The organism is Franconibacter sp. IITDAS19, assembly GCF_023079515.1.
Lineage (GTDB): Bacteria > Pseudomonadota > Gammaproteobacteria > Enterobacterales > Enterobacteriaceae > Franconibacter > Franconibacter pulveris.
On record NZ_JALJCP010000003.1, the window covers coordinates 1 to 57671 of the forward strand.

General features: G+C 55.8%; 49 protein-coding genes, 1 tRNA gene and 1 rRNA gene (1 of these 51 running past the window's edge). 22 read left to right on the plus strand and 29 right to left on the minus strand.

The window, feature by feature from the left end; translation table 11 throughout:
* The first annotated feature begins 45 nt into the window (after positions 1-45).
* Positions 46-121: transfer RNA gene (locus MT962_RS09690), tRNA-Thr, on the plus strand.
* 38 nt (positions 122-159) lie between these two features.
* Positions 160-275, plus strand: a 5S ribosomal RNA gene (rrf, locus tag MT962_RS09695).
* 178 nt (positions 276-453) lie between these two features.
* Here the strand turns inward: rrf and MT962_RS09700 are convergent.
* From MT962_RS09700 to MT962_RS09730, 7 genes are all read right to left on the minus strand, one after another.
* Positions 454-1212, minus strand: coding sequence for an amino acid ABC transporter ATP-binding protein (locus MT962_RS09700; protein ID WP_024558882.1), 759 nt, complete (start codon positions 1210-1212; stop codon positions 454-456).
* Between the two features lie 8 nt (positions 1213-1220).
* On the minus strand, positions 1221-2324 hold the full coding sequence (locus tag MT962_RS09705; protein ID WP_035897012.1) for an amino acid ABC transporter permease: 1104 nt from the start codon (positions 2322-2324) through the stop codon (positions 1221-1223).
* A gap of 7 nt (positions 2325-2331) precedes the next feature.
* Positions 2332-3513: an amino acid ABC transporter permease gene (locus MT962_RS09710; RefSeq protein WP_024558880.1), complete on the minus strand. Its 1182-nt coding sequence runs from the start codon at positions 3511-3513 to the stop codon at positions 2332-2334.
* A gap of 66 nt (positions 3514-3579) precedes the next feature.
* Entirely contained in the window at positions 3580-4605 is a 1026-nt protein-coding gene (locus MT962_RS09715; RefSeq protein ID WP_024560953.1) for an amino acid ABC transporter substrate-binding protein, read from the minus strand.
* 486 nt (positions 4606-5091) lie between these two features.
* Entirely contained in the window at positions 5092-5313 is a 222-nt protein-coding gene (locus MT962_RS09720; RefSeq protein ID WP_024558878.1) for a hypothetical protein, read from the minus strand.
* A gap of 373 nt (positions 5314-5686) precedes the next feature.
* Positions 5687-8800, minus strand: coding sequence for an efflux RND transporter permease subunit (locus MT962_RS09725; protein ID WP_247365502.1), 3114 nt, complete (start codon positions 8798-8800; stop codon positions 5687-5689).
* Between the two features lie 9 nt (positions 8801-8809).
* The gene (locus MT962_RS09730; RefSeq protein ID WP_024558876.1) at positions 8810-9961 is read right to left on the minus strand and encodes an efflux RND transporter periplasmic adaptor subunit; all 1152 of its coding nucleotides are present in this window, start codon (positions 9959-9961) and stop codon (positions 8810-8812) included.
* A 359-nt stretch (positions 9962-10320) separates the two neighbouring features.
* On the opposite strand from MT962_RS09730, the gene envR reads away from it, so the two are divergent.
* Positions 10321-11100, plus strand: coding sequence for an acrEF/envCD operon transcriptional regulator (gene envR, locus MT962_RS09735; protein ID WP_348773175.1), 780 nt, complete (start codon positions 10321-10323; stop codon positions 11098-11100).
* On the opposite strand, the gene MT962_RS09740 is transcribed toward envR, so the two are convergent.
* From MT962_RS09740 to MT962_RS09800, 13 genes are all read right to left on the minus strand, one after another.
* Positions 11036-13132, minus strand: a complete 2097-nt coding sequence (locus tag MT962_RS09740) for a bifunctional diguanylate cyclase/phosphodiesterase (protein WP_247365764.1) — start codon at positions 13130-13132, stop codon at positions 11036-11038. The two genes, envR and MT962_RS09740, sit on opposite strands and share 65 nt — an antisense overlap.
* A 532-nt stretch (positions 13133-13664) precedes the next feature.
* The gene (gene fis, locus MT962_RS09745; protein WP_000462905.1) at positions 13665-13961 is read right to left on the minus strand and encodes a DNA-binding transcriptional regulator Fis; all 297 of its coding nucleotides are present in this window, start codon (positions 13959-13961) and stop codon (positions 13665-13667) included.
* A 25-nt stretch (positions 13962-13986) separates the two neighbouring features.
* A complete protein-coding gene (gene dusB, locus MT962_RS09750; RefSeq protein ID WP_024558873.1) occupies positions 13987-14952 on the minus strand; it encodes a tRNA dihydrouridine synthase DusB in 966 nt (321 codons plus the stop codon).
* 353 nt (positions 14953-15305) lie between these two features.
* On the minus strand, positions 15306-16049 hold the full coding sequence (locus MT962_RS09755; RefSeq protein ID WP_247365503.1) for a carbonic anhydrase family protein: 744 nt from the start codon (positions 16047-16049) through the stop codon (positions 15306-15308).
* A 149-nt stretch (positions 16050-16198) separates the two neighbouring features.
* On the minus strand, positions 16199-17080 hold the full coding sequence (gene prmA / locus MT962_RS09760) for a 50S ribosomal protein L11 methyltransferase (RefSeq protein ID WP_247365504.1): 882 nt from the start codon (positions 17078-17080) through the stop codon (positions 16199-16201).
* An 11-nt stretch (positions 17081-17091) separates the two neighbouring features.
* Positions 17092-18546, minus strand: coding sequence for a sodium/pantothenate symporter (gene panF, locus MT962_RS09765; protein ID WP_247365505.1), 1455 nt, complete (start codon positions 18544-18546; stop codon positions 17092-17094).
* Complete coding sequence (locus MT962_RS09770) at positions 18536-18778, minus strand: YhdT family protein (RefSeq protein WP_024558869.1); 243 nt, start codon at positions 18776-18778, stop codon at positions 18536-18538. Before MT962_RS09770 ends, panF begins: the two co-directional genes overlap by 11 nt.
* Before the next feature lie 106 nt (positions 18779-18884).
* Positions 18885-20234, minus strand: a complete 1350-nt coding sequence (gene accC / locus MT962_RS09775) for an acetyl-CoA carboxylase biotin carboxylase subunit (protein ID WP_024558868.1) — start codon at positions 20232-20234, stop codon at positions 18885-18887.
* Positions 20235-20244: 10 nt separating this feature from the next.
* Positions 20245-20724 (minus strand): acetyl-CoA carboxylase biotin carboxyl carrier protein, encoded by a 480-nt coding sequence (gene accB, locus MT962_RS09780; RefSeq protein ID WP_024558867.1) that lies wholly within the window; start codon positions 20722-20724, stop codon positions 20245-20247.
* A gap of 22 nt (positions 20725-20746) precedes the next feature.
* On the minus strand, positions 20747-21199 hold the full coding sequence (gene aroQ / locus MT962_RS09785) for a type II 3-dehydroquinate dehydratase (protein WP_024558866.1): 453 nt from the start codon (positions 21197-21199) through the stop codon (positions 20747-20749).
* 233 nt (positions 21200-21432) lie between these two features.
* Positions 21433-22032, minus strand: a complete 600-nt coding sequence (msrQ, locus tag MT962_RS09790; protein WP_024560958.1) for a protein-methionine-sulfoxide reductase heme-binding subunit MsrQ — start codon at positions 22030-22032, stop codon at positions 21433-21435.
* Positions 22033-23037: a protein-methionine-sulfoxide reductase catalytic subunit MsrP gene (gene msrP, locus MT962_RS09795; protein WP_247365506.1), complete on the minus strand. Its 1005-nt coding sequence runs from the start codon at positions 23035-23037 to the stop codon at positions 22033-22035.
* Between the two features lie 101 nt (positions 23038-23138).
* Positions 23139-24113: an MDR family oxidoreductase gene (locus MT962_RS09800; RefSeq protein WP_024558863.1), complete on the minus strand. Its 975-nt coding sequence runs from the start codon at positions 24111-24113 to the stop codon at positions 23139-23141.
* A gap of 225 nt (positions 24114-24338) precedes the next feature.
* Here MT962_RS09800 and csrD point away from each other — a divergent pair, with 225 nt between their 5' ends.
* The 8 genes from csrD to tldD all read left to right on the plus strand — a co-directional run bounded on the left by csrD (position 24339) and on the right by tldD (position 36697).
* The gene (gene csrD / locus MT962_RS09805; protein WP_024558862.1) at positions 24339-26279 is read left to right on the plus strand and encodes an RNase E specificity factor CsrD; all 1941 of its coding nucleotides are present in this window, start codon (positions 24339-24341) and stop codon (positions 26277-26279) included.
* Between the two features lie 309 nt (positions 26280-26588).
* Complete coding sequence (gene mreB, locus MT962_RS09810) at positions 26589-27632, plus strand: rod shape-determining protein MreB (protein ID WP_006818047.1); 1044 nt, start codon at positions 26589-26591, stop codon at positions 27630-27632.
* Between the two features lie 61 nt (positions 27633-27693).
* A complete protein-coding gene (mreC, locus tag MT962_RS09815) occupies positions 27694-28749 on the plus strand; it encodes a rod shape-determining protein MreC (RefSeq protein WP_048888024.1) in 1056 nt (351 codons plus the stop codon).
* Positions 28749-29237 (plus strand): rod shape-determining protein MreD, encoded by a 489-nt coding sequence (mreD, locus tag MT962_RS09820; protein WP_024558860.1) that lies wholly within the window; start codon positions 28749-28751, stop codon positions 29235-29237. Before mreC ends, mreD begins: the two co-directional genes overlap by 1 nt.
* An 8-nt stretch (positions 29238-29245) precedes the next feature.
* Entirely contained in the window at positions 29246-29821 is a 576-nt protein-coding gene (locus MT962_RS09825; protein ID WP_028019961.1) for a nucleoside triphosphate pyrophosphatase, read from the plus strand.
* A gap of 7 nt (positions 29822-29828) precedes the next feature.
* On the plus strand, positions 29829-31298 hold the full coding sequence (gene rng, locus MT962_RS09830) for a ribonuclease G (protein WP_024558859.1): 1470 nt from the start codon (positions 29829-29831) through the stop codon (positions 31296-31298).
* A gap of 60 nt (positions 31299-31358) precedes the next feature.
* The gene (gene yhdP, locus MT962_RS09835; RefSeq protein ID WP_247365507.1) at positions 31359-35162 is read left to right on the plus strand and encodes an AsmA2 domain-containing protein YhdP; all 3804 of its coding nucleotides are present in this window, start codon (positions 31359-31361) and stop codon (positions 35160-35162) included.
* Positions 35163-35251: 89 nt separating this feature from the next.
* On the plus strand, positions 35252-36697 hold the full coding sequence (gene tldD, locus MT962_RS09840; RefSeq protein ID WP_024558857.1) for a metalloprotease TldD: 1446 nt from the start codon (positions 35252-35254) through the stop codon (positions 36695-36697).
* 73 nt (positions 36698-36770) lie between these two features.
* Here the strand turns inward: tldD and MT962_RS09845 are convergent, their stop codons facing one another.
* Both MT962_RS09845 and garD read right to left on the minus strand, forming a co-directional pair.
* Complete coding sequence (locus tag MT962_RS09845) at positions 36771-37943, minus strand: CdaR family transcriptional regulator (RefSeq protein WP_024559692.1); 1173 nt, start codon at positions 37941-37943, stop codon at positions 36771-36773.
* A gap of 207 nt (positions 37944-38150) precedes the next feature.
* A complete protein-coding gene (garD, locus tag MT962_RS09850) occupies positions 38151-39722 on the minus strand; it encodes a galactarate dehydratase (RefSeq protein ID WP_024559691.1) in 1572 nt (523 codons plus the stop codon).
* Between the two features lie 389 nt (positions 39723-40111).
* On the opposite strand from garD, the gene MT962_RS09855 reads away from it, so the two are divergent.
* The 4 genes from MT962_RS09855 to MT962_RS09870 are packed head-to-tail and all read left to right on the plus strand — an operon-like array spanning position 40112 to position 44419.
* A complete protein-coding gene (locus MT962_RS09855; protein ID WP_247365509.1) occupies positions 40112-41446 on the plus strand; it encodes an MFS transporter in 1335 nt (444 codons plus the stop codon).
* A 39-nt stretch (positions 41447-41485) separates the two neighbouring features.
* Positions 41486-42253 (plus strand): 2-dehydro-3-deoxyglucarate aldolase, encoded by a 768-nt coding sequence (gene garL, locus MT962_RS09860; RefSeq protein ID WP_188723758.1) that lies wholly within the window; start codon positions 41486-41488, stop codon positions 42251-42253.
* A gap of 27 nt (positions 42254-42280) precedes the next feature.
* On the plus strand, positions 42281-43171 hold the full coding sequence (gene garR, locus MT962_RS09865) for a 2-hydroxy-3-oxopropionate reductase (RefSeq protein ID WP_024558852.1): 891 nt from the start codon (positions 42281-42283) through the stop codon (positions 43169-43171).
* Positions 43172-43231: 60 nt separating this feature from the next.
* A complete protein-coding gene (locus tag MT962_RS09870; RefSeq protein ID WP_188723759.1) occupies positions 43232-44419 on the plus strand; it encodes a glycerate kinase in 1188 nt (395 codons plus the stop codon).
* 12 nt (positions 44420-44431) lie between these two features.
* On the opposite strand, the gene aaeR is transcribed toward MT962_RS09870, so the two are convergent.
* Positions 44432-45382, minus strand: coding sequence for an HTH-type transcriptional activator AaeR (aaeR, locus tag MT962_RS09875; protein WP_188723760.1), 951 nt, complete (start codon positions 45380-45382; stop codon positions 44432-44434).
* A 173-nt stretch (positions 45383-45555) separates the two neighbouring features.
* Here aaeR and aaeX point away from each other — a divergent pair, with 173 nt between their 5' ends.
* From aaeX to MT962_RS09900, 5 genes are all read left to right on the plus strand, one after another.
* Complete coding sequence (gene aaeX / locus MT962_RS09880) at positions 45556-45759, plus strand: p-hydroxybenzoic acid efflux pump operon protein AaeX (protein WP_024558849.1); 204 nt, start codon at positions 45556-45558, stop codon at positions 45757-45759.
* Between the two features lie 7 nt (positions 45760-45766).
* On the plus strand, positions 45767-46699 hold the full coding sequence (gene aaeA / locus MT962_RS09885; RefSeq protein ID WP_024560076.1) for a p-hydroxybenzoic acid efflux pump subunit AaeA: 933 nt from the start codon (positions 45767-45769) through the stop codon (positions 46697-46699).
* A 5-nt stretch (positions 46700-46704) separates the two neighbouring features.
* A complete protein-coding gene (gene aaeB / locus MT962_RS09890) occupies positions 46705-48672 on the plus strand; it encodes a p-hydroxybenzoic acid efflux pump subunit AaeB (protein ID WP_024560077.1) in 1968 nt (655 codons plus the stop codon).
* Between the two features lie 99 nt (positions 48673-48771).
* A complete protein-coding gene (locus MT962_RS09895; protein ID WP_024560078.1) occupies positions 48772-50226 on the plus strand; it encodes an NAD-dependent succinate-semialdehyde dehydrogenase in 1455 nt (484 codons plus the stop codon).
* A gap of 45 nt (positions 50227-50271) precedes the next feature.
* Positions 50272-50550 carry a barstar family protein gene (locus MT962_RS09900; protein WP_247365510.1) on the plus strand — a complete coding sequence of 93 codons (279 nt, stop codon included), beginning with the start codon at positions 50272-50274 and terminating at the stop codon, positions 50548-50550.
* Between the two features lie 62 nt (positions 50551-50612).
* On the opposite strand, the gene yhcN (MT962_RS09905) is transcribed toward MT962_RS09900, so the two are convergent.
* The 3 genes from yhcN (MT962_RS09905) to argR form a co-directional block, all read right to left on the minus strand.
* Positions 50613-50879 carry a peroxide/acid stress response protein YhcN gene (yhcN, locus tag MT962_RS09905; protein WP_024558844.1) on the minus strand — a complete coding sequence of 89 codons (267 nt, stop codon included), beginning with the start codon at positions 50877-50879 and terminating at the stop codon, positions 50613-50615.
* Between the two features lie 116 nt (positions 50880-50995).
* On the minus strand, positions 50996-51259 hold the full coding sequence (gene yhcN / locus MT962_RS09910) for a peroxide/acid stress response protein YhcN (protein WP_024558843.1): 264 nt from the start codon (positions 51257-51259) through the stop codon (positions 50996-50998).
* A 364-nt stretch (positions 51260-51623) separates the two neighbouring features.
* A complete protein-coding gene (gene argR, locus MT962_RS09915; protein ID WP_024552571.1) occupies positions 51624-52094 on the minus strand; it encodes a transcriptional regulator ArgR in 471 nt (156 codons plus the stop codon).
* A 437-nt stretch (positions 52095-52531) separates the two neighbouring features.
* Here argR and mdh point away from each other — a divergent pair, with 437 nt between their 5' ends.
* Positions 52532-53470: a malate dehydrogenase gene (mdh, locus tag MT962_RS09920; RefSeq protein ID WP_024560080.1), complete on the plus strand. Its 939-nt coding sequence runs from the start codon at positions 52532-52534 to the stop codon at positions 53468-53470.
* 56 nt (positions 53471-53526) lie between these two features.
* Here the strand turns inward: mdh and degS are convergent, their stop codons facing one another.
* From degS to zapG, 3 genes are all read right to left on the minus strand, one after another.
* A complete protein-coding gene (gene degS / locus MT962_RS09925) occupies positions 53527-54591 on the minus strand; it encodes an outer membrane-stress sensor serine endopeptidase DegS (RefSeq protein WP_024558841.1) in 1065 nt (354 codons plus the stop codon).
* A gap of 90 nt (positions 54592-54681) precedes the next feature.
* The gene (gene degQ, locus MT962_RS09930) at positions 54682-56052 is read right to left on the minus strand and encodes a serine endoprotease DegQ (protein WP_024558840.1); all 1371 of its coding nucleotides are present in this window, start codon (positions 56050-56052) and stop codon (positions 54682-54684) included.
* Between the two features lie 181 nt (positions 56053-56233).
* Complete coding sequence (gene zapG / locus MT962_RS09935) at positions 56234-56632, minus strand: Z-ring associated protein ZapG (protein ID WP_024558839.1); 399 nt, start codon at positions 56630-56632, stop codon at positions 56234-56236.
* A gap of 205 nt (positions 56633-56837) precedes the next feature.
* Between zapG and zapE the strand changes: the two genes are divergently transcribed.
* On the plus strand, positions 56838-57671 hold the 5' portion of the coding sequence (gene zapE, locus MT962_RS09940; protein WP_247365511.1) for a cell division protein ZapE. Its footprint extends 294 nt past the window's final position; only the first 834 of its 1128 coding nucleotides appear in the window; it begins with the start codon at positions 56838-56840; the stop codon falls past the right edge of the window.

Consider the following 57671-nt stretch of genomic DNA (forward strand, 5'->3'; position numbering starts at 1 on the left):
CTCCCCATGCGAGAGTAGGGAACTGCCAGGCATTAATTTTAGCGTGCTGATATGGCTCAGTTGGTAGAGCGCACCCTTGGTAAGGGTGAGGTCCCCAGTTCGACTCTGGGTATCAGCACCACTTTTTCGGTTAAAGTTCGGCGCTTAGAAAAGAATTTGCCTGGCGGCCGTAGCGCGGTGGTCCCACCTGACCCCATGCCGAACTCAGAAGTGAAACGCCGTAGCGCCGATGGTAGTGTGGGGTCTCCCCATGCGAGAGTAGGGAACTGCCAGGCATCAAATAAAGCAAAAAACCCGGTCTTATGACCGGGTTTTTTGCTTTCTGTATCCTGTCTGCAGTCATTTTGGCTAACCCTTACCGGGAGATAACTTAGCAAACAACACTTCAGACAACCTCATGCAATGAATAATAAAAGGCCATCCTCCAGGATGGCCTTTTTACATTGGAAAAAGTTAATGGATCACCTGAGACAGGAACGCTCGGGTGCGCTCCGACTTAGGATTAGCAAAAAATTCATTTGGGGGCGCCTGTTCAACGATTTCTCCGCGATCCATAAAAATGACCCGATCGGCGACAGTGCGAGCGAACCCCATCTCATGTGTTACGCAGAGCATCGTCATGCCCGATTCTGCCAGACCAATCATTGTATCTAACACTTCTTTCACCATTTCTGGATCAAGAGCAGAGGTCGGCTCGTCGAAAAGCATAATTTTGGGCTTCATACATAACGAGCGCGCAATGGCGACACGCTGCTGTTGCCCACCTGAAATCTGGCCTGGAAATTTATGCGCATGTTCCGCAATACGTACGCGCTCCAGGTAATGCATAGCAAGCGCTTCAGCCTCTTTCTTCGGCAATTTTCGCACCCAGATGGGCGCAAGCGTACAGTTTTGCAGCACGGTAAGGTGAGGAAACAGATTGAAATGCTGAAAGACCATGCCGACTTCAGTACGTACGCGCTCGATATTGCGCAGGTCATCATTCAGTTCAATACCGTCTACTACTATTCGTCCCTGCTGATGTTCTTCAAGATGATTAATGCAGCGGATAGTGGTCGATTTACCCGAACCTGAAGGGCCGCAGAGAACGATACGCTCGCCTTGTTTAACTTTAAGGTTAATATCCTTCAGCACATGAAACTGCCCATACCATTTATTCACATTTTCGAGCGTAATCATCGCATCGGTAGCTGGCGTGGTTATATGGCTCATAAATTTCCTTAGTGCGGTGTACGCCCGGTGTTAAAGCGCTTTTCCAGATGCTGGCTGTAGCGCGACATGCTGAAACAGAAAATCCAGTAAACCAGCGCGGCAAAAACATAGCCTTCGGTCGACATTCCCAACCAGGCCGGGTCGACCGTTGCCTGCTGCACGCTGCTGAAAAGATCGAACAGGCCGATGATGATGACCAGACTGGTGTCTTTAAATAACGCGATGATGGTATTCACGAGGCCCGGGATGACGAGCTTTAACGCCTGCGGAAGAATGACCAGCCCCTGCGTTTTCCAGTAACCCAGCGCCAGCGATTCCGCGGCTTCGTACTGGCCTTTCGGCAATGCCTGCAATCCCCCGCGCACGACTTCCGCAACATAGGCGGACTGAAATAAAATGACGCCTACCAGCGCACGGACCAGCTTGTCGATGCTGGTGCCTTCAGCCATAAACAGCGGCAGCATAACGGAGGACATAAAGAGCACGGTGATTAACGGCACGCCGCGCCAGAACTCAATGAAGATCACCGACAGTATCCTCACGACTGGCATACGCGAGCGTCGCCCCAGCGCCAGCAGAATACCTAGCGGCAGCGCGCCGGCAATCCCGACAGAAGCGATAATTAGCGTAAGCGTAAGCCCGCCCCACTGACGCGTTTCCACCCGCTCCAGCCCAAGGAAACCACCGTACAGCAAGCCCCATACGACTAACGGGTAAACCACCGCCCAGCAGGCAATATAACGTCCGCGTGAAGGAAGCCCCTTCCAGAACATCAGTGCGATAGAAAACAGGCCGATAATCAGCGCCACGTTAATGCGCCAGCGTTGATCGTGCGGATAAAGCCCATACATGAACTGTCCGAAGCGGGCGTGGATAAATACCCAACACGCGCCTTCTTTGGTGCAATCCGCTCGCGTCTCGCCGGTCCAGTTAGCCTGAAAAAGCGCCCAGTTCAGCAGTGGCGGGATAAGCTCCCACATCAGCCACAGGCAAAAAATCGTCAGCAGGCTATTGCTCCAACTGGAAAAGAGATTCTTACGCGCCCAGGCAATAGCGCGTCCAGAGCCTGCCGGCGTTGCCGGGGTATCCGGCGACAATAAAACTTTCGACATAGGATCCTCAGCGCTCTATCAGGGCGATACGTCGGTTATAGATATTCATCAGTAATGAAATCGTCAGGCTGATGATTAGATAAACCGACATGGTAATAGCGATGGTTTCAATCGCCTGGCCAGTCTGGTTAAGCACTGTGCCGGCAAACAGCGACACCATATCGGGATAACCGATAGCGGCCGCCAGTGAGGAGTTTTTTACAATATTGAGATACTGGCTGGTTAACGGCGGAATAATCACCCGTAGCGCCTGCGGTATGATGACCTGGCGTAGCGTTACCGGATTGGGCAGGCCGAGCGAGCGAGCCGCTTCGTGCTGGCCGTGCGGTACCGACTGAATGCCGGCGCGGATGATTTCCGCTATGAATGCAGAGGTATAAACCGAAAGCGCCAGCGTCAGCGCCGCAAGCTCGGGAATCAACGCAAGGCCGCCGCGAAAGTTAAAACCGCGTAGCTCTGGCACGTCCCAGTGAAGCGCCGGGCCAAAGGCAAGGTGCGCCGCTATTGGCAATCCTATGATAAGCCCAAGAGCAACAGGCCATGTACGGCGCAACTGACCCGTCTTTATTTGATGCTTGCTGTTAAAGCGATAAAGGCCCACCGTCACCACGACGGCAACCACCAGCGCGACGAAAAACGCCATAAGCCCTTCACCCATCATGGGCGCAGGCAAATAAAGCCCTCGGTTGCTAAGGAACATCAGATCAAAGGCATTGACCGCCTGGCGAGGCCCTGGAAGGTTACGCAACACAGCGAAATACCAAAAGAAGATCTGTAGCAGCGGGGGGATATTGCGGAACGTCTCAATATAAATCGTGGAAAGCTTTCGCAGCAGCCAGTTTTCGGAAAGGCGAGCCAGCCCAAGAAAGAAGCCCAGAACAGAAGCGAAGACAATACAGAGCGCGGAAACCAGCAGCGTATTGAGCAAGCCGACTAAAAACACGCGGCCATAGGTATCGCCTTCCTGGTAGTCAATCAAGTGCTGGACGATGCCAAACCCCGCTCCCCGATCAAGAAAAGCGAACCCTGAGGTGATCCCACGGTTATTCAGGTTAGTAACAGTGTTGTGGATCAGATAAGCGACGATAGCAAGAACAACGGCAACGGCGAGGATCTGGAACAGCCAGGCGCGAACCGCAGGATTGGAAAAGGATAAATCACCTTTTACGGTTGGGCGGCGATGGGACATAGATAAACCTCAGTGACCATAACTCCGGACTGGACGCCGCAATGCGGCGCCCGTAACAGCAAACAGTTAGCGTACCGGCGGAGCGTACTGGATCCCGCCTTTGTTCCAGAGGTTGTTCTGACCACGTTTGATCTTCAACGGGCTTTCCGAACCTACGTTGCGCTCGAACACTTCCGCGTAGTTGCCTACCTGCTTCACAATGTTGTAGGCCCATTTGTTATCAAGCTTGAGATCCTTACCGTAATCGCCTTCTTTGCCCAACAGATGCGCCATATCCGGCGTGGTTGGGTTAGCCGCTTTCGCATCAACGTTTTTCGAATCCACACCCATCTCTTCGGCGTTCAGCATGGCGAACAGCGTCCAGCGCACCACGGAGAACCATTCGTCATCGCCACGGCGCACGACCGGACCGAGCGGCTCCTTAGAAATAACTTCAGGCAGAACGAGCCATTCGGCGGGGTTGCTCAACTTAATGCGCAGTGCATACAGCTGTGACTGGTCGGAAGCAAGGGTATCGCAACGACCGGATTCCAGTGCTTTGGCGGATTCATCAGAGCGGTCGAAAGTGACCGGGGTGTACTTCATATTGTTCGCTTTAAAGTAGTCCGCCACGTTCAGCTCAGTATCGGTCCCTGCCTGGATACAAACGGTAGCGCCATCAAGTTCTTTCGCGCTCTTCAGGCCTGCTTTGTTATGCGTGAGGAAGCCGATGCCGTCGTAATAGGTGACACCGGTAAACGCCATGCCCATGCCCGTGTCGCGGGAAGAGGTCCATGTCGTGTTCCGGGAAAGCATGTCGACTTCGCCAGACTGAAGCGCGGTAAAACGCTCTTTAGCGGTCAGCGGCGTATATTTTACCTTAGAGGCGTCGCCAAACATGGCTGCGGCCACGCCACGGCAAACATCTACATCAATCCCGGTAAATTTGCCGCTGGCATCGGCATAAGAGAAACCCGGTAACCCGTCGCTAATACCGCACTGCACAAAACCTTTCTTTTTTACCGCATCGAATGTCGCGCCGGCGTGGGCTTGATTGGCAACAGCAAACAGCGCGGCCGCTGCGGCCAGAGTGGCTATCACTTTTTTCATAATGCATCCTGTGTGGCGAAAATTATCGTTATAAGTTTCAGGTCGTCCGGGAGGCGCCTGTTTCCTGTCTGTGGCATCAGCCATTGTGGGTAAAGCAAACGGAGTGCCAGGTTTGCATTCGCTACAGAAAGGGGCATGCGGATGCAATAAGCGAAGTGTAGCCGTGAAAAAAAGAGTTAAGCGCCCTGAAATGGTGCGAAACTGAAACCTGCGCCACATTTTGGCGCAAAAAAGTTTCATCTCTTTATTAAAAGGTAAGAGAGTGGTTGCGAGCGTGAATATTGGCCTGATCAGTATCGGAGCGGCTTGTGAGTTAACTCACGAAGCGTAATGAAATAAAACGAAGCGAGCATTCAAAACGTGAGTTGTTTCAGCGGTGAAGTTATTTCTCTGCTCTGTTGTGATGCCAGAAAATTGCCTTTCACAAGGCAGTTGCACCTTAATAAAGCAAAAAGCGCGGCCAGGCCGCGCTTTATTTAATAAAATGAGTTATTTACTCAGAGCGATGATGCCCATCGTCAACCCAGCCACCGCAGCAGCGCCGCCAGCAATGGCGCCAGCCGTTTCCCAGTTATCCTGAGTTGTGCCTTTCATGCAGGTATTAGTGTGCACCAGACGACCCTGATCGTCATAAACGGGTACGCAAGGCGAGTCGTGGGCACAGCCAGCCAGCAGGGTGGAAAGCAATGCGATAGCGATGACGTTTTTCATGATATTACCTCAGCAAGATACTCCTTCAGCAACCCACTGCTTTTACGCTTTCATTTCAGGTTAACTGAATCAGATGGCGCTATTTTATCATTCGGCGGTTGCGTCAGGCACCGGGAAATAATTGCAATCCATGTGCATTGTAAAAATTATGGAGGGAAAAATGGGGTTAAGGCGAAATAGTGAGAAAATTATGGAGAGCGCAAAGACAGAACGCTAAAAAGTAAATTATTTGAAAGCAAGATGGCTTATCGGAGCACGACCTGAGCGAAAGCGTAAAAAATCTTAATATAAATACTCAGGCTTTTAAATCTTCTTTTATGTAACGCCTTGTTTATTTAGCGAAAGGCGACAAGCGCCGCCTTTCGCTTATCTTTTAGCCGTGGCTTTTACCAAACCGTCGACGGATGACGACAAAGAACACCGGGACAAAGAAAATGGCAAGCAACGTGGCGGAAAGCATGCCGCCCATCACGCCGGTGCCGACGGCATTCTGGGCGCCGCTGCCCGCGCCGTGATTCAGCACCAGCGGCAGTACGCCAAGAATAAACGCCAGCGAGGTCATCAGAATCGGGCGTAAACGAAGCCGTACTGCTTCGAGCGTCGCTTCGATAAGCCCTTTGCCTTCTTTCTCCATTAAGTCCTTGGCGAATTCGACAATCAGAATGGCGTTTTTCGCTGAAAGACCAATAGTGGTTAACAAACCCACCTGGAAATAGACGTCATTATTCAGACCGCGTAGCGTCGCCGCCAACAGCGCGCCGATAACGCCAAGCGGCACCACCAGCATGACCGAAAACGGTATTGACCAGCTTTCATAAAGCGCTGCGAGACACAGGAAAACCACGATTAACGAGATGGCATAAAGCGCGGGCGCCTGGTTGCCCGAAAGGCGCTCCTGATAAGAAAGCCCCGTCCAGTCATAGCCGATGCCGGCTGGCAGTCTCGCGGCCAGCGCTTCCATCAACGCCATCGCCTCGCCGGTACTTTTGCCGGGCGCCGCTTCGCCAAGGATCTCCATAGACGGTACGCCGTTATAGCGCTCCAGGCGCGGCGACCCGGTGATCCAGTGAGAAGAGGAAAAGGCGGAAAAAGGCACCATTTGTCCATTGCTACCGCGGACATAAAGGTTGTTAATATCGCCTGGCAGCATACGGAAACGCGCATCCGCCTGCACATAGACTTTCTTTACGCGTCCACGGTCGATAAAGTCGTTTACATAGGTGCCGCCAAGCGCGGTGGAAATCGTCTGGTTGATATCGGAAACCGTCACGCCCAGCGCCTGCGCCTTATCCTGATCCACTTCCAGCTTAAACTGCGGCGTGTCTTCAAGGCCGTTGGGACGCACGCGAACCAGCAGGTCGGGTCGTGCTTTTACCATACCGAGCAACTGATTGCGCGCCTGCGTCAGCGCATCATGTCCCAGGTTGGCCTGATCCGTTAGTTCAAAGTCAAAACCTGTTGCGGTACCAAGTTCAAGAATAGCGGGCAGGTTGAAGGGGAACACCATGCCGTCCTGAATTTGGGAGAATGCGCGAGTAGCACGGCCAACAATGGCTTCTACATTGTTTTCGCTGCCCGGTCTTTCCTCCCAGGGTTTCAGGCTAACAAAGGCAATACCTGCGTTTTGCCCCTGACCGCTAAAGCTAAAGCCGCTAACGGTAAAGACCGATTCGACGTTCTCTTTCTCTGCCGTCAGGTAGTAATGCTGCACTTGATCCAGCACCTGCTGCGTGCGCGCCTGCGTTGCCCCGGCTGGCAATTGCACCATGGTCATGAAAACACCCTGATCCTCCTCCGGCAGGAAGGCGCTGGGCAGGCGCAAGAACAGTACGGCCATGCCGCCGACAATCAGCAGATAAAGCAGCAGGTAACGCCCGGTATTCGCGAGAATGCCGCTCACGCTCTGCGTATAGTGGTGCGTGCTGTCATCGAACTTTTTATTGAACCAGGTGAAGAAGCGTAGCTGGTGGGCCTGATGTTCAGGATTGTGCGGCTTAAGCAGCGTGGCGCACAGCGCAGGCGTCAGAATCAGCGCCACCAGGACCGAAAGCGCCATCGCCGCCACGATAGTCACCGAGAACTGGCGATAAATCGCACCGGTTGAGCCGCCAAAAAACGCCATCGGCACAAACACGGCGGAGAGCACCATGGCAATCCCCACCAGAGCGCCCTGAATCTGCTGCATCGACATCTGCGTCGCTTCTTTCGGCGGCAAATGTTCCTCCGCCATAACGCGCTCGACGTTTTCTACCACCACGATGGCGTCGTCAACCAGTAGCCCTATCGCCAGCACCATGCCGAACATCGTCAGGGTGTTAATGGAATAGCCGAAGGCCGCCAGTACAGCAAACGTGCCGAGCAATACGACCGGGACGGCGATAGTGGGAATGAGCGTGGCGCGGAGGTTTTGCAGAAAAAGATACATAACGAGGAACACCAGAATGATGGCCTCGAACAGCGTTTTCACCACCTCATGAATAGAGATTTTCACAAACGGCGTGGTGTCATAGGGGTAAACGACCTTCATGCCCTGGGGGAAGAAGGTTTGCATCTGTGCCAGTTTCGTTTTAATCGCTTCGGCGGTATCCAGTGCGTTCGCACCAGTGGCGAGCTTGATGCCAAGGCCCGTGGCCGCCTGGCCGTTGATTTTGGTCACCATATTGTAGTTTTCGCCGCCAAGCTCAATGCGCGCCACATCTTTCAGCCGCACAACGGAGCCATCCTGATTTACCTTGAGCGTGACGCGGGCGAATTGCTGCGGATCCTTAAGCCTTGTCTGAGCGATGATAGAAGCGTTCAGCTGCTGACCCGGTATGGCTGGCGTGCCGCCAAGCTGGCCTGCCGCTATCTGGTCGTTCTGCGCCTTGAGCTGGTTGATAACATCCAGCGGCGTAAGTTGATATTTATTGAGCAAGTTAGCATCAAGCCAGATACGCATCGCGTACTGGGCGCCGAAGAGCTGGACGTCGCCCACGCCGCTGGTGCGGCTGATGGCATCCTTCACATTGGATGCTACGTAATCGGAAATATCTTCCTGCGTCAGCGCCGGGTTGCTGGTGATAAAGCCTGCGACCAGCAGGAAGCTGCTGCTTGCTTTTTCTACGCTGATACCCTGCTGTTGCACTTCCTGCGGCAGCAGCGGCATCGCAAGCTGAAGCTTGTTCTGCACCTGCACCTGAGCGATATCCGGATCGGTGCCGGAGGTAAAAGTCAACGTGACGGTTACGTTGCCAGCGGAGTCGCTGGTGGAGGACATATACATCAGGTTGTCGATACCGTTCATGTTCTGTTCGATAACCTGCGTTACCGTATCCTGCACCGTCTGCGCATCCGCGCCAGGGTAAACCGCGGTGACGGCGATAGCCGGCGGGGCGATGGTGGGATATTGGGCAACGGGAAGCTGCAGAATAGCCAGACCGCCCGCCATCATCAGGATAATCGCCAGCACCCAGGCGAAAATAGGCCGTTGAATAAAGAAATTAGCCATAGCGCCGCCTTAACTTGCTGGTTTCGCTGCGCTGTCAGGCGTGGCGTTAACCGTGACGCCCTCCCTTGCGCTTTGCAGGCCGCTGACAATGACCTTCTCGCCCGGTTTCAGTCCGGCGGTCACAAGCCATTTATCGCCTACCGCTTGTCCGGTAATCACCGTGCGCACCTCGACCTTGTTTTGCTCATTCACCACCATGACGGTAGCGTCGCCGCGCGGCGTGCGGGTTAGCGCTTGTTGAGGAACCAGAATGGCATCCGGGCGAACGCCTTCGTCAATGCGCGCGCGCACAAACATGCCTGGCAGCAGCGTATGTTGTGGGTTTGGGAAAACCGCGCGAAGCGTAATAGAACCCGTGCTTTCATCCACCGTCACGTCGGAAAATTGCAGGGTGCCTTTAAGCGGGTAGGGTTGACCATTTTCCATCACCAGCTCTACAGCGCCTTGCCCATTCTGCTCAAGCTGCCCGTGAGTAAGCGCGTTCCTGAGTTGCTGGAAATCGGTGCTCGACTGGGTGACATCAACGTACATTGGATCGAGTTGTTGTACCGTTGCTAACGCGGTGGCCTGACCGTTTGTCACCAGCGCGCCTTCCGTCACGTTTGATTTGCCGATGCGGCCGCTGACTGGCGAGGTTACGCGCGTGTAAGCAAGATTTATCTCCGCTGTTTTGACTGCCGCCAGGGCGGCTTTCACGCTGGCGTCCGCCTGGTTAGCGCTCGCCAGCGCCTGGTCATATTCTTGCTTGCTGATGTATTGCGTGCCCGCCAGCGGGGCATAGCGCTTAACCGTCAGATGGGCGATAGCGGCGGCGGCCTGCGCTTTCGCCAGTTCGCCTTTGGCGCTCTGCCAGGCGGCCTGATAGGTTGCCGGATCGATTTGATAGAGCGATTCCCCGGCACGGATGTCGCTGCCTTCGGTGAAGTTGCGCTTGAGAATAATTCCGCTCACCTGGGGGCGAACCTCCGCAACGCGAAAGGCGGAGGTCCTGCCTGGCAGTTCAGTCGTAATAGTTAACGGCGCGCTTTTTATGTTATGTACAGTGACGTGCGGAACCGCTGCCTGATTATGGGCGCCGTTATCGTCGTCGCATCCCGCCAGCAACGTGGCGCTGATAATAAAAGAAAGAGGCCAATATAAAAGCCCGACACGTTTCGTCATTGCTGTTCCTTTAAAAAACGCTAACACGCTATTCACCCTCAGGTGGGCAGCAGGAATAGGCGTGAACGAGAAAATAACAAGGTGCTATCCTACAAATAATAAAGCGGCGATGTAAGCAATCCTTATTTTTCGGGGGCGTTGAAAGCACGCAAACGCAAAAAATAAGATTACGCCAGGCCTGCTTATTCATGCGTGAGGTCGTCGGTGGGTATAATATATTGCTTGCTTGTTTATTATTTGTGATTTGAATTTATTCTGTTGATGTATTCACCGCATTTATTTATTGCGATGTGCGTTAGTGTGTTGCTGGTTAATAAAAAGCATAAGGCCGCATGACGAATAAGACATTCAAAAATTAAATGCCTTTAATTTTACTATTTAATAAATCTATGGCTCGAAAAACAAAACTTGATGCGCTTAAAACGCGTCAGCAGCTTCTCGACGCTGCCATCACAGAATTTGCTACACGCGGGTTTAACGGCACCACGCTCACTGATATCGCCCGAGCGGCAGGCGTTACGCGCGGTGCGGTTTACTGGCATTTCGAAAGCAAAGAGGCGCTTTTTAATGAAATCTGGAAAGAGCAGTTGCCCGTACGACAACTCATTGCGCCGCTGCTTTCCTCTGAGACGCGGTATAATCCGCTCCAGTTGCTGCGTGAAACGTTAACGCTTGCCTTGCAATATGTTTCCTGTAATCCGCGCTGGCGCGCATTAATGCAGATTCTGTATCAAAAATGTGAATTCAACAGCGAGATGATGCCGGAGCAGGAGATTCGTAGCCAGCTTGGTTTTAATAAAGAACGCATGGCTGCGCTCATTCGGCAGTGCATAGCAAGCGGGCAGGTATCGCAAAGCATAAATATTGAACTTACGCTCACGCTTTTTTGTGGTTGCCTGAGCGGTATTGTTAAAAACTGGTTATTAAAACCTGACGCGATAAACCTATACGTTCAGGCTCAGGAGATAGTCGATAATATGCTACTGATGTTGCCGCCGAATAATAAGGAAAACGTGGCGACATTATCCGCGACAAGCGTTGAATTTACGCCCGCCGCGGAGAATAACGTTCCGATTACTCTTCCTGAAGTTGGGGCTGCGTTTCGCCATGGTGGGATAAATCCGCGCCCAGGCGAGTGATAGTATCAGGCGGCAGGGGCTTGCCAAGCAAATAGCCCTGCAGCGTGTTACAGCCGAGCCGCGTCAGGAATTGCTGCTGCTCCACGGTCTCCACGCCTTCAGCCACAACCTTCAGGTTGAGCGTTTTAGCCAGCGCGACAATGGCGGATACGATCGTCGCATCTTCGCCGTCAGCGCTTAGCTCATTAACGAAAGCGCGGTCAATTTTCAGCTCGCTGGCGGGCAGACGCTTAAGGTAAAGCAGGCTGGAGTAGCCGGTACCAAAATCATCAATCGAGGCTCTTACGCCAAGATCGGTCAGGCGCGTGAGCATACGTACGCTCTCATCCGGGTTGTTCATCGCCGTGGTTTCAGTGACTTCCAGAATGAGTTTATCCGGCGGAATATTGTACTTCTCAAGGCAGCCGGTAATGGTCTCAATCAGCGAAGGTTGTTCAAACTGTAGCGTAGAGAGGTTAACCGCGACTGACCATTGCGTATGCCCCTGACGGTGCCATTCGCTTAACTGATGGCAGGCCTCATCCAGAACCCAGTCGCCGATGGGAATGATCATGCCGGTTTTTTCCGCCAGCGGTAGAAAAAGATCGGGCGATAACAGTCCGCGTTTCGGATGCTGCCAGCGCAGCAGGGCTTCAAAACCGATAACCGGTCCGGCAGGCGCCTGAAACTTTGGCTGATAAACCAGCCGCAACTCCTGGCGCTCAAGGGCCATCCACAGGTCATTCATCAGTTGTAGCTGGGCTTGCGCCATCGTGTTCATCGAGGGCTGGAAGAAGTTATAGCCATTACGCCCAGTATGCTTGGTGTGATACATCGCCGCATCGGCGTTAAACATCAATTCACGTTCGTTATTGCCGTCATGAGGATAAAAGGCAATGCCCACGCTCAGCGTGACCTGCAGTTCATAATGTTCAATTGAGAAAGGCGTATCGATAGCGCGCACCATCGCACTGGCAAGCGTCGCCGCATCGTCTGGCTCTGCTGTTTCCACCAGCAGAACAAACTCGTCGCCGCCAATACGGGCCAGGGTATATTGTCCTTTCAGAAGCTCTTTTAGCCGCTCGGTAACGGCGATTAACAGTTGGTCGCCAATATCATGCCCGTAAGCATCATTCACCGCTTTAAAGCCGTCGAGGTCCATAAACATCAGCGCGAAACGCGAGTTCTCGCGATTAGCTTTGTGTATGGCCTGGTCGAGACGGTCTTCCAGCAGAATACGGTTCGGTAGCCGCGTCAGGGTATCCTGTAACGCCAGTTGAGCAAGTTCACGATTGGCCTCGGCAAGAGAAGAGGCGAGCAGCGAAGTGCGGGCCTGCAGTCGAGCGTCGAACATAGAAACCAGCAGCGTAATGCCAAGAATGAATAGCGTGACCATAATGACCAGTACAGCCAGCCAGTCGTTATTAACGCCGCTATGCATGCCGTGAGTGCCATAAGGAAAATGAGCCGCCATCATGCCGGTATAATGCATCCCGGCGATAGCGATGCCCATCACTACCGCCGCACCAGCGCGCATCAGCGCCATTTGCCCGCCATCGCGACGCAAATGAAAGGTCAGCCACAGCGCGGCGACAGATGCCAGCAGCGCGATGGCAATGGAAAGCGCAACCCAGGTCCAACTCCAGATGATGCCTGGCTGCACCAGCAAGGCCGCCATGCCGGTATAGTGCATGGCCGCTATTCCGCAGCCCAACACCAGCGAGCCCGGTAATAAGCGGGAAATGTGTAATTGATGGCCGCACACCAGCCAGAGCGCGAAAAAGGAAGATCCTATCGCAATCAGCATGGAGATAGCGGTAACCAGCGGATCATAGCTGAGCGATATCGGCAGGTTCATGGCCAGCATGCCAATAAAGTGCATCGCCCAGATGCCGATGCCCATGGCAATGCTGCCGCCGCAGAGCCAAACGCGCGCCGCCGTGCCGCTACTGGTGGTTACCCGGGCAGCCATATTAAGCGCAGTATACGAAGCCAGGATGGCGACAATAAAAGAAATCACGACCAGGATCTGGTCATAATGACTAACCAGCATGGCGTTGTTATCCATAGGGGTCACAGCGTCTCGCAGTTTTGCTTAAAAGAATAGAGATGAATTAAAGCGCCGACATTATCATTGGCAGAATAGTCGGGAAAGTGATTTAAGGCCCTTATTTTCAGATGGATTTGATAGACATTACCAGTGATTACGTAGAGATGTGTAAAACCGGAAAATATATAATACAGACTACGTAATTTTATAATTAACTCCCGACTATTTCAGGAGAGACATTTTTCGAAAAAGACCGGGCAATCAGCGTGTTGACGCATTTGCAACACGTCTGTGCGGGAAGCTTAAAAGAGTAGAGGATAAAAAGAGAGCTCACCCTTCCGCTTTCGTTTAGCACGCCAGCGGTCGCTATTTTTATGACGTGCCTCTTGCCCGATAAAAAGAACAGGCAGCGGCAAAGAGAAATAATAGCGGCGGCTTAAGCCAAATTTTTCTCGTCTGTAAATAACGAACAACAAAAAAGGCGCTTCCCCATGCCGGTTAGCGCCTTTTTATTCAGCAAGTTAACTAAGCGAACTTAGTTCATGCCGTATTTTTTCAGTTTCTTACGCAGCGTGCCGCGGTTGATACCCATCATCAGCGCCGCGCGGGTCTGGTTACCGCGGGTGTATTGCATCACCATGTCCAACAGGGGCTGTTCTACTTCAGCCAGTACCAGCTCGTAGAGGTCGTTCACATCCTGACCATTCAGTTGAGCAAAATAGTTCTTCAGTGCCTGTTTTACCGAGTCACGCAGGGGTTTTTGGGTTACCTGATCCTGAGAGTTAACGGTAGAAACGGTCAGTACGTCAGAATTTACGCGTTGTTCGAACATAGTTCTGTCAGCTCTTTATTTCTGTTTACGCAAAATTTTCGAAGTATGCCTCCAACGCCTCCAGCTGTTCGCTGGCGTCTTCTATGGCGTTGAATGTGCGCCGAAACTGGTCATCCGGAGCATGTTCCTGAAGATACCAGGAAACGTGTTTACGCGCGATTCGGTACCCTTTTGCCTGGCCGTAAAAGTCATGCAGTTCCCGAACGTGCGCGCAAAGCAAGCGCTTAACCTCTACCAGCGGCAGGGGGGGCAGCAACTCTCCAGTGTCCAGATAATGCTGGATTTCCCGGAAGATCCAGGGTCTTCCCTGAGCGGCTCGTCCTATCATCAGGGCATCCGCCCCTGTATAGTCGAGCACAGCTCTGGCTTTAAGCGGGTCAGTAATGTCGCCATTCGCGATAACCGGAATGGAAACCGTCTGCTTAACTGTCCGAATGCTGTCGTATTCTGCGTTACCCTGAAACAAACAGGCGCGTGTACGGCCGTGAATGGTCAGCGCCTGAATACCACAATCTTCAGCCAATTGGGCAATCTCTACACAGTTACGGTTCGCCGGATCCCAGCCGGTGCGAATCTTCAGCGTAACGGGAACGTCCACTGCATTTACTACCGCGGTAAGGATAGATTTCACCAGATCCGGGTATTGCAGCAGGGCTGAGCCCGCCAGCTTGCGATTCACCTTTTTGGCCGGGCAACCCATATTGATATCAATAATCTGGGCGCCGCTTTCCACGTTAATGCGTGCGGCTTCCGCCATCTCTTCCGGCACGCTACCCGCGATCTGCACGGTGCGAATACCGGGCTCATCCACATGGACCATCCGCAAACGAGATTTGTCGCTCGCCCACACTTCCGGGTTGGAGGACATCATCTCTGAAACGGTTAACCCCGCTCCCATCTCGTAACACAGCGTCCTGAATGGTCTGTCAGTGATGCCAGCCATAGGTGCTGCAATCAGGCGATTTCTGAGCTGGTGGTGTCCGATACGCATGAGTTAAGAAATGACCATACTGTGCCTGCAAGGCGGCGTATATTACGCATTTTTTGCACGAGATGAAAGGCCAAACTTTGAACAATCGGCTGTTATAGATCAAAGAACAAGCGGCTTGGCAGCGAGTGTGAATTAATAAGTCTTATAAATCATTTAGTTGAGAGGATGGTGTCAACGCTAATTTCTTACGTTTGGCTTATAACTTCTTTCATTTCGTTGCTTCCGCACCCTGGTCATTCTGGCTGACTTGCTGATTTAATGCACAACTGAACGGGGATTCGTGCGGACTAACTCACATTTTTAAGAAAATAATGCGCTCAAAAGGGCGAGACGCAGCGTCTCGCCCTGAAGCATTATTCGTCAATAACGACGCGCCCGTGGGGTGGCTGTACCGGACGATTGTTATCGTGATGCATCACCGATTTGAATTTATCAAGCTGTGCCGGAGAAAGGGTAAGCGGATGTTTTAACACAAGCCAGGTCACCCCTTCAGAGCAAGGCGGCGTAGTGAGCGAGCCGCTAAAACGGTAATGCGTTTTATCCTGAGGCAGCAGCTTATTAATATCCACGCTGGCCGTCAGCGGCTGGTTCACCTCCGCTTTCGCGGGCATCGCCTGCCAGAGCTTCTCCAGCTCGTCGTTGGCTTTGCCTGTTTCAAACATCACGGCCACCACGGCGATTTCACCAGCCGCGTTTTTATGCACCAGGTGCATCTCCATTGCATAGTGTTTGCCGTGCAACGTATTTTCGCTCGGCGCATGGAAATGGAACTGCTGAAGTGCGAAAGACTCGCCATCGAGGGTGAGGGTATCCTGGGTTTTCCCGTTTACGCTTGCCTGAATGGTATGGCCGTTGTTCAGAATTAAATTTGGCCCCTCAACGTAATGTATTTGCAGCGGGTTCGGCTGCGTTTTTACTGTGCGCTCGATATCAATAGGAGACTGGTTCATCCCTTTCTGACAGAGCGAGTATTGCGCATCCAGTTCGCCCCAGTGTTCCGGAGCGCCTTCACCTTCATAGCTCCAGTGCGAAGCCATGGCCAGAGTGGGCAGCATGCTCAGGGCGAGCAGCGCCGATTTAACGTGTGCGGTAGTCATAAAACATTCTCTGAGTGGATATTTCAGCAATTTATATTTGTGAAATTTATAGTTTCACTCAGTTATTATAGGGGTAAAAGCGAAGGGGCAGTTGATAAAAAAAGCGAGACGGAAAAGGAAACGGCGCGAGCCTGGCCCGCGCCTGAAAATTACTGCTTAACGCCGGTAATGCGGCACCACTCTTCTTTTTCAACCACCGGGTCAAGCGCAAAGGTCCCGGCATACGCTTCGCATACGCTCTGCGCCTGGCTTGCCAGAATGCCGGACAGGCCAAGCTGGCCGCCTTTGATCGGCAGCACGCTGATAAGCGGCGCCAGTTCGCGCAGAGGACCGGCCAGAATGTTCGCGACCACCACATCGGCCTGCATATCGGCAGGCTGATCCTGCGGCAGATAAAGCGCCAGACGGTCAGACACGCCGTTGCGTTCGGCGTTGTCGCGGCTCGCCTGAATCGCCTGCGGGTCGATATCAATGCCGATGGCTTTCGCGGCGCCTAGCTTCAGAGCGGCGATGGCGAGGATGCCAGAGCCGCAGCCGAAGTCGATAACCGTCTTGCCGGTTAAATCGAGGCTGTCCAGCCATTGCAGGCAGAGCGACGTGGTGGGATGGGTGCCGGTGCCGAAAGCAAGGCCTGGATCGAGCATGACGTTTACCGCGTTCTCATCCGGTACCGGACGCCAGCTTGGGCAAATCCACAGCCGCTCGCCAAAGCGCATCGGGTGGAAGTTATCCATCCATTCGCGCTCCCAGTCCTTATCTTCCAGTTGTTCAATTTTGTGGCGAAAGCCCACACCCAGCAGCGGATGATTTTCCAGTAGTGTTACCACTTCCTGCATATCGGTTTCGGCGTCGTACAGGCCAATAACGTCGGTATCGCCCCACAGGCGGGTTTCGCCAGGCAGCGGTTCGAACACCGGCGTATCGTGGGTATCCTGAAACGTGATGGAGACCGCGCCGCTTTCCATCAGCGCGTCACTCAACTCTTCGGCGTTCGCCCCGGTGGTGTTAATTTTCAGTTGGATCCATGGCATGGCAAAACTCTTTATTTATCGACAGATGAAACGGCTGCGGCTTGCATTACGGGGCGACCAAAACGGTTACCTACAAGGAAAGCCAGCAGACTTAAAAGCAGAGACGGCACAATCGGGTGAAAACCCAGGTATTGTATCTTTAGCGTAGCCAAAACGGCGTAGAGCACCGCGCCGACGATCATCGCGCTGAGCGCGCCGGTCGCGTTCGCTCGCTCCCAGTACAGCCCAAGCACCAGCGGCCACAAGAAAACCGCTTCCAGGCCGCCAAAGGCCAGCAGGTTGAGCCAGATAATCATTTCCGGCGGACGCCAGGCCGCCAGCAGCAGCAACGCGCTCAACACCAGCGTGATAACCGAAGACATGCGCTTAAGGCGTTTCTCGTTATGGATCTGGTCCGGGTGCAGGTTCAGCCAGAGATCTTTTACGATCGTGGCGGAAGATTGCAGCAGCTGCGCGTTAATGGTCGACATGATCGCCGCCATCGGCGCAGCGAGGAAGATCCCCGCCGCCACCGGCGGCAGCACGGTGACCATCAGCGTAGGGATAACCAGATCCGGCACTTTTAGATCGGGCAATACGGCACGGCCCAGCGCACCCGCGAGATGCATACCGAGCATCAGGATAGCGACCACAATGGTGCCGATGATAATACCGCTGTGCACCGCCTTGCTGTCTTTATAAGAGATGCAGCGTACCGCCGTATGCGGCAGGCCAATGACGCCGAAGCAAACCAACACCCAAAACGAGGCCATAAAGGTTGGCGAGAGGATATCCTCTGCGCCCTGCGGCGCGACCAGCTTCGGATCGATATGCTGAAGCTTTTCCACCGCGCTGTGCAGGCCGCCTGCGGCGTGAATAATGCCCACCAGCAGCAAGATGGTGCCAATCAGCATGACCAGCCCCTGCATCGTGTCGTTAAGCACGCTGGCGCGAAAGCCGCCAAATGCGGTATAGAGCGCAATGCTGATGCCGAAAATCAGCAGGCCGGTTTCATAGGGAATGCCCGCCGCGGTTTCCAGCAGGCGCGCGCCGCCAATAAATTGCACCGTCATGGCGCCAATAAAGGCCACCAGCAGGCTCAGGCTGGCAAGCCATACCAGCAGACGGCTTTGGTAGCGTGCGTAAAGCATGTCGTTAAGCGTGACGGCGTTATAGCGGCGGGCGAGAATAGCGAACTTCTTGCCCAGAATGCCGAGAGAAAGCCAGACGGCGGGGAGTTGAATCATCGCCAGCAGTACCCAGCCCAGACCATATTTATAGGCTGCGCCCGGGCCACCGATAAATGAACTGGCGCTAATGTAAGTCGCCGTCAGCGTCATCGCCAGCACAAACCCGCCCATGGAACGGCTGCCAAGGAAGTATTCGTTAAGGAAGTTTCCCGTCGTGCGCTTGCGCATGGCGTAGAGCGAAAGGCCAAATACCACCAGCAGATAGGCGATAAGAGGAAGGATCACTTCATGCTGCATCGTTATCCTCCAGCGGAATATCGCGATAAATAAATTTCACCATCAACCAGCAGAGCAGAATGAACAGCAGCGGCACCAGCAGACAAGCCATCTCAAACCAGTGCGGCAGGCCCGTTACGCCTGTTGCTGAATCAGGTAAGTAAGCAGCCACTAACCATGCGGCGAGATAGAGAAGGGTCAGCCACAGCGCCCAGCGCGCCTCTTTATGGGCCTGAACAAAACGGTTGTCCATTTTTATCCCTTGTGACGTAAGAAAGCGGCGATTGTACCGCAGCAGCAGGGGGAGGCGACAAAAAATAAAGGCCAGCGGAAGCTGGCCTTATCAATGAAAGCAGGGCTTATTTTTCGTTCAGGCCCAGCTTCTTCTCCAGATAGTGGATATTGGTGCCACCGTGCTGGAAGTTCTCATCGTTCATGATGCGCGTCTGCAGATCGACGTTGGTTTTGATGCCGTCGATGATCAATTCCTGCAGGGCGTTCTTCATGCGGGCAATCGCCACGTCGCGGTTTTCACCGTAGCAGATGAGTTTGCCTATCATGGAATCGTAATACGGCGGTACGGTATAGCCCGCGTAGATATGTGATTCCCAGCGAACGCCAAAGCCGCCCGGCGCGTGGAAGCGCGTGATTTTACCCGGGCTCGGCAGGAAGGTGTTCGGGTCTTCGGCATTGATACGGCATTCCACCGCATGGCCTCTGATCGTCACTTCTTCCTGCTTAATGGAGAGCGGCTGGCCTGCTGCGATACGCAGCTGCTCTTTGATCAGGTCGACGCCGGTGATCATCTCGGTAACCGGATGTTCTACCTGAATACGGGTGTTCATTTCAATGAAGTAGAACTCGCCGTTTTCAAACAGGAACTCAAAGGTGCCCGCGCCGCGATAGCCAATATCCACACAGGCTTTGGCGCAGCGTTCGCCGATGTAGCGACGCAGTTCCGGGGTGATGCCCGGTGCCGGTGCTTCTTCAACCACTTTCTGGTGACGACGCTGCATAGAGCAGTCGCGCTCGGCGAGATAAATGGCGTTGCCCTGGCCATCCGCCAGCACCTGAATCTCAATGTGGCGCGGGTTTTCCAGGTATTTCTCCATGTAGACCATGTCGTTATTGAAAGCGGCTTTCGCTTCCGCACGGGTCATGGAGATGGATTGCGCCAGGTCGGCGTCGCTGCGCACTACGCGCATACCGCGACCGCCGCCGCCGCCGGAAGCTTTGATAATCACCGGATAGCCGATGCGTTTCGCATGGGCGCGGTTCTTATCCATATCGTCGCCCAGCGGGCCGTCGGAACCCGGCACCGTCGGGACACCTGCTTTCTTCATCGCCGTAATCGCAGACACTTTGTCGCCCATCAGGCGGATAGTGTCCGCTTTCGGACCGATGAAGATAAAGCCGGAGCGCTCAACCTGCTCGGCGAAGTTGGCGTTCTCGGAAAGGAAGCCATAGCCCGGGTGAATCGCGACCGCACCGGTGATTTCCGCAGCGGAGATAATGGCCGGGATGTTCAGATAGCTTTTTACTGACGGCGCCGGACCGATACATACGGTCTCATCCGCCAGCAGTACGTGTTTCAGATCGCGGTCCGCGCTGGAGTGCACAGCGACAGTCTTGATGCCCAGTTCTTTACAGGCACGAAGAATACGCAGTGCAATCTCGCCGCGGTTAGCGATAACAATTTTATCCAGCATGTTCGCCTCGTTATTCGATGACAACCAGCGGCTCGTCAAACTCTACCGGCTGACCGCTTTCAACCAGGATCGCTTTTACTACGCCCGCTTTATCGGCTTCGATCTGGTTCATCATTTTCATCGCTTCAACGATGCACAGGGTGTCGCCCACGTTGACTTTCTGGCCTACTTCAATAAACGCTTTGGCGTCCGGGCTCGGGGTACGATAGAAGGTACCAACCATCGGGGAACGTACGATGTGACCACTGACTTCTGCTGCAGCTGGCGCTTCCAGCGCCGGCGCGGTTGCCGGTGCGACAGCAGTAGACAGCGCAGGCTGCTGCTGCGGGGCATACATCGGCGCAGCATAGGCCTGCTGCATAACCGGGATGCCTGCATTGGCCGGCGCGCGGCTGATGCGTACAGACTCTTCGCCTTCAGAAATTTCCAGTTCAGCGATGCCTGATTCTTCAACCAGCTCGATCAGTTTTTTAATCTTACGAATATCCATGAGTGGGTTCCGTACTCTTTGTTTAGTGTGATTGTGACAGGCGTTTTACCGCCGTCTGTAGTGCATAGCTATAGCCGTCAGCGCCGAATCCGCAGATAACGCCAGCGGCGACATCAGAAAGGTATGAATGATGCCGGAACGGCTCGCGGGCATGCACGTTGCTGAGGTGGATCTCGATAAACGGGATGCTCACCGCCAGCAGGGCATCGCGCAGCGCGACGCTGGTATGCGTAAAAGCGGCCGGATTAATCAGGATATAGTCGACATTGTCTTTAGCCTGATGAATACGGTCGATAAGCGCATACTCCGCGTTAGATTGCAGGTGATCGAGCGAAACGTTTAGCGATTCAGCTTGCGCCTGGAGGCCGCTCACAATTTCATCCAGCGTCTGTTTGCCATACTTTTCGGGCTCACGGGTGCCGAGCATATTAAGGTTTGGGCCGTTCAAAAGCAAAATCTGAAATCTGTTCGCCATTGTGACGCTATCTCCTGCAATTCTCCGGTAAAAAACAAAATATACCTTCATTGCGAGGTTGTCACCCTTAACACCATGAAAATGGGCGGGCGAAAAACCAAAGTCGCACATTATAACGATTTCGTAGCATTTGGCAGCTAAATACTGGTCTTATCAGGGAAGATTATCAACCGGTATCAGCCAATCGATACCGGGTAATAACAGAAGTGGATTAAATGGCGCAGAACAACGCATTATCTCAGCCACTGACGGAACTTCTTATAGCGCCATGCCAGCAGCACAAGCGCGATAAAGGCATAGATTAACGGCTGCGGTGAGAGGATCTTTACCGACCAGAGGTAGTGAATAGGCGCCAGGATCGCTACCAGATAAATGAAGTTATGCAGAATTTGCCAGCGGCGACCCAGTTTTCGCTGCGCCGCCTGCGTCGAGGTAAACGCCAGCGCCAGCAGCACCAGCCAGCTAATGATGCCGAGCGTCAAATAGGGACGGCTTACCAGTTCCTGGCCGAGCAAAGAAAGGTTGTTGATGCCCAGTTCCAGCAGCGAATAGCTAATAAGATGAAGCGTTGCCCACGCAAAACACCATAATCCCAGCAGACGTCGGGTGCGGATCAGCAGCGGCTGCTTGAGCAAACGGGTCAGCGGCGTGACCAGCAGCGTGGCAAGCAGCAGCTTAAGCGCCATGCGGCCGGTAAAATGCTGAATATCTTTCGCCGGGTCGGCGCTGAAGTATCCCTGGCTTGCGGCGTAAAAAAGCCACACGAGCGGCAGGAAAGCGGCCAGATGCAGCGCCACTTTCAGCCAGACAATCTGTTTTGCCGTTAAACGCACTTAGAAATTCTCCCGCAAATCGAGTCCTTTATAGAGCGAAGCGACCTGCTCGGCGTAACCGTTGAACAACAGGGTAGGCTGGCGCTTCACATCAAGCACGCCGCCGGAACCGATAACGCGCTCGGTGGCCTGCGACCAGCGGGGATGATCGACATTAGGATTCACATTAGCGTAAAAACCATATTCGCCCGGCGCGGAAAGATTCCAGGTTGTCGGCGGCCGTTCGCGGGTCAGCTTAATGCTGACGATCGACTTAATTCCCTTAAATCCATACTTCCACGGCACGGTAAGGCGTACAGGGGCGCCGTTTTGCGGCGGCAGCGCCTTGCCGTAAACGCCGACGGTCAGCATAGTCAGCGGGTGCATCGCTTCATCTATACGCAGCCCTTCTACATAGGGGTAATCCAGACCGCCGCCAATAAAGCGGTCCTTCTGGCCCGGCATCTGCTCCGGCGCATAGAGCGTGGTAAAAGCGACATATTTCGCCGCACTGGTAGGTTCGACTTTTTTCAACAAGCTGGCGAGCGGGAAGCCTATCCACGGCACGACCATCGACCAGGCCTCTACGCAGCGCATCCGATAAATACGCTCCTCCAGCGGGAAAAGCTTATATAAATCATCGTGATCAAGCGTCAGCGGCTTCGCCACTTCGCCGTCAATAGTCAGCTTCCAGGGTGTAGTCTGCAGCGTGCCTGCATTGGCGGCCGGGTCTGCTTTATCCAGACCGAATTCGTAGAAATTGTTGTAGCCGGTCACTTTATCTTCCGGCGTCAGCGGCAGCTTCGTCTGCCATTCTGCTGGCTTAGAAAAATTAAGAGGCTGGCCCGCCGGGGCTTTGGGCCTGTCGTTGCCCTTAAACCAGTCCAGCAGATCCGCCTGGGCGACCGGGGAAAGCGAAAGCGCGGCGGCGCCGATGCCTAATGTTTTTAAGATCTGGCGGCGCTGCATAAAGAAAGCCGATTCGGCAGTGACATCGGCTTCAGTTAAACGGCTGATTTTTTTCATGACCGACTCTCTGGTGATGCGAAGATAACGATACGCCTTAATCATGACAGGGAGTCGGTCAGCCTGCGAGGCATCTGGTTAAAATTGTGTAAAAAAATCTCTCACTTCACTTTAACCAGGGTGCGGCCCTGCGCCGTGTTGTTAATGATGGCTTCGGCGAATTTCGGCGCGTCGGCAAGCGCAATCTCCGTTGCGCTCTGCTCGTAGAAATCAGCAGGCAGATCCCGCACCAGTCGCTCCCAGGCTTCTTTGCGCCGGGCCGCTGGCGTCATTACGGAATCAACCCCTTGCAGACGAACGTTACGCAGAATAAAGGGCATGACCGTCGTCGGCAGCGCGAAACCGCCCGCCAACCCGCAGGCCGCCACGCAACCGCCGTAGTTCATCTGCGCCAGCACTTTCGCCAGCACTTTATCGCCCACGGTGTCGATGGCGCCTGCCCACAGCTGTTTTTCCAGCGGACGGCTGTCGGCGAACTCGTCACGGCCCAGAATGCGGCTGGCGCCGAGACGCTTAAGATACGCATGCGTGCTTTCGCGGCCGCTGACCGCCGCTACCTGATAACCCAGCTTATGCAGCAACGCCACCGCCGTGCTGCCTACGCCGCCGCTTGCGCCGGTCACGACCACTTCGCCGCTTTCCGGGCGCACGCCCCCTTCTTCAAGCGCCATAACGCACAGCATGGCGGTAAACCCTGCGGTGCCGATAATCATCGCTTTACGTCCGTCCAGCCCCTGCGGCATCGGCACCAGCCAGTCGCCTTTTACCCGCGCCATCCCGGCGAGGCCGCCCCAGTGGTTCTCGCCGACGCCCCAGCCGGTAAGCAGCACGGTCTGGCCTGCATGAAAGCGCGGGTCTTCGCTTTTACGTACGGTGCCCGCAAAATCAATGCCCGGTACCATCGGGAAGTTACGAATAATTTTGCCTTTGCCGGTTATCGCCAGCGCATCTTTATAGTTAAGGCTCGACCAGTCGATATCAACGGTTACGTCACCTTCAGGCAGGGCGCTTTCGTCAAGGGGTTTAATAGCGGCGAGCGTCTTCCCATCCTGCTGTTCAAGAATCAAAGCCTGCATACATTACTCCTCAATGGGTCGCTTAAGATTGGAAAAAAAACTTTGAAGACTATACTCGCATATTGAAACGCTATGCCGACTTATCGCAATAAAACCTCTGAACGTCCCGTCGGGTTTGGTAATATGCGCGGCGGGTCTGTGTAGTTAGTACTTACTATATATGTGGCCCCGGCACTCATGCAGCGCCGTTCGCTCGTGCCGATAACTGACGGAGTTAACACAAGGATGCGATTAACGACGAAATTTTCCGCCTTTGTCACCCTGCTGACGGGGCTTGCCATCCTTGTCACGCTGCTGGGATGTTCGCTTAGTTTCTTTAATTCCATTCAGCAAAAAGTCGCCTCCCGCGTGGTGTCAGTCGCCTCCATTATTGATAACGACCTCGTAAGCCATTCCCCCGAGGCGTTGGTTCATCGTCTGGATGAGCTAATGGTGCCGGTCGATATTGTGCGCATCGACTTCAACAGTGATACCGGAAGGCTTTACAGCCATACGCGGCCGCAAAGCTATCACCCGGCGGGCAGCCAGCATCAATACCGCACGCTTGAAGTGCCGCTGCTAAAGCACCCAGGCATGTCGCTGAAGCTGACCTGGCAGGATCCGCTTGCCAACTACTACCGCTCTTTGCTCACCACCGCGCCGCTCAGCATCGCCATTGGCTTTATGGTCGTGGTGATTTTCTTTGCGGTGCGCTGGCTTAAACGTCAGCTTGCCGGGCAGGAGCTGCTGGAAACCCGCGCGGCCCGCATCCTTAACGGCGAGCGTGGCGTGCGCGTGCGCGGCAGCGTGCATGAATGGCCGACCCACGTCAGCAGCGCGCTGGATGTGCTGCTTTCCGAAATCCAGAGCGCGGGCGAGCAGCGTAGCCGCATGGACACGCTTATTCGCTCCTACGCCGCGCAGGATGTAAAAACCGGCCTCAGCAATCGTCTCTTTTTCGACAACCAACTGGCGACGCTGCTGGAAGATCAGGAGAAAGTCGGCACGCACGGCGTGGTCATGATGATCCGTTTGCCGGATTTTGACATGCTGCGGGAGAGCTGGGGCAAAACCGCCGTCGAGAACTATCTCTTCACCCTCATTAATATGCTTTCGACCTTTGTGATGCGTTACCCGGGGGCGCTGCTGGCGCGCTATTTTCGCAGCGACTTTACCGTGTTGCTGCCGCATCGCACCTTAAAAGAGGCGGACAGCATCGCCAGCCAGTTGCTGAATGCTGTCGACTCGTTGCCGCCTACCCGCATGCTCGACCGCAACGATATGCTGCACATCGGCATTTGCGCCTGGCGCAGCGGGCAGACGACAGAGCAGGTGATGGAGCATGCGGAGATAGCCACCCGCAACGCCGTGCTGCAGGGCGGAAACGGCTGGGCGGTGTATGACAATTCGCTGCCCGAAAAAGGACGCGGCAACGTACGTTGGCGTACGTTGCTTGAAGGCGTTCTCCAGCGCGGAGGTCCGCGCATTTATCAGAAACCCGCCGTTTTACGCGACGGCCGGGTGCACCATCGGGAACTAATGTGCCGTATTTTCGATGGCGAAGAAGAGGTGCTGGCGGCGGAGTATATGCCGATGGTGCAGGCGTTTGGCCTGGCCGAACAGTATGACCGCCAGATGGTGGCGCGCGTCGTGCCGTTTTTACGCTTCTGGCCTGAAGAAACGCTCGCCGTGCCGCTTACCGTCGAGTCGCTCATCCGCCCGCCGTTCCAGCGCTGGCTGCGCGATACCCTGATGCAATGCGAAAAATCGCAGCGAATGCGCATTCTTTTTGAACTTGCTGAGGCAGATGTTTGTCAACACATCAGTCGGTTACAACCGGTGATTCGGTTAATCAAAGCGCTGGGCGTCCGCATCGCGGTCGCGCAGGCGGGATTAACGGTGGTTAGCACGGCCTATATCAAGGAGCTGGATGTAGAAATTATCAAGCTGCATCCGGGTCTGGTGAAGAACATTGAAAAGCGTACCGAAAACCAGCTCTTCGCCCAAAGCCTGGTGGAAGCTTGCAACGGTACGCAAACACGGGTTTTCGCCACGGGTATAAAAACCCGTAGCGAATGGCAGACGCTGGTGGAAAGGGGCGTCGCGGGCGGGCAGGGCGATTTTTTTGCTGCTTCTCAACCCCTCGATACGAGCGTGAAAAAATATTCTCAAAGATATTCGGTTTAGCCTGCCGTTTAATTTGTTTTCACGTAGAATAACGCGCGCTGCATCTCAAGGGGGCGAGCGCGCCTGCCGGCCGGATTGTCGCAGCGTAGCGAAGCCAGTTTTGCTTTCGTACGCGTTTTACCTTGTCAGCTCTGAACTGGTCGCTTTTTCAGCAAACGGTCCGGGCGGGAGAACGTAAAACGCAGGAGGCGAGAACTGCACTATTTTTCACCGATGCAGAACGTTTTTGCGCCTTGTCGCTGCATCGTGTGGTTGGTAAAGTAAGCGGATTTTATTTTTCCGCCCCAGCTTTCAGGATTATCCCTTAGTATGTTGAAAAAATTTCGTGGCATGTTTTCCAATGACCTGTCCATTGACCTGGGTACCGCGAATACCCTGATTTACGTAAAAGGACAAGGCATCGTATTGAATGAGCCGTCCGTTGTGGCCATTCGTCAGGATCGTGCCGGCTCGCCGAAGAGCGTCGCTGCCGTTGGTCATGAAGCGAAACAGATGCTGGGCCGTACGCCGGGCAACATCGCCGCCATTCGCCCGATGAAAGACGGCGTAATCGCCGACTTCTTCGTTACCGAAAAAATGCTGCAGCACTTCATCAAGCAGGTGCACAGCAACAGCTTTATGCGCCCAAGTCCGCGCGTGCTGGTGTGCGTGCCGGTTGGCGCGACGCAGGTTGAACGCCGCGCGATTCGCGAATCCGCGCAGGGCGCAGGCGCCCGCGAAGTTTTCCTGATTGAAGAACCGATGGCCGCCGCGATTGGCGCAGGCCTGCCGGTCTCCGAAGCTACCGGCTCCATGGTGGTGGATATTGGTGGCGGTACCACTGAAGTGGCCGTTATTTCCCTGAACGGCGTGGTTTACTCCTCTTCCGTACGTATCGGCGGTGACCGTTTCGACGAAGCTATCATTAATTATGTACGCCGCAACTACGGCTCCCTGATTGGTGAAGCGACCGCTGAGCGCATCAAGCACGAAATCGGCTCTGCTTACCCGGGTGATGAAGTGCGTGAAATCGAAGTTCGCGGCCGTAACCTGGCCGAGGGCGTGCCGCGCGGTTTTACCCTCAACTCCAACGAAATCCTCGAAGCGCTGCAGGAACCGCTGACCGGCATCGTCAGTGCGGTCATGGTGGCGCTGGAACAGTGCCCGCCGGAACTGGCTTCCGATATCTCCGAGCGTGGTATGGTGCTCACCGGTGGTGGCGCACTGCTGCGTAACCTTGACCGTCTGCTGATGGAAGAGACCGGCATTCCGGTCGTGGTGGCGGAAGATCCGTTGACCTGCGTGGCGCGCGGCGGCGGCAAGGCACTGGAAATGATCGACATGCACGGCGGCGACTTGTTCAGCGAAGAGTAACAGCCGCAAGCAAGGGCAACTCCGGTTGCCCTTCTTGTTGGTTTGGGAATACGCATAGCCTATGAAGCCAATTTTTAGCCGTGGCCCGTCGCTACAGATTCGCCTTATTCTGGCGGTGCTGGTGGCGCTTGGTGTCATTATCGCCGACAGCCGCCTCGGTACGTTCAGCCAGATTCGAACGTACATGGATACCGCCGTCAGCCCTTTCTACTTTGTGTCGAATGGTCCCCGTGAATTGCTTGATAGCGTGTCGCAAACGCTCGCATCGCGGGATCAGCTTGAGCTTGAAAACCGGGCGCTGCGCCAGGAACTGCTGCTGAAAAATAGCGAATTGCTGATGCTTGGGCAGTACAAGCAGGAAAACGCGCGCCTGCGCGAACTGCTTGGCTCTCCGCTGCGTCAGGACGAGCAAAAAATGGTCACTCAGGTGATCTCCACCGTTAATGACCCTTACAGCGACCAGGTGGTTATCGATAAAGGCAGCATCAACGGCGTTTACGAAGGTCAGCCCGTCATCAGTGATAAAGGCGTCGTCGGACAGGTTATCGCCGTTGCGAAACTTACCAGCCGCGTACTGCTGATTTGCGATGCTACCCATGCGTTGCCAATCCAGGTGCTGCGCAACGATATTCGCGTGATTGCCGCTGGCAACGGCTGTACGGATGATTTGCAACTGGAGCACCTGCCCGCCAATACCGATATTCGCGTAGGCGACGTGCTGGTCACCTCCGGGCTTGGCGGACGCTTCCCGGAAGGGTATCCGGTGGGCGTGGTGTCGTCAGTAAGACTGGATACTCAGCGCGCTTACACCGTGATTCAGGCGCGTCCGACCGCTGGCCTTCAGCGCCTGCGCTATCTGCTGCTGCTGTGGGGCTCGGATCGTCAGGGGGTTAACCCCATGACGCCGGAGGAAGTGCACCGCGTGGCGAATGAACGCCTGATGCAGATGATGCCGCAAGTGCTGCCCTCGCCTGATGCGATGGGCCCGCCTGCGCCAGTGCCCGCGCCTGCGACCGGCATTACCACGCCGACGACTGGCGCTACAACGTCTGCGCCAGGCGCGGCAGCGCCCGCATCGTCCTCTGACGTGGCGCCTGCCGCCCGGGGAGGACCGTAGTGGGGAGCTATCGTAGCCAGGGGCGCTGGGTCATCTGGCTCTCCTTCCTTGTCGCATTGTTATTGCAGATCATGCCCTGGCCGGACGACATTCTGGTTTACCGGCCAAACTGGGTATTGCTAATCCTGCTTTACTGGATCCTGGCGCTGCCGCATCGCGTAAATGTCGGTACGGGTTTCGTGATGGGTGCCATACTGGATCTCATCAGTGGTTCAACGCTCGGCGTACGCGCGCTGTCGATGAGCATTATCGCTTACCTGGTCGCCCTGAAATTCCAGCTTTTCCGTAACCTGGCGCTCTGGCAACAGGCGCTGGTTATTATGTTGCTCTCTCTGGCGGCCGATATTATTGTTTTCTGGGCAGAGTTTTTAGTTATCAACGTCTCTTTCAGACCGGAAGTGTTCTGGAGCAGCGTAGTGAACGGCGTGCTCTGGCCGTGGCTTTTCCTGTTGATGCGTAAAATCCGTCAACAGTTTGCGGTGCAATAAGGGTTTTTATGACTGCAGTTTATCTCGCCTCCGGTTCGCCTCGTCGTCAGGAACTGCTCGCTCAACTGGGCGTGACGTTCGAACGTCTCATTACCGGCCTTGAAGAAGTGCGCCGTGAAAACGAAAGCGCGCAGCACTATGTGTCGCGCCTGGCGCGGGAGAAAGCGCAGGCGGGCGTCGCACTGGCGGCGCGCGACTGGCCGGTGCTTGGCGCAGACACCATCGTCATTCTCAATGGCGAAGTGCTGGAAAAGCCGCGGGACAAAGCCCATGCAGGCGCCATGCTGCGCCAGCTTTCCGGGCAAACGCATCAGGTGATGACGGCCGTCGCGGTGGCGGATAAACGTCAGGTAATGGATTGTCTGGTGGTGACCGAGGTCACTTTCCGCGCGTTATCGGAAGCGGATATCGAGGCGTATGTGGCAAGCGGCGAACCCATGGATAAAGCGGGCGCGTATGGCATTCAGGGGCTGGGCGGCTGTTTTGTGAGAAAGATCAACGGCAGCTACCACGCCGTGGTCGGCTTGCCGCTGGTAGAGACGTATGAACTGCTAAGCAATTTTAACGCCTTGCGTGAGGGATAAGGAAAAGATGACGGCTGAACTGTTAGTCAACGTAACCCCTTCGGAAACCCGGGTGGCGTATATCGATGGCGGTATCCTGCAGGAGATCCATATCGAGCGCGAAGCGCGCCGCGGGATCGTAGGCAATATCTACAAAGGTCGGGTAAGTCGCGTTCTGCCAGGAATGCAGGCGGCATTTGTAGATATTGGCCTCGATAAAGCGGCATTTTTACATGCTTCGGACATTATGCCGCATACCGAATGCGTGGCGGGCGAAGAGCAGAAAAACTTCACGGTGCGTGATATCTCCGAACTGGTTCGTCAGGGACAGGATCTCATGGTGCAGGTGGTAAAAGATCCGCTCGGCACCAAAGGCGCGCGCCTGACCACCGATATTACACTGCCTTCCCGCTATCTGGTTTTCATGCCCGGTGCGTCGCACGTGGGCGTTTCCCAGCGTATTGAAAGCGAAACCGAGCGCGAGCGGCTGAAAAAAATCGTCGCCGATTACTGCGACGAGCAGGGCGGATTTATCATCCGCACCGCAGCGGAAGGGGTTTGCGAGGCCGATCTCGCCTCCGACGCCGCCTACCTCAAGCGGGTATGGACCAAGGTGATGGAGCGCAAAAAGCGCAATCAGACCCGCTATCAGCTCTACGGCGAGCTGGCGCTGGCGCAGCGCGTGCTGCGCGATTTCGCCGTGGCTCAGCTCGACCGCATTCGCGTCGACTCGCGGCTGACTTATGAAATGCTGCTGGAATTTACCGCGGAATATATGCCGGAGATGACCAGCAAGCTTGAGCACTACAGCGGCAAGCAGCCAATTTTCGATCTTTACGACGTAGAGAACGAAATTCAGCGCGCGCTGGAGCGCAAGGTAGAGCTGAAGTCCGGTGGCTATCTGATAATCGATCAGACCGAGGCGATGACCACCATCGACATTAACACCGGCGCGTTTGTCGGCCATCGCAACCTCGACGATACCATCTTCAATACCAATATCGAGGCGACGCAGGCGATAGCGCGCCAGCTGCGGCTGCGTAACCTGGGCGGCATCATCATTATCGATTTTATCGACATGAATAATGAGGACCACCGCCGTCGCGTGCTGCATTCGCTGGAGCAGGCGCTCAGCAAAGACCGCGTGAAAACCAGCATTAACGGTTTTTCGCAGCTGGGGCTGGTGGAGATGACCCGCAAACGCACCCGCGAAAGCATTGAGCACGTACTTTGTAATGATTGCCCGACCTGCCATGGACGCGGTACGGTAAAAACCGTTGAAACCGTCTGCTATGAGATCATGCGTGAAATCGTCCGCGTGCATCATGCCTATGATTCCGACCGTTTCCTGGTTTATGCTTCCCCTGCGGTGGCGGAAGCGTTGAAAGGCGAGGAGTCGCACGCGCTGGCGGAAGTGGAGATTTTCGTCGGCAAACAGGTGAAGGTGCAAATTGAACCGCTCTACAACCAGGAGCAGTTCGACGTGGTAATGATGTAACGCGCGACGGCAGCTTCGCAAGTAAAGGGTACCGCTACGGCGGTTGACAAGGAGAGAAGGGTGAGGCGACTGCCGGGCATTTTACTACTCACAGCCGCAACGCTGATTGTTATCGTCGCACTGCTGGTGAGTGGCCTGCGGCTCGTTTTGCCTCATCTGAACAGCTGGCGCCCGGCGCTGCTGGAGAAAATCGAAGCCGCCACCGGCATGCCGGTAGAGACCGGGGCGGTAGAAGCCTCCTGGCAAAACTTCGGCCCGACGCTTGAGGCGCTGGACATCAAAGCGGGCCTGAAAGATGGCGGCGAGTTGAGCATCAAGCGCGTTACGCTGGCGCTCGACGTCTGGCAAAGCCTGCTGCACCTGCGCTGGCAGTTTCGCGATCTTACCTTTTATCAGCTCCATTTTCGCACCAATACCCCGTTCCAGCAGGATCAAAACCGGGAAAAGCTGGAAACCAGCAAATTCACCGATCTCTTCTTTCGCCAGTTCGATCACTTCGATCTGCGCGACAGCACCGTCAGCTTTATTACGCTTTCCGGCCAGCGCGCCGAGCTGGCTGTTCCGCAATTAACGTGGGTGAACGGTAAAAACCGTCACCGCGCTGAAGGCCAGGTCAGCCTCTCGAGCTTAACGGGCCAGCATGGCGTAATGCAGGTGCGCATGGACTTACGCGACGATAACGGACTGCTGAACAACGGTACGGTCTGGATGCAGGCGGATGACGTTGACGTGAAACCCTGGCTCGGCCAGTGGATGAATGAAAACGTGGCGCTGGATACCGCGAAATTCAGCCTGGCGGCCTGGATGACCCTGAAAGATGGCGATATCGCCGGCGGCGATCTCTGGCTGAAGAAAGGCGGCGCCAGCTGGCAGGGCGGCGCAGACGCCACCCACCGCCTGTCTGTCGATAACCTGACGGCGCACGTCACGAAGCAGCAGGGCGGCTGGCAGTTCGCCATTCCCGCCACCAATATCACTATTGATGACAAGCCCTGGCCGCGCGGCGCGCTGACGCTTGCGTGGATCCCGCAGCAGGATGTCGGCGGCGCGGGCAACACGCGTAGCGACGAACTGCGCGTTCGGGCCAGCAATCTGGAGTTGAGCGGGCTGGATGGCCTGCTGCCGCTCGCCGCCAAATTCTCCCCCGCGCTTGGCGAAGTCTGGACCAGCACGCAGCCGCATGGGTATGTCGAATCGCTGGCGGTTGATATCCCTTTACAGGCGACCAATAAAACCCGCTTTCAGGGCAACTGGAAAAACCTTTCCTGGAAACAGTGGAAGCTCTTGCCGGGCGCCGATCATTTCTCGGGCTCGCTCGCTGGCAGTCTGGAGTCCGGACGGCTGCAGGCGCAGATGAATAACAGCAAAATGCCGTACGAGACGGTGTTTCGCGCGCCGCTGGAGATCAAACAGGGCGCGGCGACGCTGGAATGGCATAAAAATGAAGAGGGCTTCACGCTGGATGGCAAGAATATCGACGTGCAGGCCCATTCGCTCTGGGCACGCGGCGATTTCCGCTGGCAGCAGCCCACCGGGCAGCAGCCCTGGCTTTCTATTCTTGCCGGCATTCGCACTAATGACGGCAAACAGGCGTGGCGCTACTTTCCGGAAAACCTGATGGGCAAACATCTGGTGGACTACCTGAGCGGCGCTATCCAGGGCGGTCAGGCGGATAACGCCACGCTGGTTTATGCCGGCAATCCGCATAATTTCCCCTATAAGCACAACGACGGCCAGTTTCAGGTTTATGTTCCGCTGCATAACGCCACTTATGCTTTCCAGCCCAACTGGCCGGCGCTGGAGAATTTCGACATTGAACTCGATTTTCGCAACGACGGGCTGTGGATGTCGGCGCCGGAGGTGAATCTCGGCGGCGTGAAGGGGCGTCATGTTGAAGCCGTGATCCCGGACTACTCGCAGGACAGACTGTTTATCGACGCCGATATCGCCGGGCCGGGTAACGCCGTCGGTCCTTACTTCCAGAAGACGCCTTTAAACGATTCGCTTGCCGCTACGCTTGAAGAACTCCAGCTCGACGGCGATGTGAATGCTCGCTTACATCTTGATATTCCGCTTGATGGCGAACTCGTCACCGCCAAAGGCGATGTGGCGCTGAACAATAACTCGCTTTTCATCAAGCCGCTGGACAGCACGCTGCATAACCTTTCGGGCAAATTCAGCTTCGTTAACGGCAACCTGCAAAGCGAGCCGCTGCGCGCTACCTGGTTTAACCAGCCGCTGAATGTCGATTTCTCCACCGAGGAGGGGCAGAAGTCTTATAACGTGGCGGTGAATCTGGACGGCGACTGGCAGCCCGCCCGTACAGGCCTGTTGCCGGAACCGGTGAATAACGCGCTGAAAGGCAGCGTGCCGTGGCAGGGTAAAGTGGCTATCACGCTGCCTTATCGCGGCAGCGCCAGTTACAAAATCGATGTGAACGGCGATTTAAAAAATGTGAGCAGTCGCTTACCTTCACCAGTGAATAAAGCGTCGGGCGAGCCGTTGCCCTTTAAGGTAAATGTGACGGGCGACCTGAAAAGCTTCGCGCTGACCGGCAACGCCGGTGCAAATAACCATTTCAACAGCCGCTGGCTGCTTGGCGAAAAGCTGACGCTCGATCGCGCCATCTGGGCTTCCGACAGCCGTACGCGACCGCCGCTGCCTGAAAATGCGGGCGTGGAACTGAACCTGCCGGCGATGGACGGCGCGCAGTGGCTCGCGCTCTTTAATCAGGGCGCGGCGGATAAAGTGAGCAGCGCCACGCGCTTCCCGGAAAGCGTAACGTTACGTACCCCTTCGCTGACGCTGGGCGGCCAGCAGTGGAACAATCTCAGCATCCAGATGCGCCCGACGCCTGGCGGCAAAGAGGTCAGCGCTCAGGGCCGGGAGATCAACGGTACGCTGACGATGCGCGAGCGCGCGCCGTGGCAGGCAAACGTTCAATACCTTTACTTCAACCCGAGCGCCAGCGCCAATAGCGGTTCGGCAAAAACCGCCTCGCCGCTTGCGGGTATGGATAGTATTGATTTCAGCGGCTGGCCCGATCTCCAGCTGCGCTGCGCCGAGTGCTGGCTGTGGGGACAGAAATATGGCCGTATTGATGGCGACTTCAACGTACGCGGCAACACGCTTGCCCTCAGCGACGGCCTGATCGATACCGGCTTTGCCCGGCTGACCGCGCAGGGGGAATGGGTCAATAAACCGGGCGAGCTGCGCACCTCGCTAAAAGGCGCGCTCAAGGGAAGCAAGCTGGACGCCGCCGCCAACTTTTTCGGCCTGACGACCCCGTTGCAGGGTTCCTCATTTAACGTTGATTACGACCTGCACTGGCGCGATGTGCCCTGGCAGCCGGATGAAGCTTCGCTCAACGGCGTTATACATACGCGTCTTGGCAAAGGGCAGATAGCCGATCTCGGCACCGGCCACGCCGGGCAACTGCTGCGGCTGCTGAGCTTCGATGCGCTGTTGCGCAAGCTGCGCTTTGATTTCAGCGACACCTTCGGCGATGGCTTCTACTATGACTCCATCCGCAGCACCGCCTGGATAAAAGATGGCGTGTTGCATACTGATGATACGCTGGTTGACGGGCTGGAGGCGGATATTGCCATGAAAGGCTCAGTAGACCTGCCGCGCCGCCGACTTAATATGGAAGCGGTCGTCGCGCCGGAAATTTCCGCTACGGTCGGCGTGGCGACCGCCTTCGTGGTTAACCCTATCGTGGGCGCGGCGGTGTTTGCCGCAAGCAAGGTGCTCGGTCCGCTGTGGAGCAAAATTTCCGTGCTGCGCTACCAGATAACCGGCCCGCTTGATAAACCGCAAATTAACGAAGTGCTGCGCCAGCCACGGGCAAATAAGGCGCAATGATTTGACGCGGACAATGAATTGCCGCAAGCTCGATAGATATCACCATTGTCCTCGCCCGTCAGGGCGCAAGTCAGAAGAGTAGCGAAACGATGAGTCTGAACCTGGTAACTGAGCAACTGCTGTCTGCGAATGGCCTGAACCATCAGGATCTGTTTTCCATCCTTGGCCAGCTGTCCGAGCGCCGTCTCGACTATGGCGACCTCTATTTTCAGTCCAGCTACCATGAATCCTGGGTTTTAGAAGACCGCATCATCAAAGACGGCTCGTGGAATATCGACCAGGGCGTCGGCGTACGTGCGGTCAGCGGCGAAAAAACCGGTTTCGCCTATGCCGATCAGATAAGCCGCCTGGCGCTGGAGCAAAGCGCCGGCGCGGCGCGCAGCATCGTGCGTGAAATGGGCGAAGGCCGCTCTCATACCTTAGGCGCGGTCGAACATAAATCGCTCTATACCTCGCACGATCCGCTGCAAAGTTTAAGTCGCGAAGAGAAGCTCGACATCCTCAAGCGTGTGGATAAAGCGGCCCGCGCGGCGGATACGCGCGTGCAGGAAGTGACTGCCAGCCTCACCGGCGTTTATGAGCTTATCCTGGTCGCGGCCACCGACGGCACGCTGGCGGCGGATGTACGTCCGCTGGTGCGCCTGTCGGTAAGCGTGCAGGTGGAAGAGAGCGGCAAGCGCGAGCGCGGCTCAAGCGGCGGCGGCGGCCGTTTTGGTTATGACTGGTTCCTTGAAGAGAGCGACGGTGAAGTGCGCGCGGAAGCCTGGGCGAAAGAGGCGGTGCGCATGGCGCTGGTCAACCTTTCCGCCGTCGCGGCGCCAGCGGGCACGCTGCCAGTCGTGCTGGGCGCAGGCTGGCCGGGCGTGCTGCTGCATGAAGCGGTGGGTCATGGTCTGGAAGGCGATTTTAACCGTCGCGGCACTTCCGTGTTTAGCGGGCAGATGGGGCAACTGGTCGCTTCTGAGCTCTGCACCGTGGTGGATGACGGTACGCTGATGAATCGTCGCGGCTCGCTTGCCGTTGATGATGAAGGCGTGCCCGGGCAGTACAACGTGCTTATCGAAAACGGCGTATTGAAAGGCTATATGCAGGACAAGCTCAACGCGCGTCTGATGGGTGTAGCGCCGACCGGCAACGGGCGGCGTGAATCCTACGCCCACCTGCCGATGCCGCGTATGACCAACACCTACATGCTGGCGGGCAAATCCACGCCGCAGGAGATTATCGAATCGGTGGATTACGGGATCTTCGCGCCGAACTTTGGCGGCGGACAGGTGGACATTACTTCCGGTAAGTTTGTCTTCTCTACCTCGGAAGCTTATCTGATTGAGAAAGGTAAAGTGACGAAGCCGGTGAAGGGCGCGACCCTGATTGGCTCCGGCATTGAAGCGATGCAGCAGATCTCCATGGTAGGCAACGATCTTGCGCTGGATAACGGCGTGGGCGTGTGCGGCAAAGAGGGGCAGAGTCTGCCGGTAGGCGTGGGCCAGCCAACGCTTAAGGTTGATAACCTGACGGTGGGTGGTACGGCGTAAAGTCGTAAGGAAGCGGTCATGAAAAAAGGATACGTGCAGGCGTATCCTTTTTTTTGTCTGATGGCGAATTAGGTTACTCCGTAATCGACAGACTCTCGTTGTCCAGCTGCAGCGCGATATAGAGCAAAATGCGATCGTCGAAGCTGTCCAGATTGAGACCGGTTATCTCCGAGATCCGCTTCATGCGGTATTCGAGCGTGTTACGGTGGATAAACAGCGCTTTTGCCGCGAGGCTCGCCTGGAGGTTATTGGCATACCAGCCTTTTAGCGTGCGCAGCAGCAGACCGTTGCTGTCCATCTGCTTTAAACGGGCCACCGGGCGGGTCAGCTCTTTTGCCTGCCAGTCCTCCTTTATGCTGTCTAACAGCAGCGGCAAGATCAGATCCTTATAAAAGTAGATTCGCTTCTGCGGCTGGTTGCTCTTGCCGACGGCCATCGTGGTGGAGGCCGTGCGGTAAGAGCGGGCGATGCCGCCCGCGTCGGGGAAATAGTTGCCCATGGCGAGGCGGATCTTCAGGCGGCTTCGCGCGCTTATCTGCTCCATCAACGCATGCATATATTGCCTCTGCTCATCGGGCGCCCACATGCCGCGCGCGTTGAGCGCGGGTTTCAACAACACGATTTGCGTCATCGAAACAATGGCGATAAGCGGCGATTTCTCTGTCGACGTCAGCAGCGTCTGAAGCTGCTGTAGCTCTGTCATGGCGGTATCGACGCCAAGCTGACCGCTGTCTATCTCCACCACCAGCGCCACGCGCGGCTGGCTGAGATCGATGCCGAGACGGTGCGCCCATTCGCTCAGCATCGGCGAAGTCTGTTCCGAACGGATAAGGTTCAGCACCAGCTCTTCACGCAGGCGAACATCGCGCGCCATCATGTGCATAAGCTGCGCCTGCTCAAGCATCATTTCAGCCGTCATGCAAACCAGCTCGCCATACTGGCGCAGTTGCCCCGGGTCGCCTGTCAGACCGATGACGCCGACGATATTGCGGTTAAGGCGCAAAGGCAGATTGATGCCAGGTTTTACCCCCTGCAAATGACGCGTTACCGCATCGTCGATATCCACAATCCTTCGCTGGGAAATAGCCAGCAACGCCCCTTCGTGCAATTCGCCAATACGCTCCGGATCGCCGCTGCCGATAATGCGGCCTTTACCATCCATGACGTTGATATTGCAGTCGATGATTTTCATCGTGCGGTCAACAATATTTTGCGCCAGACGGGCGTCGAGATGGTAATCGTCCATAACATTTCCTGTACAGAGTGGTTATCGAATCTGAATGAGCATAACTGTGAAAATGTTGTGCGGCATTGTGCAACTGCCCAGTCGGGAAACTAAATGTAAACTCTTCGGCGAGCGTCACGTTTTGCGGTTCAGTCGCAATGAAACGCACGCCGCAGACAAAAAACCGGATGCGGAAATCCGCATCCGGTTGAGGCATAGCGCGAGGCGTCAGGTCACCGGCGCCGGGTTAAAGACCGCAAGCTGGTTATGCAGTCCCCACTGGTCGGAAAAGGTTTTGCGACGACCGCTCGCCACATCAAGAATAAAGTGGAAAAGCTTCCAGCCCACCTGCTCAATGGTTTCCTCGCCGGTAGCGATGGTGCCGGCGTTAATATCCATCAGATCGAACCAGCGGTTGGCCAGCTCCGTGCGTGTCGCCATCTTGATAACCGGCACCGCCATCAGGCCATACGGCGTGCCGCGACCGGTGGTAAATACCTGCAGCGTAATGCCGGAGGCCACCTGCTGCGTGCCGCAGACAAAGTCGCTGGCGGGCGTGGCGGCATAAATCAGGCCACGCTTCGTTGGGCGCTGGCCCGGCGACAGCACCTCGACAATAGCGCTTTTACCCGACTTGGCGATGGAGCCAAGCGCTTTTTCCACCACGTTCGCCAGCCCGCCTTTTTTATTGCCCGGAGAAGGGTTAGCGCTGCGGTCGGTCTGGCCCATATCCAGGTAATTATCGTACCAGGCCATCTCTTCCAGCAGCCGCTTGCCCACCTCTTCGTTTACCGCGCGCGGCGTTAACAGGTGGATGGCGTCGCGTACTTCGGTGACTTCTGAGAACATCACCGTGGCGCCGCAGCGCACCAGCAGATCAGAGGCGTAGCCCACCGCCGGGTTAGCGGTCACGCCGGAGAAAGCGTCGCTGCCGCCGCACTGCATGCCCACCACCAGCTCTGAGGCCGGGCAGGTTTCGCGCTTACGCTGGTTGAGCTTAGCCAGATGCTGCTCCGCCACGCGCAGGATGTCGTCTACCATCGAGCGGAAACCCACGTGCTGCTCATCCTGCAGGCGGACAATGCTCGCGGAATCCACCGCGATTGCCGCCACATCTTCCGTGCCCTGCAGCAATCTTTCCGGCTGCAGTTTTTCGCAGCCGAGGCCAATGACCATTACCTCGCCGCCAAAGTTAGGGTTCAGCGCAATGTTGTGAATGGTGCGGATAGGGATCACCGCAGCGGGAGCGTTAATCGCCACCCCGCAGCCGTAAAGATGGTTAAGGCCGACCACACCATCGACGTTCGGGTAACGCGGCAGCAGGTCACGCTCAATTAATTTGATAACGTAATCCACCACCCCTGCCACGCAATGCACGCTGGTGGTAATGCCGAGCAGGTTTTTCGTCCCCACGCTGCCATCGGCATTGCGGTAACCTTCAAAGGTGTAGCCTTCCAGCGGCGGCAACGGTTCGGGCACCCGGGTCGCCAGCGGCAATGTGTTAAGCGGCGGCGCTTTGGGCAGTTCCACCAGCGATTCGTCAATCCAGCTGCCGCGCGCAATGGCACGCACGGCGTAGCCAATAACTTCGCCATAGCGAACGATTTCGCCATGCGCGGGAATATCAACCAGCGCGACTTTATGACCTTGTGGGATATGTTCTATCAACTCAAGCCCATCCGGAAAACGTGCACCCGCCTTGAGCCCATTATCGTTGACAATAATCGCTACATTATCGTTGTCATCGACTTTTATATAAAAATTGCCCGTCTCAAGGTTTTTAATTTTTATATCAGTCATTGTCCAGTATTCTCCGAAATTACGGTAAAGGCGTTGCTTAAATAAAAAGAGTAATACGTATAAAGGCCCGCTTTAAATTAATACTGTCAGGATTGTCTTAAGTCTAATGTGATGCAGATCACTGAAACTGGTGAGCCCGCCCAATGCGATGTGACTCTTTCCCCGTTTTGTGGAATCAAGCGGCTGATATTGTGCATTCATACAAAAATATAGCGAAAAAAAGCGCAGGAATTGTGTAAGTCTCTAATGATTAGCGTGATGAGCCGAGTCTATACTGAGCTGCATAAAAAAGAGCAAAACCTGCGAAGGCCCGGTTATTGCTTTATCAAAACGAATATCTACCGCTACCAGATTTACTTTCAGGCTGTACTCATACATGGGGAATAAAAATGTCTGTGCAATCAGAAGCTGTTGTATCCAGCAAAAGAGTCCCTACCCGTTTTTATATATTGCTGACGATTTTTATTGTCACCACTATTAATTATGCCGATCGCGCTACGTTATCTATTGCCGGTACGGAAGTCGCCAAAGCGCTTCAGCTTGATGCGATTTCCATGGGTTATATTTTCTCGGCGTTTGGCTGGGCCTATTTGCTGATGCAGATCCCGGGCGGCTGGCTGCTTGACCGCTACGGCTCAAAAAAGGTCTACACCTGGAGCCTGTTCTTCTGGTCGCTGTTTACCTTTACCCAGGGTTTTGTCGATATGCTGCCGCTCGCCTGGGCTGGCATTTCTATGTTCTTTATGCGCTTTATGCTGGGCTTTTCCGAAGCGCCGTCCTTCCCGGCCAACGCCCGCATCGTTGCGGCCTGGTTTCCGACCAAAGAGCGTGGCACCGCTTCGGCGTTGTTTAACGCCGCACAATATTTCTCGCTCGCTATTTTCTCGCCGCTGCTCGGCTGGCTCATCTTCGCCTGGGGCTGGGAGCATGTCTTTACCGTTATGGGCGCCATCGGCTTTGTGCTGACGCTGGTATGGGTGAAGTTTATCCATAACCCGGGCGATCACCCGCGCATGTCGAAAGAAGAGCTGGAGTACATCAGCAACAACGGCGCGGTGGTGGATATGGACCACAAAAAAACGGATAGCCAGCAGAGCGGGCCGAAGCTGCACTACATCAAGCAACTGCTGACCAACCGCATGATGCTTGGCGTCTTTTTCGGCCAATACTTTATCAACACCATTACCTGGTTCTTCCTCACCTGGTTTCCTGTTTATCTGGTGCAGGAAAAAGGAATGTCGATTCTGAAAGTGGGCCTGGTGGCCTCTATCCCGGCGCTGTGCGGTTTCGCAGGCGGCGTGCTGGGCGGCGTCTTCTCCGACTATCTGGTGAAGCGGGGCGCGTCGCTAACGTTTGCCCGTAAGCTGCCTATCGTGGTCGGCATGCTGCTCGCCTCCACCATTATTTTGTGCAACTACACCGACAGCACTGTGCTGGTCGTCTCGCTGATGGCGCTGGCGTTTTTTGGTAAAGGTTTTGGCGCGCTGGGCTGGCCGGTAATTTCCGACACCGCGCCGAAAGAGATTGTGGGCCTGTGCGGCGGCGTGTTTAACGTCTTCGGCAACGTGGCTTCTATTGTTACTCCGCTGGTCATCGGCTATCTGGTCAGCGAGTTGCACTCCTTTAATGCTGCGTTGATTTTCGTCGGGTGCTCCGCGCTGATGGCGATGGTCTGTTACCTGGTGATTGTCGGCGACATCAAGCGTATGGAACTGGCGAAGTAAGCCATACAGTCAGGGTTTGAACACTTTAAGGTCTGAACAATGAACGATATTTTTCCGAACAAATTCAAGGCCGCGCTGGCGGCTCACCAGACGCAAATCGGTTGCTGGTCGGCGTTAGCGAACCCCATCAGCACCGAAGTGCTGGGCCTCGCGGGCTTCGACTGGATTGTGCTGGATGGCGAGCATGCCCCTAACGACGTCACCACCTTTATTCCTCAGTTGATGGCGCTTAAGGGCAGCCGCAGCACCCCAGTGGTGCGCGTGCCGACCAACGAGCCGGTCATCATCAAACGTCTGCTGGATATCGGCTTTTACAACTTCCTCATTCCGTTTGTGGAATCAGAAGAGGAAGCGGTGCTGGCGGTGGCCTCCACCCGTTACCCGCCAGAGGGCATCCGCGGCGTTTCCGTCTCGCACCGCGCCAATATGTTCGGCACCGTGCCGGATTACTTCGCCGCTTCCAATAAAAACATCACCATTCTTGTGCAGATAGAGAGCCAGCAAGGCGTGGATAACGTCGACGCCATCGCCGCTACCGAAGGCGTGGACGGCATTTTTGTCGGCCCGAGCGATCTTGCGGCGGCGCTGGGTCATCTTGGCAACGCCTCGCACCCGGAAGTGCAGCGCTGCATTCAGCACATCTTTGCCCGCGCCAAAGCGCACGGCAAACCGGCGGGCATTCTGGCGCCGGTGGAAGCCGACGCTAAACGCTACCTGGAGTGGGGCGCGACGTTTGTCGCCGTCGGCAGCGACCTTGGCGTATTCCGCGCCGCGACGCAAAAGCTGTGCGACGCCTTTAAAAAGTAATTCCCTTATTAACGAGAGATAAGCGTTATGACGATGAAAGTTGGATTTATTGGCCTTGGCATCATGGGTAAGCCGATGAGTAAAAACCTCATCAAAGCGGGTTATTCGCTGGTGGTTTACGATCACAACTCAGCCTCGGTTTCTGAGGTGATCTCTGCGGGCGCCGAAACGGCCTCCTCGCCAAAAGAGATTGCCGCGCAGTGCGACGTCGTTATTACCATGCTGCCTAACTCTCCGCACGTTAAAGAGGTGGCGCTGGGCGAGAACGGCCTCATTGCAGGGGCGCACGCGGGCCTGACGCTTATCGACATGAGTTCGATTGCGCCGCTCGCCAGCCGTGAAATTAGCGAGGCGTTACAGGCGAAAGGCGTGGGCATGCTGGATGCGCCGGTCAGCGGCGGCGAGCCAAAAGCTATCGACGGCACGCTGTCGGTGATGGTGGGCGGCGATAAAGCGTTATTCGATAAATACTATGATCTGATGAAAGCGATGGCGGGCTCGGTGGTGCATACCGGCGATATCGGCGCAGGCAACGTCACGAAACTCGCAAACCAGGTGATTGTGGCGCTGAACATCGCTGCGATGTCGGAAGCGCTGGTTCTGGCGACCAAAGCGGGCGTCAACCCGGATCTGGTTTATCAGGCGATTCGCGGCGGCCTTGCGGGCAGCACCGTGCTCGATGCCAAAGCGCCGATGGTAATGGAGCGCAACTTCAAGCCCGGTTTTCGTATCGACTTGCATATTAAAGATCTGGCGAACGCGCTGGATACCTCGCACGGCGTGGGCGCGCAGCTGCCGCTGACGGCGGCGGTTATGGAAATGATGCAGGCGTTGAAGGCGGATGGCCTGGGCACCGCCGACCACAGCGCGCTGGCGTGCTATTACGAAAAGCTGGCGAAAGTCGAAGTCGCAAAATAGCGATGAAATAACGACAGGGGCGCCGCTGGCGCCCGGTTATCTCTCCGGTCTGGATTACTTATGAAAATAGTCATTGCACCCGATTCATGGAAAGAAAGTCTCTCCGCCGCCGAGGTGGCGCAGGCGATTGAAAAAGGTTTTCGCGAAATATTCCCCCATGCTGACTATGTCTGCGTGCCGCTTGCCGATGGCGGCGAGGGGACGGTGGACGCGATGGTCAGCGCCACGCAGGGCACGACTATCACCACCCGCGTAACGGGGCCGCTCGGGCAGCCGGTGGAAGCCAGCTGGGGGATTTCGGGCGACGGCAACACCGCGTTTATTGAAATGGCGGAGGCGAGCGGTCTGGCGCTGGTGCCGACTTCGCAGCGCAACCCGCTGTTAACCACCTCGCGCGGCACCGGCGAGCTTATCCTGGCCGCGCTGGATCGCGGCGTGCGTCATATTCTTATCGGTATTGGCGGCAGCGCCACCAATGACGGCGGGGCGGGCATGGTGCAGGCGCTCGGCGCGAAGCTCTGCGAGGCTTCCGGCCAGGAGATTGGCCCGGGTGGGGCGTCGCTTGCGAAGCTCGCCCGCATCGATCTCTGCGCGCTTGATAGCCGTTTGCAGGAGTGCGATATCAAAGTCGCCTGCGACGTGACAAACCCGCTTACCGGCGAGCAAGGCGCTTCGTTTATCTTCGGGCCGCAGAAAGGCGCGGATCCGCAGATGGTGCGCCAGCTGGATGAGTGCCTGGCGCACTACGCGCAGGTTATCCGCAGCGAGTTGCAAAGAGATGTGGACGCCATACCCGGCGCGGGCGCGGCGGGCGGTATGGGCGCGGCGTTGATAGCCTTCCTGAATGCAGAACTCCGAAGCGGTATTGAGCTGGTAACAGAAGCGCTGCATCTGGAAAATCATATTCACAACTGCACGCTGGTGGTGACGGGGGAAGGGCGCATCGACAGCCAGAGCATTCACGGCAAAGTGCCGGTGGGCGTGGCGCGCATCGCGAAAAAGTATCATAAGCCCGTTATCGGCATCGCCGGCTCGCTGACGCCTGACGTGGCGGTGGTCCACCAGCATGGGCTGGATGCGGTGTTCAGCGTGCTCAACAGTATCGGCACGCTGGACGAGGCGCTGCGCAACGCCGCGGACAACGTTTACCGCTCGGCGAGAAATATCGCCGCCACGCTGCAGGTAGGGATGAGCGTGGCGGAAAAGCAGAGCCAGACGGTGAAAGAGTGCGAGCCTGGCGTGCTGTAAACCCCATTGGTTTCAGGCTGGCGGCAACGGCGTTTCCACGCCGTTGCCGGTTCCCCGTATCGTCTGGTAAACCTGCGCCACCTTCACAAAGTACTCGGTCAGGTAGTTGATGCACACCTGCACCTTCAGCGGCATTTTGTCTTTCTCGGTATAAAGCGCATAAACCGGACGCGGGTCGGACTGGTAGCGCGGCAATAAGATCTCAAGCTCCCCGCTGTTGATCTCATCGATCACCCACATTAGCGGCACATACGCGATGCCTGCCCCGGTTTTCACCCAGCGCGACAGCGTCATCGGGTCGTTGGTGACAAACCGCCCTTGTGGGATCAGACGCGTTGAAATCCCTTCCGGGGCGATCAGTTCAAACTCGTTGTCGGGCCGCACGCTATATTCAAGCCATGAATGGCTGGCGAGATCGGAAGGCTTTTCCGGCGCGCCGTTCAGGGCCAGATAGCTTTTGGCGGCGCAGACCACCATCGGCATAGAGCCGAGGCGACGCGAGAAAAGGCTGGAATCCTGCAATGCGCCGACGCGGATAACCAGGTCCAGGCCGTCGGCTATCAGATCCGGCGCCGGGATGCCGGTCACCAGATTGACCGTCAGGCCCGGGTACTCTCTGAGCATGTCCGCTGTCATGGTCGCCAGCACGTTTTGCGCCATGGTGGAGGAGCTGCCGATGCGCAGGGTGCCGATAGGGGTATTATTAAACGCATAGAGTTGTTCATGCACTTCCCGCACTTCATGCAGCATGCGGCGGCAACCCTGATAATAAATCCTTCCCGCTTCGGTCAGGCCGATGCTGCGGGTGCTGCGGTTGAGCAACTTAACCTGCAGTTCATCCTCAAGTTTTGATACCGTCTGGCTGATAGAAGAGACGCTCATCTGCAGCTGCCTTGCCGCACTGGTGAAGGAGCCGAGCTCCACCACCCTTGCGAATACGGACATACGTTTTAGTCGTTCCATTATTCACTCTGGCTTAAAAGTGATTTAGATCACATATCGTAGATAACTTATTATCAGTTACGTTAATATATTATTACTAAGATAACCAACGCCGCGCTCTCTCCCGGCCATCCAGGCCACCCGGTTGCGGTCTATCGTTAATAATCGTCGCCTGCACAGTAATCAGAGTCATCATGAGTCTATTTCCCGTTATCGTGGTGTTCGGCCTCTCGTTTCCGCCGATCTTCATCGAGCTTATCTTATCACTGGCGATTTTCTGGCTGGTGCGCCGCCTGCTGGCCCCTACGGGGCTCTATGATTTTGTCTGGCATCCGGCTCTCTTTAATACGGCGCTTTATTGCTGCCTGTTTTATTTAATATCGCGTCTGTTTGTCTGAGGTTGATGTGAAAACGCTTACAAGAACACTCTCCCGTACTGCGATTACCCTGGTGCTGGTCATCCTGGCTTTCATCGCGATTTTTCGCGCCTGGGTTTATTACACCGAATCCCCGTGGACGCGCGACGCCCGTTTTAGCGCCGACGTGGTAGCCATCGCGCCCGACGTCGCCGGGCTTGTCACTGCCGTTAACGTCCACGACAACCAGCTGGTGAAAAAAGGTCAGGTGCTGTTTACCATCGACCAGCCGCGCTACCAGAAAGCGCTGGAAGAAGCCGAGGCGGATGTCGCCTATTACGACGCGCTGGCCGGCGAAAAACGTCGCGAAGCGGGCCGCCGTAACCGTCTTGGCATACAGGCGATGTCGCGCGAGGAGATCGATCAGTCTAACAACGTCTTGCAGACTGTGCTGCATCAGCTGGCGAAAGCGCAGGCGACCCGGGACCTGGCGAAACTCGATTTAGAGCGCACGGTTATCCGCGCGCCAGCCGACGGCTGGGTCACCAACCTGAACGTCTACGCCGGCGAGTTTATTACCCGCGGCTCTACCGCCGTGGCGCTGGTTAAACAGAACACATTCTATGTGCTGGCCTATATGGAAGAGACCAAGCTTGAAGGCGTGCGCCCAGGCTATCGCGCAGAGATTACGCCGCTTGGCAGCAACTCGGTGCTGCACGGCACCGTCGACAGCGTGGCGGCAGGCGTGACCAACGCCAGCAGCACGCGTGACGACAAAGGCATGGCGTCGGTGGACTCCAACCTGGAGTGGGTGCGCCTTGCGCAGCGCGTGCCGGTGCGTATCCACCTCGATCAACAAACGGGGAACCTCTTCCCGGCGGGCACGACCGCAACGGTAGTGATCACCGGCGAAAAAGACAGGGACCGCAGCCAGGAATCGCCTTTTAACAAGCTGATGCATCGGCTGCGCGAATTCGGTTAATCGTTATGGGCATCCTCTCTATCGCGCCGCAGCATGTGCGCTTCGCCATTAAGCTCGCCACCGCCATTGTGCTGGCGCTTTTTGTCGGCTTTCACTTCCAGCTTGAGACGCCGCGCTGGGCGGTGCTGACCGCCGCCATCGTCGCGGCGGGGCCCGCCTTTGCCGCAGGCGGCGAGCCGTGGTCTGGCGCTATCCGCTATCGTGGCATGCTGCGCATCGTCGGCACTTTTATCGGCTGTATCGCGGCGCTGGTGATTATTATCTCGATGATCCGCGCGCCGGTGGTGATGTTGATGGTCTGCTGCATCTGGGCGGGCTTCTGTACGTGGATTTCATCGCTGGTAAAAGTGGAGAACTCTTACGCCTGGGGGCTGGCGGGCTACACGGCGCTCATCATCGTCATCACTATTCAGACTGCGCCGCTCTCCACGCCGCAGTTTGCGGTGGAGCGTTGCAGCGAGATAGTGATAGGTATTTTTTGCGCCATCGTCGCCGACCTGCTCTTTTCTCCGCGCTCCATTAAGCGTGAAATCGACCGGGAGCTGGACAGCCTGCTGGTGGCGCAGTTCCAGCTTATGCAGCTTTGCATTAACCACGGCGACAGCGAAGCGCTGGATAAAGCCTGGGGCGCGCTGGTGCGCCGCACCACCGCGCTGGAGGGAATGCGCACCAACCTGAAGATTGAATCGTCGCGCTGGGCGCGGGCTAACCGCCGGTTGAAGGCGCTTAACACCGTGTCGTTGACGATGATTACTCAGGCGTGCGAAACCTGGCTTATTCAGAACAGTCGGCCGGAGGCTATCGCGCCCGAGTACCGTGAGCTGTTCGCCGAGCCGGTGGAAACGGCGGCTGACGTGCATAAGCGGCTTAAGTTTATGCGTCGCGTCATGGCCTGGACTGGTGAGCACGATACGCCAGTCACTATCTATAGCTGGATCGGCGCCGCGACCCGCTACCTGTTGCTGAAACGCGGGGTGATTACCAACGCGAAAATCAGCGCGGTGGAAGAGGAGGTGCTGAGCGGCGAGGTGGTGGTGAGACCGGTTTCGGCAGAACGTCACCACGCCATGATTAACTTCTGGCGTACTACCGTTTCCTGCCTGCTGGGCGCGCTGTTCTGGCTGTGGACCGGCTGGACCTCCGGCAGCGGCGCGATGGTGATGATTGCCGTCGTTACGGCGCTTGCCATGCGTCTGCCGAATCCGCGCATGGTCGCGCTCGACTTCGTCTATGGCATGCTGGCGGCGCTGCCGCTCGGGGCGTTCTATTTCCTTGTGCTTATCCCTGCCACCCAGCAAAGCATGCTGCTGCTCTGCATCAGCCTTGCGCTGCTTGGCTTTTTCATTGGCGTTGAAGTGCAGAAGCGGCGGCTCGGGTCGATGGGGGCGCTTGCAGGAACGATTAACATCATCGTGCTGGATAACCCGATGACCTTTCACTTCAGCCAGTTCCTCGACAGTGCTCTGGGGCAACTGGTGGGCTGTATGCTGGCGATGATGGTGATTCTGGTTATCCGGGATAACTCACAGGCGCAAACCGGGCGTACGCTACTTAACCAGTTTGTCTCGGCGGCAGTCTCGTCGTTAACCACCAATAAGGCGCGCCGCCGCGAGAACCATCTGCCGGCGCTTTATCAACAGCTTTTTCTGTTGCTGAATAAATTCCCCGGCGATGTGGCGAAATTCCGCCTGGCGCTGAACCTGATTATCGCGCATCAGCGTCTGCGGGAGGTGCCCATTCCTGTGAATGCGGATCTCTCCGCGTTTCACCGCCAGCTGCGCAATACCGCCGATCGGGTGATTGCCGCAAGAAGCGTAGATAAGCGTCGTCAAACCTTTAAGCAACTGCTGGATGAGCTGGATATCTACCAGGAGAAACTGCGCGTCTGGGAGGCGCCGCTGCAGGTTACCGAGCCGGTGAAGCGCCTTACTACGATGCTGCATAAGTATCAGCATGCCCTGACGGACCGCTGATTTTCATCCTTTTTCCCCTCCGGACCGACGCCAGAAGCGTCGGTTTTTTTGTAGCTATACTTACGCAAGACGACAGGACACAACGGTCAGGAGGAGAAGATGACGATGCAAACCCTGGCGGATAACGCCCTTTTTCAGACAGGCTATCTGGTTGATGGCACATGGCATACCGCAGCAAGTACCTTCGATGTGCTTAACCCGGCCACAGGCGAGGTGGTAGCGAAAGTCGCTAAGGCAGGCAAGAAAGAGACCGAAGCGGCGATTGCCGCCGCGAGCCGCGCTTTTCCGGCCTGGCGGGCAAAGACGGCGAAAGAACGCTCAGAAATCCTTTACCGTTGGTACCAGCTGATCATTGAGAACAAAAGCTGGCTTGGCGAGCTGATGACCACCGAGCAGGGGAAACCCCGCAAGGAGGCGGAAGGCGAGGTGGAGTACGCCGCAAGCTTTATTCAGTGGTTCGCCGAGCAGGCCAAGCGCGCCAACGGCGAGATAATCCCGCCCATTAAGCCGGGTTCCCGCATTCTGGCGACCCGAGAGCCGGTGGGCGTCGTGGCGGCCATTACGCCCTGGAACTTCCCGATGGCAATGCTGACCCGCAAGCTTGGTCCGGCGCTCGCCGCAGGCTGCACCGGGGTGATTAAGCCCGCCAACAATACGCCGCTTTCCGCTTTCGCGCTGCTGGCGCTGGCTAAGCAGGCGGGGGTGCCGGACGGCGTGCTCAATGCCGTGGCGGGCAACACCTCGGAAATCAGCGACGCCATTATGGCCAGCCCGCAGGTGCGTAAAATCTCCTTCACCGGTTCTACCGCCGTGGGGAAAACGCTAATGCGCAACGCGGCGGAAACCATGAAGAAGGTCTCCATGGAGCTTGGCGGCAACGCGCCTTATATCGTTTTTGACGACGCCGATATCGACGCGGCGGTAAAAGGGGCTATCGCCAATAAATTCCGTAATGCAGGCCAGGTATGCGTAAGCGTGAACCGCTTTTTTATTCAGGACGGGATTTACGAGCGCTTCGTGAATCAGCTGGCGGAAGCGGTTAAGGCGCTTAAAGTCGGCAACGGCATGGATGACGGCGTGGTCGTCGGCCCGCTGATTGAGCAATCGGCCGTGGATAAAGTACGTGAACACGTCGAAGACGCGGTAGCGAAAGGGGCAAAAGTGCTGGTGGGCGGCAAGCCGCACGAACTGGGCGGCAACTTCTGGCAACCTACCGTCCTGATTGATGCTAACGACGAAATGAAGCTTGCGCAGGAAGAGACGTTTGGCCCGCTGGCGGCCTGCTTCCGTTTTAAAACGGAAGAGGAAGTGATTCAGCGCGCCAACAATACCCCTTATGGCCTTGCGGCTTACTTCTACACGCAAAACCTGCAACGCGTTTTCCGCGTTTCCCAGCAGATTGAGAGCGGCATGATTGGCATTAACGAATGTGCGGTATCAACGGAACTGGGGCCGTTTGGCGGAGTAAAAGAGTCAGGTCTGGGACGCGAAGGGTCAGTGCTGGGGCTGGAAGAGTTTATGGAAGTGAAAACCCTGCATCTGGGCGGACTCTGAAACAGAGGGCGGCCTGCGGGCCGCTCCATAGACCGGTGACGCAGCATGAAAATCTACACCTTCGATTTCGATGAAATTACCGAACAGGCGGATTTTTACCGAGAGTTTTCCCGCACCTTTGGTCTGGCCAAAAATCAGGTAAACGATCTGGATGCGCTATGGGAGGTGGTAACTGAAGGGGGATTGCCGCTACCGCTGGAGATAGAGTTTGTGCATCTGGGAGAGGAGCAGCGTCGGCGTTATGGGGCGCTGATTTTGCTTTTTGACGAAGCAGAAGAGGAGCTGGAAGGTCAGCTCCGCTTCAATGTACGTCATTCAACATAGGACAGGCACTTAAAAAGGCCCCTGCGAAAACAGGGGCAAGTCGTCAGACAAGACGACGAGGGTTACTTATACAGTTCAGCGGTGGCGTGCCAGTGGTCACCCTGAGTCAGTTCAGTGATGCGATAGCTGCTGGCGCCTTCTTTTTCCGCTTTTTCCGCCAGCTGCTGGCGAATATCCATTGGCGCGCCCGTTACCTGAGTGACAGAAACGCTGCCCATCGGCTGGAGGTTTTGCGCCTGCTGGGTGTTGACTTGTTGTACTGCGGCGCTGGCGCCAAAAGAGATAATTGAGGCCAGGCCCAGGGCTGCGATGGTAAATGGGGTTTTCATTGTCTTAACTCCTCGTCAAAGCACCCAACGGCCGGAAGGGTTGGAACGCTATTTTTCTGCTTGAGGCCGTTGCGTGCGTTTATGGCTATTCAGAACTTTTACTTTTAACGCGTTGTTTATTTGTAGAGCTCAGCGGTAGCGTGCCAGTGGTCGCCAGTACGCGCTTCGATGATGCGATAAGAAGACGCGCCTTTTTCCTGCGCTTTCTGATCCAGCATTTCACGCATATCCATCGGGACGCTGCCTACCGCGTCAACGGTGACAGTACCGATAGCCTGACGGTTTTGCGCCTGGTCGGCATTGATGGAAGATGCTGCGAAAGCACCGAAAGAAAGCATAGAAAGAACGGTTGCGGCTGCTACGGTAGATTTAATGTTCATATTGTTTACCTCGTCGTATTTATTATTACTGGTCACTGTTCCGTGACCCTCATCACAAAAAAAAGTATACACTAGTCACCCAAAAAATTAATAACAGGCTAATGGTTTCCTATGAAACTTTGAGCCTGGAGTGATGTTTATTTATTACCGAACGTTATAAAAATGGCTAAAATTTAGCCAATATTTTTTATTATTTCTTATGAATCAATAGGATATTTGATTTTTGCAATTTGTGCGGTTTTCTTTTTCTAATACACTGGGTGAATGGTTTTCAGCAGACGAAGCGACTGGTTAAATGGGAGATGGCAGAAGAAGGTAAAAGAAGGGAACAACGCTCCCGCTACGATATAGCGGGAGCGGGGCATCAGAGTTCCTGTTCGAAAAGCACCAGGATGGCTTCGTAAAGCTCTTTGACCGTGAAGCCGCGCGCGGGCGTAGTGAAGATAGTATCGTCCCCTGCGATGGTGCCGAGGATGCCTTCCGCTTTGCCGAGGGAATCCAGCAGGCGAGCAATCAGCTGCGCCGCGCCTGGGCTTGTGTGAATGACGACTACGGCGTCGTTATAGTCGATATCCAGCACCAGGTTTTTAAGCGGGCTGGACGTGGTCGGTACGCCAAGCTCAACCGGCAGGCAGTAAACCATCTCCATTTTGGCGTTGCGGGTGCGCACGGCGCCAAACTTGGTCAGCATGCGGGAGACTTTTGACTGGTTGATATTCTCAAAGCCTTCGTCCTGCAGCGCCTGGACAATCTCACCCTGCGAACTGAATTTTTCTTCTTTGAGTAATGCTTTAAACGCTTTTACTAACTCTTCTTGTTTTGCGGAGCTGCGCATACGTCACCCGTGGTCAGGCCAATAAGAACAACATTATTATGCATAAAATTGAATTTTTATGCAAATTATCTGCCGTGAGCGGGGCTGAAATAATGTTATGAAAGCGGCGGATTTTATCAAATTTTGTTATCAAGGAACATGCCTGCGTCACGACTCGAAAATAAGCGATAAAGTAAAACAATTGTTATCAAAATGATGTTGTTTTGCTGTCGCGAGAGGGTGTAATGTAACCGCCTGTTGATATGTTGCTCCGGTAGTGACCCGGCGAGCCCGATAGTCTCCGTGCACCGGTAAAGCCGCCGCATCGCTTTCAGTAAAGCGCGTCAGGAGTCGCAAACTGAAGGCCAGAAGATTGTACTCATTTCAGCTCTGAATGATTATGGTCGCCACCAATGGAGTAACGGCACACTTTAGCTCACCATAATAAGGAGTTTAGGATGAAAGTTGCAGTCCTCGGCGCGGCAGGTGGTATTGGCCAGGCGCTTGCCCTTCTACTCAAGACCCAACTGCCTTCAGGTTCAGAACTCTCTCTGTATGACATCGCACCGGTTACCCCAGGGGTAGCGGTTGACCTGAGTCATATCCCTACCGACGTAAAAATCAAAGGCTTCTCCGGCGAAGACGCTACCCCGGCGCTGGAAGGCGCAGACGTGGTGCTGATCTCCGCAGGCGTTGCGCGTAAGCCGGGCATGGACCGTTCCGATCTCTTTAACGTGAACGCCGGCATCGTGAAAAACCTGGTTCAGCAGATCGCGACGACCTGCCCGAAAGCCTGTATCGGCATCATCACCAACCCGGTTAACACCACCGTGGCGATTGCTGCGGAAGTGCTGAAAAAAGCGGGCGTGTACGACAAGAACAAACTGTTCGGCGTGACCACGCTGGATATCATTCGCTCCAATACCTTTGTGGCGGAGTTAAAAGGCAAGCAGCCGACCGAGATCGACGTACCGGTTATCGGCGGTCACTCTGGCGTGACCATTCTGCCGCTGCTGTCGCAGATCCCAGGCGTTAGCTTCTCCGAGCAGGAAGTGGCCGACCTGACCAAACGTATCCAGAACGCGGGCACCGAAGTGGTGGAAGCGAAAGCGGGCGGGGGTTCTGCAACCCTCTCTATGGGCCAGGCGGCGGCGCGCTTTGGGCTTTCCCTGGTGCGCGCATTGCAGGGCGAGCAGGGCGTAGTTGAGTGCGCTTATGTGGAAGGCGACGGCGAATACGCTCGCTTCTTCTCTCAGCCGCTGCTGCTGGGTAAAAACGGTATCGAAGAGCGTAAATCCATCGGCACCCTGAGCGCGTTCGAACAGCAGGCGCTGGAAGGCATGCTGGATACGCTGAAAAAAGATATCGCGCTGGGCGAAGAGTTTGTTAACAAGTAAGAACGCTAGCCTGAAAAAAACCGGAACACAGGTTCCGGTTTTTTTATGTCTGCCGTTTAGTTGGTGGCGGGGTATTCCTGAATCGTCACCTGCAGCGTAATGCGCTGGTCATTGCGCATGACCTCAACCGGGATAACTGAGCCGGGACGAATCTCCGCAACCTGGTCCATGGTTTCCAGCGCAGAGACCGCAGGCTTGTTATTCACCGAGACAATAACATCATTCACCTGAATGCCCGCGCGCGCCGCCGGGCCATCCGGCGCCACTTCATTTACGACAATGCCCTGGATCTGGTCAATGCCTGCTGCTGGCGCATGCAGCGGCGTGATTTCACGTCCGCCGATGCCGATATAGCCACGAATAACGCGGCCATCGCGGATAAGCTTATCCATTATCTTGGTGGCAAGCTGCGTGGGAATCGCGAAGCCCAGCCCTTCTGGCGTTTCGCCGTCATTACTTTTATCAAACGACAGGGTGTTGATGCCCATCATCTCGCCGAGCGAGTTCACCAGCGCGCCGCCGGAGTTGCCATGGTTGATGGAGGCGTCAGTCTGCAGGAAGTTCTGTCTGCCCGTAGGGTTCAGCCCCACGCGGCCGGTGGCGCTGATAATCCCCTGGGTGATGGTCTGCCCGAGGTTATAGGGGTTGCCTATAGCTAACACCACATCGCCAATATGCGGTGTACGTCTGGGGTTAATCGGAATAGTCGGCAGGTTCGCGGCATTGATTTTCAGCACGGCAAGGTCCGTCAGACTATCGGAGCCGACCAGCAGCGCCTCAAAAACACGGCCATCCTGCAACGCGACGATAATCTGGTCGGCGTCATTAATGACGTGCTTATTGGTAATGATGTAGCCGCGCTGATCCATGATAACGCCAGAGCCGAGCGTGCGAATTTCCAGCTGGTTGCGCCCGCCGTTGCTGACGCCGCGATTATAAACATTGACGACCGCTGGCGCGGCGCGCTTCACCGCCGCATTGTAGCTGACCGGCGTTTCATCGGCGCTGTCATAGACCGGCGTCGACAGCGGGTTAATCTGGCGCAGCGAGGGCATGACCGCCAGCAGTATCGCCGCGACAATCAGGCCGAGCACTATCGGACGTAAAAACTTAAGAAACATGGGCATGGGTTAGTTAATCAGGAAGACGACCGCAGCATAGCATGAGTTATGCGGACATCCCACGCGGGTGGGATGTCCTGCACGGCTTTATTAGCGCAGCAGTAAATAGATGCTTTCGTTGCCGCGCACCACATGGAGCGCAATAACGGCGGGCTTGCTCTCCAGAACTTTGCGCATTTCGGCGATGGAGCGTACGCGGTCGCGGTTCACGCCAATTATCACATCATCTTTATGCAGGCCGATTTGCGCCGCCGCGCTGCCTTTTTCCACCTCGGCTATGGTAACGCCTTTGGTGCCGTCTTTCAGTTGACCATCGCTCAGGGTGGCACCTTGCAGGGCTGGCGCGATCATCTCCGCGCTGGCGGAGGAGGCCGTGCTTTTATCCAGCGTCACTTCCACTTCCTGAGGCTTGCCGTCGCGCAGCAGGCCAAGTTTTACTTTGGTTCCCGGTTCGGTGGTGGCGATGCGCGAACGCAGCTCGGCAAAGCTGCTCAGCGGCTTGCCGTTCAGGCTGATAATCACGTCGCCTGGCTTGATGCCCGCTTTTGCCGAACCCGAGTTAGCCAGCACTTCGCTGACGAATGCCCCGCGTTGCACGTTAAGATTAAAGGCTTTGGCGATATCGGCGCTCATCTCGGTGCCTTTAATGCCAAGCAGGCCGCGGCGGATTTCGCCGAACTGGATAAGCTGGTTCGCCAGCGTTTGCGCCATGTTGCTGGGGATAGCAAAACCGATGCCGATGCTGCCGCCTCCTGGCGCCAGAATCGCGGTATTAATGCCTATCAGTTCGCCGTTGAGGTTTAACAGCGCGCCGCCGGAGTTGCCGCGGTTAATGGAGGCGTCGGTCTGGATGAAATTCTCCAGTCCTTCAAGGTTTAACCCGCTGCGACCCAGTGCTGAGATGATGCCGGAGGTTGCCGTCTGGCCGAGGCCGAACGGGTTGCCGACCGCAATAGCGAAGTCGCCCACGCGCAGGCTGTCGGAGTCGGCGATTTTTATCTGGGTCAGATTAGTGGCGTTCTGTAGTTGCAGCAGGGCGATGTCGCTCTGGTCGTCGCTGCCGATAAGTTTGGCGTCGAACTCACGGCCATCGTTAAGCTGAACGCTGATTTTCTCGGCATGATTTACTACGTGATTGTTGGTCAGCACGTAGCCTTTCGCCGCGTTAATAATGACGCCGGAGCCCAGCCCTTCAAATGGCTGCGCCTGCTGGTCCGGCAGCTCGTCGCCGAAATATTTTTTCAGCTCTTCCGGCACCTTCTGGCCTTCCGGCGCGGCGGTTCCTTCCACCTGCACGCTGACCACGGCAGGCAAGACTTTTTCCAGTACCGGCGCGAGGCTTGGCAATGCGGCCTGGCCTGGAACTTGCGAAGGCAATGCGGCTACTGCCTGAAAGGGCGCCGAGAGAGATAACCCGACACTTAACGCTAATGCACTCAACAGCAGGGTTTGTTTTTTCATCGATGCTGGCTCTCGCAACCTGGAAGAAGGAAAGGATACCCAAAACGTACTGATATTATTGAATTCCCTGTCGGGTAACAATGGGGGGCATAAGCCGGAGTCTGATTACCATAATCATAGCCAGACCATAAAGAAAGCGGGCGCGAAAAACGCGCCCGGAGGAAAAATATTTACTGCCGCATTAATCGCGGCGGGCGCCGTTGCGCAACAGGCCGGAGGCGCCTTCAGAATAGTCACGCGGCATCTGCACCGGCGCCTGATCGTTGCTGGCTTCCGATTCCGCCAGACGATTACGGAACGGATTAGACTCAGCGGACATCTCCGGCAGCAGGTTGCTGGAGCTTTTCGCCATATGTTGATAAAGCTGGCGATAGTCGTGCGCCATGTTGTCTAACAGTTCGGCGCTGCGGGCGAAGTGGCTGACCAGTTCCTCGCGGTACTCTTCAAGCTCCGCTTTGTTCTTTTCCAGCTCGTACTGCAAAGCCTGTTGCTGGCGTAATTTGCGGTTGCCGAAACGCATGGCGACGGCACCAATAATGATACCGACCACTAACCCGATTAGCGCATATTCCCAGGTCATGTACATCTCCCGTTGTCTTGTGTTTCCGTAGGGTGGTAACGGCGAGGCTTGCTTGTCTCGTCAGTGCCGTCGCCCAGTTATGCCACTATAACCGCTATTTCAGGAGAAGTGGAATCCTGCTGCGGCATGGCGTAGTGTAGAACGGCCTTTTTTTCGACAGCCGCAGCTCGCGGCGCACCGATATCCAGGGAATAACTATAACACCATGCAAAGCTTCTCTCCGACATCGCGCTATCAACAGGCTCTTAACGAAGGTTCACATCAGCCAGACGATGTACAACGCGAAGCGGTCAGCCGCCTTGATACGATTTATCACGAGCTGACCGGCAATAAAACCTCTCCCGCGGAAAGCGGCGGTCTGCTGGCGAAAGTGGGCAAGCTGTTCGGCAAACGGCCCCAGCCGGAATCCATTACGCCGGTACGCGGCCTTTATATGTGGGGCGGCGTCGGGCGGGGGAAAACCTGGCTGATGGATCTTTTTTATCAGAGTTTGCCGGGCGAGCGGAAACAGCGGCTGCACTTTCACCGCTTTATGCTGAAGGTGCATGAGGATTTAACGGCGCTGCAGGGGCACAGCGACCCGCTGGAAATTATCGCCGATCGCTTTAAAGCGCAGACCGACGTGCTGTGCTTTGATGAGTTTTTTGTCTCCGACATTACCGACGCCATGCTGCTGGGCGGCCTTATGCAGGCCCTGTTCGCGCGCGGCATTACGCTTGTGGCGACCTCCAACATTCCGCCTGACGAGCTTTACCGCAACGGACTGCAACGCGCCCGTTTTCTTCCTGCTATTGAGGCGATTAAGCGCCACTGCGATGTCATGAATGTAGACGCGGGCATTGATTACCGCTTGCGCACCCTGACTCAGGCGCACCTCTGGCTGTCGCCGCTTAATGAAGAAACAAAAGGGCGCATGGAGCAGCTTTATAGCGCGCTTGCCGGGGCGAAGCGTCAGGGCGAGCCGGTGCTGGAGATAAACCATCGCCCGCTGCCGACGCTTGGCCTGGAGAACCAGACGCTCGCCGTGGCGTTCCGCACG

What these genes read in the sequence shown, in the direction of transcription:
- MT962_RS09700 (WP_024558882.1), bottom strand. Translation starts at nt 1,212, where the DNA reads ATGAGCCATATAACCACGCCAGCTACCGATGCGATGATTACGCTCGAA.
- MT962_RS09705 (WP_035897012.1), bottom strand. Translation starts at nt 2,324, where the DNA reads ATGTCGAAAGTTTTATTGTCGCCGGATACCCCGGCAACGCCGGCAGGC.
- MT962_RS09710 (WP_024558880.1), bottom strand. Translation starts at nt 3,513, where the DNA reads ATGTCCCATCGCCGCCCAACCGTAAAAGGTGATTTATCCTTTTCCAAT.
- MT962_RS09720 (WP_024558878.1), bottom strand. Translation starts at nt 5,313, where the DNA reads ATGAAAAACGTCATCGCTATCGCATTGCTTTCCACCCTGCTGGCTGGC.
- MT962_RS09725 (WP_247365502.1), bottom strand. Translation starts at nt 8,800, where the DNA reads ATGGCTAATTTCTTTATTCAACGGCCTATTTTCGCCTGGGTGCTGGCG.
- MT962_RS09730 (WP_024558876.1), bottom strand. Translation starts at nt 9,961, where the DNA reads ATGACGAAACGTGTCGGGCTTTTATATTGGCCTCTTTCTTTTATTATC.
- envR (WP_348773175.1), top strand. Translation starts at nt 10,321, where the DNA reads ATGCCTTTAATTTTACTATTTAATAAATCTATGGCTCGAAAAACAAAA.
- MT962_RS09740 (WP_247365764.1), bottom strand. Translation starts at nt 13,132, where the DNA reads ATGCTGGTTAGTCATTATGACCAGATCCTGGTCGTGATTTCTTTTATT.
- fis (WP_000462905.1), bottom strand. Translation starts at nt 13,961, where the DNA reads ATGTTCGAACAACGCGTAAATTCTGACGTACTGACCGTTTCTACCGTT.
- dusB (WP_024558873.1), bottom strand. Translation starts at nt 14,952, where the DNA reads ATGCGTATCGGACACCACCAGCTCAGAAATCGCCTGATTGCAGCACCT.
- MT962_RS09755 (WP_247365503.1), bottom strand. Translation starts at nt 16,049, where the DNA reads ATGACTACCGCACACGTTAAATCGGCGCTGCTCGCCCTGAGCATGCTG.
- prmA (WP_247365504.1), bottom strand. Translation starts at nt 17,080, where the DNA reads ATGCCATGGATCCAACTGAAAATTAACACCACCGGGGCGAACGCCGAA.
- panF (WP_247365505.1), bottom strand. Translation starts at nt 18,546, where the DNA reads ATGCAGCATGAAGTGATCCTTCCTCTTATCGCCTATCTGCTGGTGGTA.
- MT962_RS09770 (WP_024558869.1), bottom strand. Translation starts at nt 18,778, where the DNA reads ATGGACAACCGTTTTGTTCAGGCCCATAAAGAGGCGCGCTGGGCGCTG.
- accC (WP_024558868.1), bottom strand. Translation starts at nt 20,234, where the DNA reads ATGCTGGATAAAATTGTTATCGCTAACCGCGGCGAGATTGCACTGCGT.
- accB (WP_024558867.1), bottom strand. Translation starts at nt 20,724, where the DNA reads ATGGATATTCGTAAGATTAAAAAACTGATCGAGCTGGTTGAAGAATCA.
- aroQ (WP_024558866.1), bottom strand. Translation starts at nt 21,199, where the DNA reads ATGGCGAACAGATTTCAGATTTTGCTTTTGAACGGCCCAAACCTTAAT.
- msrP (WP_247365506.1), bottom strand. Translation starts at nt 23,037, where the DNA reads ATGAAAAAAATCAGCCGTTTAACTGAAGCCGATGTCACTGCCGAATCG.
- MT962_RS09800 (WP_024558863.1), bottom strand. Translation starts at nt 24,113, where the DNA reads ATGCAGGCTTTGATTCTTGAACAGCAGGATGGGAAGACGCTCGCCGCT.
- csrD (WP_024558862.1), top strand. Translation starts at nt 24,339, where the DNA reads ATGCGATTAACGACGAAATTTTCCGCCTTTGTCACCCTGCTGACGGGG.
- mreB (WP_006818047.1), top strand. Translation starts at nt 26,589, where the DNA reads ATGTTGAAAAAATTTCGTGGCATGTTTTCCAATGACCTGTCCATTGAC.
- mreC (WP_048888024.1), top strand. Translation starts at nt 27,694, where the DNA reads ATGAAGCCAATTTTTAGCCGTGGCCCGTCGCTACAGATTCGCCTTATT.
- MT962_RS09825 (WP_028019961.1), top strand. Translation starts at nt 29,246, where the DNA reads ATGACTGCAGTTTATCTCGCCTCCGGTTCGCCTCGTCGTCAGGAACTG.
- rng (WP_024558859.1), top strand. Translation starts at nt 29,829, where the DNA reads ATGACGGCTGAACTGTTAGTCAACGTAACCCCTTCGGAAACCCGGGTG.
- tldD (WP_024558857.1), top strand. Translation starts at nt 35,252, where the DNA reads ATGAGTCTGAACCTGGTAACTGAGCAACTGCTGTCTGCGAATGGCCTG.
- MT962_RS09845 (WP_024559692.1), bottom strand. Translation starts at nt 37,943, where the DNA reads ATGGACGATTACCATCTCGACGCCCGTCTGGCGCAAAATATTGTTGAC.
- garD (WP_024559691.1), bottom strand. Translation starts at nt 39,722, where the DNA reads ATGACTGATATAAAAATTAAAAACCTTGAGACGGGCAATTTTTATATA.
- MT962_RS09855 (WP_247365509.1), top strand. Translation starts at nt 40,112, where the DNA reads ATGTCTGTGCAATCAGAAGCTGTTGTATCCAGCAAAAGAGTCCCTACC.
- garL (WP_188723758.1), top strand. Translation starts at nt 41,486, where the DNA reads ATGAACGATATTTTTCCGAACAAATTCAAGGCCGCGCTGGCGGCTCAC.
- garR (WP_024558852.1), top strand. Translation starts at nt 42,281, where the DNA reads ATGACGATGAAAGTTGGATTTATTGGCCTTGGCATCATGGGTAAGCCG.
- MT962_RS09870 (WP_188723759.1), top strand. Translation starts at nt 43,232, where the DNA reads ATGAAAATAGTCATTGCACCCGATTCATGGAAAGAAAGTCTCTCCGCC.
- aaeR (WP_188723760.1), bottom strand. Translation starts at nt 45,382, where the DNA reads ATGGAACGACTAAAACGTATGTCCGTATTCGCAAGGGTGGTGGAGCTC.
- aaeX (WP_024558849.1), top strand. Translation starts at nt 45,556, where the DNA reads ATGAGTCTATTTCCCGTTATCGTGGTGTTCGGCCTCTCGTTTCCGCCG.
- aaeB (WP_024560077.1), top strand. Translation starts at nt 46,705, where the DNA reads ATGGGCATCCTCTCTATCGCGCCGCAGCATGTGCGCTTCGCCATTAAG.
- MT962_RS09895 (WP_024560078.1), top strand. Translation starts at nt 48,772, where the DNA reads ATGACGATGCAAACCCTGGCGGATAACGCCCTTTTTCAGACAGGCTAT.
- MT962_RS09900 (WP_247365510.1), top strand. Translation starts at nt 50,272, where the DNA reads ATGAAAATCTACACCTTCGATTTCGATGAAATTACCGAACAGGCGGAT.
- yhcN (WP_024558844.1), bottom strand. Translation starts at nt 50,879, where the DNA reads ATGAAAACCCCATTTACCATCGCAGCCCTGGGCCTGGCCTCAATTATC.
- yhcN (WP_024558843.1), bottom strand. Translation starts at nt 51,259, where the DNA reads ATGAACATTAAATCTACCGTAGCAGCCGCAACCGTTCTTTCTATGCTT.
- argR (WP_024552571.1), bottom strand. Translation starts at nt 52,094, where the DNA reads ATGCGCAGCTCCGCAAAACAAGAAGAGTTAGTAAAAGCGTTTAAAGCA.
- mdh (WP_024560080.1), top strand. Translation starts at nt 52,532, where the DNA reads ATGAAAGTTGCAGTCCTCGGCGCGGCAGGTGGTATTGGCCAGGCGCTT.
- degS (WP_024558841.1), bottom strand. Translation starts at nt 54,591, where the DNA reads ATGTTTCTTAAGTTTTTACGTCCGATAGTGCTCGGCCTGATTGTCGCG.
- degQ (WP_024558840.1), bottom strand. Translation starts at nt 56,052, where the DNA reads ATGAAAAAACAAACCCTGCTGTTGAGTGCATTAGCGTTAAGTGTCGGG.
- zapG (WP_024558839.1), bottom strand. Translation starts at nt 56,632, where the DNA reads ATGACCTGGGAATATGCGCTAATCGGGTTAGTGGTCGGTATCATTATT.